Here is a 53,798-nt window from a genome sequence, read left to right as displayed (position 1 = left end):
CCCGGGGAAATATGCACTGTGGTACTTTAATCCATCCGCTCCATGCCCTCCAACCTGGTACGGTCAACCCGCTTCTGGTCAATACAAAAATCACTGTTACTACGAGCCAAAGCCCGGAACATGCGCTAGCGTTTATAACGGATAGATAGCTTAGAAAATATACTGCATTCTGAAAGTCTGGCCTCAAATCCAAACCTTTAGCTGCAGGTAACAAGGTAGTTCTTCATATAATAAGAGAAAGCCCTCTTTTAATAAAGGGGGCTTTTGCTAATTGTACATTCCTTATTTTGCTTCAAACTCCATGTTTTCACCGGCACCGAATTCCGCTTGCGCCTTCGTTTTTGTATCCTTTAATACCCAAGACGTCTTCGGTACTGCAGCCACCTAAAATGAACAGCGTTAAAAGAGCATAGACTACTCCAAATGCTTTTTTATTCATGCTCGTTCTCCTTTGTAATTGATAGATAATGGTACTCACTCGCTATGTTCATTGTATTTACCTCCATTTGTTTCAATGTCATGATTAATAAGGAAAAGTGTAAAAACATTAAAAAGAGAAATGCCGCGGCATTTCTCTTTTGGTTCTATGAATCTGGATTAAGTGAAGTATGCGTATACTCCGGCATACGCTCTTCTTTTTCCGTTAGCTGAGTATCGGGGCTTTGCTGCTCTTGTGAAATAGGAGACAGCGTAGATTTTTGTTCATGATTCATGTTTGTTATTCCTCCTTATATAAAGTGAGCTGTTAATCAAGCGAAAGCAAATCATCTTGAATTCGCTGCGTTAAAGATGCCACTTGCTGCGTTAAACTGTCATTTTCCGACTGGAGCTTTTGATAAGACTGATTTGCTTTTGAACATAGGTAAGGGTCTGTTTCCCACCAGTCCATGCCAATTTCTTTTGCTTTATCAATAGAAGCGACAAGCAGCCGGATTTTTATTGTTAAGAGTTCAACATCAGCAATTTGCACTTTAATATCTCCAGCAATAACAAGACCTTTATCTAATACTTTTTCCAATACTTCTACAATGGTGCCCAGCTGCCCGTTATGTTCCGCCGCCATTTTTTCACTCCTTGTTATAAAACTTTTCCTAGGGGACCTAGATCAATATTTAAATCTTCATTTGTAAAGTTAAAGACTGATTTTAGCTCCTCCATTTTGTTCTCTAACTTCATCAACGCCACGCCCAGGTCTTCGATTTGAGCGTCCGTCAGGTTTCCGCTGTCGACTCGACGAATCGCATGTTTTTCAATGAGCTGCCGCAGTAATTCAATGACGGTTAAAACAAGCTGCGCTAGGCCTTGTTCAGCATTTTCCGCACGCAGCTCAATGCGGCCGTTTCGTTTGAGGTTGTTTTCCATTTTGCAATGCCTCCGTTTCCTGTTCAAGCTGCTGAGAAGAAATGATTTGACGGTCATGAGAGCCTATCAGCGTTTCTACAGAAGAAATCAATACCCGCAAATCAAGATAGACTAAATCAATTCCAGCAATTGAAATCAATAAATCACCTTTAATGGCAATTCCTTTATCGAGGATCACATCTAATATATCAATGAGGGCGATGTCTTTTTGCTCCAGCGTTTGTTTTCGCAGCGATGTCATCCCGCATCTTTCTCCGAGCGCAGAGTGTCGATATGATAAGCAGGCCATGGTCCCGTTACTTCGATGTTCAGTCCCATTTCACTATAAAACGTTTGCTTGTCGCTAATGGCTTTTAAAAACGATTCTACATTGTTCTTTGAAAGAAGGTAGATGCTGTTCCAGCACATGCTGTAGCTCTCGCCGGTTATTTTTTGACTCCAGTTATTTTTGATTGTGTGGTAAGCGGCGCAGGGGCTTATCTCACTGTGTAAATGATCACAAAGCGACAGCTGTTCTTTTTCTGTTTCTTCTTCGATCAGCCTTTCTATCTTTTTACGCTCAAAAAACTGCCTGCCTGGAGGCAGCGTAGTTATTTCTTCTTTTTTCTTTTGGATCGTTTCATTGTTCGTTAGCAGATACTTCTTTAAAGAATTCGTATGGGCATACACTTTTATATTCCATTCTTCAGATTTTTTCAAAAGCTGAAGAGAAGAGAGGGTTTTTTCTTTGTTATCAGCAATACTTTTGTGACAGCTATCCTTGCTTTTATATACCGTACAAAATTTCATTGGAAGAAGCGTGTAGCGGCTATGTAAAAAAAGAAGCGTTTCATGGTGATGCATGGCTTTGTCCTGCAGCCATTTCATATCGTTCTCTATTTTTTCTTTCAGCACTTCTTCTGAATACTGAGCGCTTGGCAAGTCGCATACAAACGCGGTAATGTCATCAAAGCAAAGAGCATAGATAGGATTGTTCTCATCCATGCCTTCAAGTGAAGGAAAGGGCATTTCCTTAGCTTCTTCGGTTGGAACTAGACCATATAAATAAATGAGCTTTTCCATCTTTTAACCTCACTTTTGTTTCTTCGTCATTGATTCCCATCTTTTTAATTCATATTCTTTTGCTGCTTCATACCTCAGCAGCAGTTCTTTTTCTTTTTCCATATATGCATCTTCTGGTATTTCTCCAAGCTCATACATCATTTGAAGATGAACGATTTTTTGCTGAATAAAAGAGACATCGTAAAGTTCTTTATCCGCTTCTTCCTTGATTTTCTGTCCGACTTTTACAATGAGCGTAACAGGAGACAGCAGCAGTTTATGAATCATACATTCTCTTCTACTTTTAGTTGGATATTAATAAAGTTATAAGCAGCCCACGGTCCGGAGTATTTAAAATCTGCTTTGTGCTTCCATTTTTCATATAGATCGTTTACACGTTCATCAAACTGCGCTTCTTTTTTCGATCAATTAAAAAAGAAGCGTTCAAAAGCATCGTTTCAACAATAGGAGGGTTTAGCCTAGACGCTTCAGCTATCGGTTCTAACTGTTCATACAGTTCGTTTTTACAGTCGTGCTGCAGCTTTAAAAAGAATTTCTGAGCTGTTTCTCCGTGGGCAATTTGTTTATAAAAATCATTACTGGCAGAACGCGGGTTTCGCACTTGCTGCAAAGAAGAATCTTGATTCACTTTTTGTTTCAGCCAGTCCGGTTTCCCAATTACTTTTAGTCCGACTTCTATTTTTCCTTTTAACTGTGGGAAAAGGGAGGCGAACTGTGGATATAAGTTTTCTAACAGCATTTCAACATCTTGTTGACTATGAAACACGTTGCCAAAGCTGATTGGAATGACCGAATCATGCTCATTCATTACTTTGGAAATCACCTGCTGGTGCGCTGTGACGTTCTCTTTTGTAGGATGATAAATTTTAAGAGGAAAGGCAGCAGCCACGATAGCTGCATCTCGGTAATGAATGGTAAAAGTAGCTCTTTCTTGATGATCAATCGTGACGCTGCCAAACGCATGCGCCTCGGTGGCGGGAATACTGCAAAAAACATAAATGCCCGTTTCTTCACTCATCGATTTCTGTTTCATTCCTTTCCATTAAAATAATCAGCTTACTTCTCTGCTGGAGAGCTTCGATAGCGCAGGCTGGTGCGTGAAAAAGACGTAATGTTATGCTGCTTATTGACCAGCACTTCATAGATACCAAGCAGTTCATCTTTTGCATAGCGCCTCATATACTCCTGTTCTTCAAATGCTTCAAGTGTTATTTTCCATCCTCCATTTTGAATCGATTCATACGAAATAATTCGGTGAGGAGGAGCAACGTGTTCTTTAAAAAAATCAGTCACGGATTCCATGATTTCGGCTACTTTCACTTCTCTAATCCACCTTTATGAGTTTATAAATCTAAATCTTGTAAAAGGTTTAGCTGTTCAAGTTTTTTTCCGCCGTTATTCGAAGAAAGAAAATCTTCTCTTTCATTATGAAGCAGCCGAACTGCCTCGGCATACCTCAGCCATGTGTCCACACTGGCAATAACGATTCGAGCTTCGATGGTAATTAATTCAATACCAATAACGGAAATACGCGCGAATACGTCGATTACCACGCCTTTATCTAAGATGCGGTCAACTACTTCAGCTAGACTAGAACAATCGTTTGATTTGTGAATCGTCATGATGAAATTCCTCTCATGTTGCATAGTAGAATAGATACGTTTGCTAATCTTGCTATTAATGTGCGTGATATTGTAAAAAATATACAAATGAAACGTGCATAAATTAAAAAATAGTATAAAATACCATGATTATTTTTGTTTTAATACGGGTAGAGTTAAGTACATTACTTTTATCCATTGATGAATGAAAACACATACATAAAAAACAAAAGGAGTGGAGAAAGATGAGAAAAGAAGAGCAGCCGGTATTATCTGATTTTATTGAAAAGGACCAATTTGAGTTAAATTCATATTTAACCTCTTTACTTGAAACGACAAGTGAAAAGAAAGAAAATCAAAGTTGATGAATTGAAAACATAAAGGGCTACTTTCCATGTGGAAAGTAGTTTTTTCATTTGCGAACTTGATATACTTATTGGACAAAGAGGTGAGAAAGATGAACAAAAGAGACGTGGTTTCGAGAAGTATTTTAACAAAAGCGACCGGCTTTTTGGCATCTGGTTATACTCATAGTTTAAATACGTATGCCGGATGTGCATTTTCCTGCAAATTTTGCTACGTGCGAGAGCTGCCAATTCAGCGTTTTAAAGAGATGGAGTGGGGGACCTGGCTAGAGCTTAAAGTCAACGCAGCTGAAGTCTATCAAAAAGAAATACAAAAACTGCGAAAAAAAGAGCAGCCGGTGCGCATCTTTATGTCTTCAGCGACAGATCCCTATCAGCCGGCTGAGCGTAAAGCGGGCATCACGCGTACCCTTTTAGAAACGATGATCAATCATCCGCCGGATTTTTTATTGATTCAAACAAGGTCGCCCCTTGTGACGAGGGATATTGATTTGCTTTTAGAGCTTCAAGAAGTATGTAACCTTCGCGTATCGATGACAGTCGAAACGGACCGAGAAGATGTAAAACAAATTTTTTCTCCTTATGCTCCAGGGATGAAACTTCGTATGAACGCATTAAAACAAGTAAAAGAAAGCGGAATTTCCACGCAGGTAACGATTGCTCCAATGCTTCCTTTTACGCCTGAATTCCCTGAAAAAATAGAAGGAATGATGGACAGGATTTGTATAGATACGATGTACTTAGGAGACGGTTCCTTAGGTAAAACGTCTAAAAGGCTAGGGATGCCGGAACTATTTGAGGAGCACGGTTTCCTAGACTGGTATGACAAAGACATTCATATCAAAGCCATTCGTTATTTTGAAAAATTTTATCCTTCTTCAATGATTTATCTTTCTCAAGAGGGATTTGCCCCATAAAAAAAGAAGGGCTAAAAGAGCCCTTCTTTTTTTATATTAGTTTTTATACGTATCAAACATGTTTGTATCGTCAGGTACGTTTTCTAAATAGCTGATTTTCCCGTTTTCATCTAGCTTAGCAATATCTTTTCCCGTTTGAGTAAATACGTTGCCAGATGCACGTTTTCCGCATACTGCCCAAGGCGTTTCAAACTTATCTGTACCTTCAACTGCTTTCCAGCCTTCGAACATATGCTTAATATCAGCATTTTCTTTAAACACCATTTTCACAAACAGCTTCCAGTTTTCAATGCCTTGCTTTTCGTGGCCGTTTAAGACAAATACGATATCGTCTGAAAAAAGCCCTACTAATTCTTCAAATGCTTGTTCGCTTGTACGTGATTGATCGAATAAATCAAAATATCTATTTAAGTTTTCCATGATGATCTCCTTTGGGTGCTACAGCACCATTTTTTCTTCTACTGTTGCTTTTAACATGTCCAGGTTTTCTTTCGGACATTTTTTGTTAATTTCATTTGTGAGCGTAGCAATGGTTTGCCGTTTTAAGATAGACTGCCACGAAGATTCGGCTTCTTCCATTAAATCAGATAATAAGCAAATATCTTTGTCTTTTAAGTTAAGCATATCGTGAAAAATACCGCTTGATGAGTAAAGAGACTGCTTACCTTCAATGGCTACGTATACGTCATAAATACGAATTTCTTCCGGCGTTTTCTTTAAGCGAAATCCACCTTTGCTACCAGGAACGGAAGCAAGTAAATCAGCGCTAACCAGCTTGCGAAGAAGCTTTTGAAAATACGTAGGCGAACCCCCAAGCTGAGTGCTGATGACATCTCCTGGCAACACAGCTTTTTCAGGTAAAAACGTAAGCAGCAAAATGGCATACACCGATTGCTCAACGCCTGTTTTCATATGCAAAAACATCATCTCCTGCTTTATGTGTACAATGTGGATAATGATTATCCACTTTTAAGTTATCATACCGCTTATGAATCAAAAAGTAAAGCAGTTACTTAATATGCACGCGATATTCGTGTATACTGTGAAAGAAGCAGCAACAAAATACGGAGATGAGAGAATGACAACTATTGCAGATATCGCTCAGCTTGCAGGAGTAGCAAAAAGCACTGTATCCCGCTACCTTAACGGAGGGTCTGTGAGCGATGCGACGAAACGAAAAATCGAAGAGATTATTAAAGAAACAAACTATAGCCCAAATGCTTTTGCTCAAAGCTTAAAAGCGAAAAAAACAAATATCATTGGTGTAATTGTTCCGCGCATGGGTTCTTTTGCGACTTCCCGCACATTAGATGGTATTGACCAAGAACTTAGAGACCACCACTATCAAATGATTATTTCCAATTCTAATCAAGATTTAGAAAGAGAAATCGAAAATATCTATACGCTGGCTAAGCAGAAGGTAGCAGGTATTATTCTTCTTGCTGTTCAAATCACAAAAGCTCATTTGGAAGCGTTCCGCACGATTTCAATTCCCGTTTTGCTAATTGGACAGCAGCATGAAGAAGTCCACAGTTTAATTCACCAAGACTACGAGGCTGCATGTGACATTGGAAGGTACATAGGAGAAAAAGGACATAAAAAAATCGCTTTTTTAGGCGTAACTGAAAAAGACATAGCTGTAGGTGTAAAGCGAAAAGAAGGCGTAAAGGAAGGTCTTAAAGACAGAGATTGCGAGATCCGCTGTTATCAAACAAGCTTTAACATGAGCGATGCAATCGGGGCCGCTACGGCTGTGATGAAAGAATTTAATCCGTCCATTATTGTATGTGCGACCGATAACATTGCGCTTGGCACAGTAAAGGCAGCTTATTTAAACGGACTGCGCGTTCCTGAAGATGTATCTATTACCGGCTTTGGAGGCTATGAAATTACAGGTGTGATTCATCCCAGCTTAACGACCGTAAAATATTACTATAAAGAAGCGGGACAAATGGGGGCACAGCGAATCATTAAGCTAGTCAACGGAGAACAAGTCGAAAAGCTTACACTTTCAAACTATGAATTGATTGAGAGAGAAAGCGTTGACAATCGCTTTGCATAAAAAAACGATTGACAGAATGTAGGAGATGCTATAGTATAAGTGGTGTAAATACAAACAAATAATTGAACGTATCTCCTAAAGGGGAGTAGCTTTAACAGCAAAGTCGTCATTACAGAGATTATCTCTCGGCTTTGTTGGCGACATTATGTTGTTAGCAAGACCTTTACCGCTTATTTGGTAAGGGTCTTTTTTGTATTCAATTATAAAAAGGGAGGAAAAGGCTCGGACATTTAGAGGAGAAACGTTACATAAAAAGAGAAGGTGGAGGTAACTATGGAGGAACTAATTGGCGTATCAGTGCAAGGTTTGCTGCAAATTATTTTTCTTGATTTAATTTTAAGCGGGGATAACGCAATTGTTATTGCAATGGCGGCTCGCAACGTACCAAAAGATTTACAAAAAAGAGCGATTTTAATTGGAACAGGCGGCGCGATTGGTCTTCGATTATTATTTGCGGCTATTATTGTCCCTTTATTGAAAATACCATTAATCGGAGCGGTCGGCGGTTTGATGCTAGTATGGATTGCATATAAATTATTAGCGGACAATCACGATCACGGCGACAATCCTCAAGGTGGAGCAACGGTATGGAGCGCGGTTAAAACGATCATTATCGCAGATGCGGTCATGTCATTAGATAACGTATTAGCTCTAGCTGGTGTAGCTCACGAATTTGTCCCGATTATGATTGGTGTATTAATTTCAATTCCGATTATTATTTGGGGAAGCAGCTTTATTATGAAAGCAATGGAAAAATTTCCGATTATCATTTACGCTGGAGCAGCGATGCTTGCATGGTCTGCTGGAAAAATGATTGTTGAAGATAAAATTATCGGCGGATTTGTTCCAAGTACAGCTTTACATCTCGCTGTTCAAGTTATCTTAACCATTGCAGTTGTAGGCATTGGGTACATGAAAAACAAAAAAATGAAAAAAGAACAAGCCCACGCAGCTTAAAAAAAGAGCGTACGGATCATCCGTACGCTCTTTTTTTATGATTCGGGGTAGTGCATAAGCAAAAAAAAGCTTGCTTCTTCTTCAGAAGAATTTATATAGCTGTGAGAGGTATTTCCTGAAAAATGCAGAGCGTCTCCTGAGACTAATTCATGTTCTTCGCTTTCAAAACGAACCGTTAATTCTCCTTTTTTAATAAGTAAGTATTCATCTCCTAAATGAGTTTTCGCTTCATGCACGCATCCAGGCTTTAACGTGACGATGTAAATTTCAAACTTTTTTTCCGGATGATAAGGAAAAAAAGAATACACTAAGTAATCACCTTTGTTGTCCGTGATGGGATCTAGCTGTTTTATGCTTACTTTCTGTACATCCGGGGTGTCTTCTTTCATAAATACGGAAAAAGAGACTTGAAGACCGTTGGCGATTTTCCAAAGCGTAGTAACCGTCGGGCTGGATTTACCTTTTTCAATTTGTGCAAGCATTGCTTTACTAACACCCGTTAATTCGGAAACTTGATCAAGCGTCAAATTTCGATTTTTTCGTAATTTAACAAGATTTTTAGCAATAATATCTTGAATTGCGTCCATTGTTGTTCTCCTTTAACTATTATAAAGATAGTATAACATACTGTTGTTTAATATAACGTATAGATGTATAATATAGCAGAAAAGGAGGGAGTACGGTGATCGCAGAAAAAACAGTACAGCAAAGAGAAAAAATGGATTTAACGTTCAGACAAGGGGCTAAGGATTGTATCCCCACGCTATTAGGTTACATAAGTATAGGGCTTGCCGCTGGAGTTGTTGGAGTATCCTCGCATCTTTCTGTTATGGAAGTTGCTTTATTATCAGCGCTCGTGTATGCCGGGGCAGCACAGTTTATTATTTGTGCGCTAATGGTTGCTAACAGCTCTATTTCAGCTATTATTCTTACAACATTTATTGTAAACTTACGACACTTTCTTTTGAGCGCTACGATCGCGCCTGAATTTATAAAATATTCGTTATTAAAAAACGTCGGAATCGGAGTCCTTCTAACGGATGAATCATTTGGGGTGTCTTCAAGTAAAATTGCAAAAGGTGAGCCAATTAATGACCGCTGGATGAACGGATTAAATATAACGGCTTACGTCAGCTGGATTATCGCCTGTACGACAGGAGCTATTTTTGGTCATATGCTATCGAACCCGGAAGCCTTTGGGTTTGATTTTGCCTTAACAGCTATGTTTTTAGCTCTGCTTGTTTTACAAATCGAAAGCGTGTTACCTTCAAAGCTTAATCATTACTTACGTTTGATTCTTTATATGGCGATTACTATGATTGTGCTGTCTTTTTTCGTACCTTCACATGTGGCTGTATTGATTTCAACGATTATTGTAGCGACAATTGGGGTGGTGACGGATAAATGAGTATCCACTTTCCAACACTCATCGTTATTTTAGGGTGTGCCCTTGTTACCGTAGTTCCTCGCATTGTTCCGTTTTTAGTTGTACGTAACATCGCGCTGCCAGAACCCGTATTAAAATGGCTATCCTATATTCCTATTTGTATTTTAACCGCGCTTGTTGTAGAAAACTTTATCATTCAAGCAAATGACAGCGTAAAAGTTAATTGGCCCGTCATAACAGTAGTCATTCCAACCTTACTGATTGCGCTGAAAACAAAAAGTTTATCCATCACCGTTATTAGCGGAGTTGGAATGATGGCGCTGCTTCGTTTTTTTCTTTTGTCATGAAAGCTCAAGTTATGCTCTTGAGCTTTTTTACTGTCTCCTTTACGTACGCTTTTTCATATAGTATGATAAGAGTGTAAATTAGAAGCCAATGAAAACAAAATTATAGATGAGGTGCTTTTATGAGCGGAGTAGTATCTAAATAGGAACAATTGAATGAAATAAATTGAATAAGCAAGATGGGTATTTTTAGAAAATAGAGGTACCCTTTATTTGCTTATGGATTTATTTCACTGCCTATGAAGATACCTACAATGCTTTATAAAGGGTTCGGCATTTGTCGTGAGAGACGCGTCTGTTTTTACAGAGCTTTCTTTTGTGATACGTGCTCTAGACACCTTATGAACGCAAAAAGCTGTGGGATCACCACAGCTTTTTTTCGTTTACCTTTTTCATTGCCTTCTAATAAATAGGTATCTTCATATGTGATGACAAATCATAGTGAGGAGAAAAACCATGAATACGATGACATTTGAAAAATTGCAGTATCATGAATTAAAAGAAATCGTAAAATCTCACTGCGTAAGTGAGCTGGGAAAACAATTAATGGATAAACTTCAGCCGAGCACATCTCTAAAAACAGTAAAAAACCGACTCAAAGAAACAACAGAAGCACGAAGACTTCTAGATGCTGAGAAATCCCTTCCGCTATCGGGTGTCTCAGGTATAGGAAGAGTCATCGAAAAGCTTGAAAAAGGCATGATTTTAGAGCCCGAAGAGTTAATGCGAGTATCCGATTTCTTAAAAGGCTGCAGAAAAGTAAAACAATATATGGTGGATAAAGAATTTTTTGCTTCGCTCTTAAGTTCCTATTCCCATTCGATGAAAGAACTGACAAATATAGAAGAGGAAATTAATTTTGCTATCAAAGCCGGAAAAGTAGACGCTGCGGCAAGCAAAGAGCTTAAGCGTATCAGAAGACATATGGAAGGAACGGAAGCTAAGATTTCAGAACAGCTTGCGAAATTTTTACGAAACAGTAAAAACAAAGAGTATATTCAAGACTTCTTCATCAGTAAAAAAGGAGACCGCTATACGATTCCAATTAAGGCCTCCTATAAAAATCACGTTGGAGGAACAATTGTTGAAACATCCTCTAAAGGGTCAACAGTGTTCATAGAGCCTGCATCTATTACAAAGCTGAATGCAGAACTAGCGATTTTAAAAGCAGAAGAAGAGGTAGAAGAATATCAAATTTTAGCGTCTTTAACAGGATTTGTTTTAGAGAAGCTAGCTGATATTCATATTAATTTAGAGCTAATTAGCCAATACGACATGGTGTTTGCCAAAGCAAAATACAGTAAACAGGCAGATGGAATCGAACCTGAAATTAATGATTATGGATATATCCATTTAAAAGGCGCATATCACCCGCTGTTAACGGGTGAAATTGTTCCGCTTCAATTCGAAATTGGTCAGAATTATCGAAGCTTAATTATTACGGGGCCTAACGCAGGAGGAAAAACCGTTGTCTTAAAAACGATTGGACTACTGACGCTCGCTACAATGTTAGGATTTCATATTACAGCTGATGAAGGAACAGAAATTGCATTGTTTGAGCATATTTTTGTCGATATCGGCGACAACCAAAGTATTGAAAATGCGCTGAGCACCTTTTCCTCGCACATGAAGAATATATCGGCTATTTTGCAAAAAGCAACGAACAATACGCTGCTCCTATTCGATGAAATTGGCAGCGGCACCGAACCGAATGAAGGAACTGCACTTGCGATTGCGATTTTAGAAAAGTTTTATCATATGGGCTGCATAACGGTCGCGACCACGCATTACGGAGAAATTAAGCGTTTCTCAGAAATTCATCCTGACTTTATGAATGCCGCGATGCAGTTCAACAGTAAAACATTAGAACCGCTGTATCAACTGTTAATTGGAACATCTGGAGAAAGCAATGCGCTTTGGATTTCAAAGAAGATGAAGGTAGAAGAAGAGATTTTACAAAAAGCAAAGTTCTATATGGAAAGCAAATCGTATGATACAGAAGTCGTCAGAGAAAATAAAATAAAAAAACCAACTATTTTGAAAGAAAAGAAAAAAGACCGTGTTGAATACCAAATGGGAGATCGAGTCAAACTGTTAGATTATGAAAATCATGCGATTGTTTATAAGTCTAAAGACAACACAAACAATATAGTCGTACTCTATCAGAATGAGTTAATTGAAGTAAACGTTAAGCGAGTAGCTCTTGAAATCAAAGCTGCTGAATTATATCCCGAAGGCTGTGACCTCGATTCGTTATTTATTAGCTATAAAGATCGAAAAGAGCAGCATGATCTGCAGCGAGGATCAAAAAAAGCATTGCGGAAAATTGAAAAAGATATACGCGAAAATAGATAAAGCAGAAACCCAGCACTTATAAGAAAGTGCTGGGTTTTTTATTTTATGTAGCTTCTCAAAAATACGTAGAGCAAATCTTCAGATAAATTTTAAAGAAATTTACATCAATTTTATAATTGTTTATTGTTGTGGTTTTATGTTGTTTTGATATGTTATAATATAAAAAATGAAGAAAAACAATAAAAAACAACACCTAAAACACTTTCATTTTGTTAAGTGTAAAAAATAGCTTCAGAGATAAGTGCACTCATTATTTTTACCGCTTTCGTTCATCGTAGGAATTCTCTACGAATAAGAAAACTATTTATCAAAGATATTGTAAATGGCAAATTAAATAACGAAAGGAAAGAGGGAAAATGGAAAAAATTGAAGCTGTAGTATTTGACTGGGCTGGAACAATGATTGATTACGGATGTTTTGCTCCGCTTGAGGCGTTTTTAGAGGTATTTAAAAGACAAGAGGTAGAAATTACAATTGAAGAAGCTAGAGAGCCAATGGGCATGCTGAAAATTGAACATATCCGAGCGCTTCTTAAGATGCCGCGTATTCAGCAGGAGTGGAAAAAAGCACACGAATCAATGCCAACCGAACAAGATGTTGCAAAACTGAATGATGAATTTGAAGCAAGCTTATTTTATATTTTAGAAGACTTCACCACGCCTATTCCTGGAGCCGTTGAGCTTACAGAGCGTTTGCGAAACAGAAATATTAAAATAGGCTCTACGACGGGGTATACGAAAAAAATGATGGAGATTGTTGCGCCCAAAGCAAAAGAAAAAGGATATTCACCGGACTGTTATTTCACAGCAGATGATGTAAAAGCAGGCAGGCCGTATCCATGGATGTGTTACCGTAATGCCATGGAGTTAGATGTCTTTCCTATGAATCGTATCATAAAAGTAGGAGACACCGTAACAGATATGCAAGAAGGAAAAAATGCCGGGATGTGGACAGTAGGCGTGATTTTAGGAAGCAGTGAGATGGGACTTTCTGAAGAAGCAGAAAAGAATATGGATCAAAAAGAATTAAAAATAAAAATGGAAAAAGTGCGAAGCCGTTTAGAAGAAGCCGGGGCAAATTTCGTAGTTGATCGTATATCTGATCTTGATCAAGTGATTAATCAACTGGAACAACAATAAAAAGGAGGATTATCATGAAAAACCCATATTTGCTTCTAACTCCAGGTCCATTATCTACGACAGCTTCGGTTCGCGAAACGATGCTGAAAGATTGGTGTACATGGGATGATGAATATAATAATCTTGTCCAAGATATAAGAAAGCGCTTAGTCAAGCTGGCAACGTCATCTTCTTTATACACTGCTGTGTTAATGCAAGGAAGCGGTACGTTTTGTGTAGAAGCAGCCATAGGAACATTCATACCGAGGAATAAAGGGAAAATCCTAATAGCAGCAAATGGTGTTTACGGCTTAAGAATGGTTCAGATGTGTGAAGCAATCGGAATTAATAACACTGTATATAAAGTAAATGAAACTGAGTCTCTTGATACAGATGTGATTGAACGAATGCTTCAAGAAGACGAAGACATCACTCATGTAGCTGTCGTTCACTGTGAAACGACAACAGGAATTCTAAATCCTATTGAAAAAGTATGTGGCATTGCTAAGCGCTATAATAAAATGACTATTGTAGATGCCATGAGCAGTTTTGGCGGTATACCAATGGATATAGAGCAGCTGCAAATTGATTTGCTTATCAGCAGTTCGAATAAATGCATTCAAGGCGTTCCTGGATTCGGATTTGTCATTGCTAAAACAGATGAGCTCAAAAAATGTAAAGGAAATGCCCGTTCCCTTTCACTCGACCTTTATGATCAATATAAAACGATGGAAAAGGATAAAGGGAAATGGCGCTTTACCTCCCCAACTCATGTGGTTCGGGCATTTTATCAGGCGCTACTCGAACTTGAAGAAGAAGGAGGAGTCCAAGCTCGCTTTAAGCGGTATCGAGAAAATCAGCACTTGCTAGTGACAGGAATGAGGAAACTAGGGTTTAATACGCTGCTGCAGTCAAAAAAGCAGTCACCCATTATTACATCCTTTCTTTACCCTAACGATTCTCTTTTTACATTTCAAGGATTTTATCAATCTTTAAAAAAACAAGGTTTCGTCATTTACCCAGGAAAAGTTTCTCAAGTTGACACCTTTAGAATTGGAAACATTGGAGACGTACATAAACAAGATATCGAAAGGTTGCTAGAAGCGATTCATTCGACAGTGAGGCGGAAGGAGATTCAGCAATGAAAGTATTATTTTGTTTAGGTGGTGCCCGCAATATTTTTCGCGAATCAGTATTAAATTTAGCGGAGTACTATTTTTCAAGAGGTAAAGAAGCAAGGTCTCACTAGGCGTGAAGAAAGAAAATATCACCTTTACATGAGCAAATTTTTTCGTAGAGTTAGGAGTGCAATAATGTGTCTTTATTGGCAGAACAACGTAAAAAAACAATTTTAGATATGATTGAACATCAAGGGCAAGTCAAAGTAAACGACTTAGCACACGCTTTTAATGTATCGACTGAGACTATTCGCCGTTATCTAGAAGAATTAGAAGGGGAAAAAAAGTTAAAAAAAGTGTATGGCGGGGCCGTGAAAATAGAAACAGAAATTACTGAGCCGCCTATGTTTGAGCGAGAAGTCATAAGAAGCAAAGAAAAGAAAAAAATAGGGAGTAAAGCAACTGAGTTGATAGAGGAAGGCAACGTTATTTTTATAGATGAAGGCAGCACGACCATGCAAATGGTTTCGTCACTTGTCAATATTTCTAATATAACGGTTATTACAAATTCCTTTCCTCTTGTGACTATGCTAATTGACTACCAAAACAAGCAGGTTTTCAGCGGAGAAATTATTTTTCTAGGAGGTCATGTAAGAAGCAAACATTTTCGGGCTTCTGGATCCCTAGCAGAAAGGGCTGCAAAAGAATTTTATGTAGATAAAGCCTTTATTTCAATTGACGGCCTTCATCCCGAAGCTGGGATTACGAGCTTTGATTTAGAAAAGTGCCTGCTGTCTAAAGTCTTCATCGCCAATGCAAATCAGACCATTGTATTGACTGATCATTCCAAGCTAGAAGTGAAGGCGAACTACAAAATAGATTCTTTAAAGCACATTGATTATATTTTATGCACTGCTCCTCTTCCGGAAACTTGGGGAGATTTGGACGCAAGCTGGATTAAATGTTAAAAATAACAAAAGGTAAGGAGGTTTTTTTAGCTACGTTAATAATCTATAGGTACAAAAAAACATCTTTCACCGCTCTAATGCACTCGAGAGATGCGTTTAATAAATTATTCGTTCGTTGGCACAGGAAGACTTTTGAGCATTGTAAAACAAAAAGCCATTTTTTTTGCAAAATGTAAAGGAGGCTCTACAGATTGAATATGAAGATACATAAGGACCGGTTCTGTAAAAAGCCAATGGTTATGCAAAGCGCTTACGATAAGACCTTGCCGCGCAGCAGCTTCTGTAAAACGAGGGATTTCTTCTTGTAAAATAGCAATCTCAGCCAAGTTTAACGCGTTTCCCTGTGCGTCTATCGCCTCAAATGATACACCAACAGGAACGACAGAGCTGCTTTTCCGCCCTTGAACATGAGCTTGAAAGCTTCTTTTAAGCGACACTGAGCATCCTGTTGGACTAACTTTGCTTTTAGCGTTTAAAATCTGGCCAAACTGCTGACAAATTTCACTTGTAGTATACATATAAGCTCCTGCCTTTCTTTTATACTCTTAGTAAGCTTTATGACATAAGAGCTTCACTTATGCAAACAGTGTTCTTATAAAAAAATCCCCTTCACGATGAAGAGGATTTTTTTATTATTCAGCATGCGATGAGCGTTCGTTTAACAAATTTTCATAAAAACGGGCAAGTGAAGCAGAAAGATATGGTATAGACCATAAAAAGCCGATTCCTAGTGTAATAATACTTAATAAAAACCAGCCAAGAAAGCTTAGCAGCAGCAGGAAGTACTGTCCTTTGTAACCATTCATCAACCTGCGGCTTTCGGTAATCGCTTGATTCATCGAGTAAGTAGGATTGTCTTTACAAATATAGTACGTTTGTGAATATGCCAGTGCTTTAATAATTCCAGGAATCAGTAAAAGCAGTGACCACAGCATCACATAAAGAGTCATAAGTACATAAATTCCTAGTGACTTTACATAAAGACCGAAGTCTTGGAATGTTTTAAACAAGTGTCCCAATTGAACAGATTCACCTCGTGCTAAACCTAAAAACGCCCAGTAATTCGCCATCAGAAGAGGCGAGAAGACAATAGCAAAGGCAGTTGAAATCCATGAGGCCGAATCAGATTCATCTTTCATCCAATTGTCATAGCCGCCGCTTGCCACAATTTCAAATGGAATAGGCAGAAGCGTATATACTCCGTACGTCACCACCGTTAGTAAAATCGCAAGTCCCCAGCGATTCTTTAAAGAAGCTTTAGCTTCTCTTTTAATCGTACCGATGTTCATGTTGTTCCTCCTTTAATGTTGCAAAACAGTATCTTTTTGCTTGTATTAACATGTCAACCATGCACAATTGTTAATTTTGTATGAAATGAAAATAATAGTCAATAGGTTCTGAGATGAAAAGCAAAGCTTCTGCGAAAAATTTTTACTAGACAGATAGAAACCACTAAATAGGTACAAGCCGCTTTTAAAGAAGCTGCCTGTAAGAAAGGAAAGCCCTATGCGTGATTTGGCATTTTTGTATGAAGTGAAACCCTCATGGAAAGAATTTCTAAGATAGGAGGGATTTCTATGTTTGAAATGATCAAAATGATGCAACAAGTCTTAAATGAAAAGGAATTTTCTTATTGGGTTCATCAAGACCTTTTTAGTTTTCAATGGTGGCTCATAGTGGTGATAAACGCTCTTTTTCTGCTGCTTTTTTACTTTTTTATTGATAGGCAGCGCTTCTTTTTTATGCTGCTCGTTTTTTTTATCAGCTTTGACATAGTCGGTTTGGTAGATGAATTCGGGAAATTTTTTAACCTGTGGTGCTACCCTCACCAGATGCTTCCATTTACAGATCGCTTCAATACGGTTGACTTTGCTATTATTCCGGTAAGTATCACACTCGTCTACCAATTTTTTAGCAAATGGAAATTTTTCTTCATAGCACATGCCGTTAATTCTGCCATTATTGCTTTTATAGGCATTCCGCTATTTAGAGCGCTGCATTTATATGAATTGCTGAACTGGACAATTTTTTATTCTTTTCTCACAGTATTTATCATAGGACTTGTGGTGAAAATCATTAGCGATTGGATGGAAGGTAAGAATAGACGCTATAGCGTCAGCTGAACAAACCATACTCATATCTATACGGGATATGAGTATGGTTTGTTTGTGTGAAAATAACGCGTTATTTCTTTATAATAGGCGCAAGAGGAGATGAATAAAAAATGGAGAATGCTACCCAAATATTTTATGAATTAGAATGCATGCACTTAAAATCAGAAGTACGAACCTCTGCTAAAGAGCTTTCAAACATTCTTGCAGGTGATTACGTGGAGTTTGGAAGCTCAGGCAGGGTATGGAAACGAAAAGATTACAATAACAATCATGTACTCTCGCCAGATGTATTCGAAATCTCTCATTTTCATATAGACGTATTGTCTCCTGACTGCGTATTAACTACCTATCATCTTATGAACCATACGGCAGAAAAAAAGACGCTTCGCAGTTCTATTTGGCGAAAAAGAGAAGAAAAGTGGCGTTTGTTTTTCCATCAAGGCACAGTGACAAACGGTGATCAATAAATAAGATTATTCGGTTATTATTATACTTTCCCTCTATTTGATGCTATGATGAAAGTATATTTTGACGTAAGGGATGTTTTGAGATGAGCAAAAATAACGTAAAAAAAGAAGTGTTTTCATGGATTAAGTCCATTATTATTGCATTGGTTATTGTAGTGGGAGTTCGCCATTTTTTATTTGCGCCAACTACGGTTCACGGGGAATCGATGTATCCAACGTTTGAAGATTCAAACCGCGTTATTTTAAATAAAATCAGTGATGTTGATCGCTTTGATATGATTGTATTTCATGCACCGGATGCAGATGAAAATTATATTAAACGTGTAATTGGACTGCCAGGAGATACGGTAGAAATGAAAAACGACGTTCTATATATTAACGGAAAAGCTTATAAAGAGCCGTATTTAAAAAAATTTAAAAAATCTCTTGCACCTAATGAAAAATTCACGGAAGATTTTACGCTTCAAACGCTGCCTGCAACTGATGGCAAAGTGAAGGTACCGAAAAATTCACTGTTTGTAATGGGGGACAACCGTCCTGTAAGTCATGATGGACGAGCATTTGGCTTCATTCCACAAAAATCAGTTATTGGAAAAGTGCAGTTTCGATACTATCCGTTAAATGAAGTAGGCGAACCGAAATAGAAAAAGGGAAAAAGGCTGGCGGAATTTAATTCGCCAGTCTTTTTTATTGGGTTAAAAGAACTGATTTAAAAAACGATTTGCTTTATGCGAGTTAAACATCTTCTAAAGAATTAGTAAATTAGACCTGGTTTTTTTCTTTGTTTAGGAAATCATAAGGGTGTTTAAAAAGGGACTTCTAGGTACCTATGTTACTTCAAAGTAAGAGGTGGTACTGGTAGGTAAGTAGTTTATATGGGTATACAGTTATATGAAGATAAAGAAACAAGGATTTTGGAAAGGAGCAGGTCAGCATGAAAAACGTATTAATCATTAATGGACACGAGTATTATAAAAAATCAAAAGGCGAGTTAAATCAGACGATTTTTAACGAAATGCAGCATTTACTCACTGGTCAATTTGACATTAAAACAACGGTGGTTGATAAAGGCTACGAAGTAGACGAAGAAATTGAAAAGTGGCTATGGGCTGATGTTGTGATTATGCAGACGCCTATTTACTGGTTCAGCATTCCCGGAAAGTTTAAGCAATATATTGATCGCGTGTATATGGATAACATTTTCTTTAAAGGCTCCAATCAATACGGGCGAGGCGGCTTATTAATGGGGAAAAAATACATGTTTTCTCTCACGTGGAATGCGCCGGAAGCTATTTTCGACAATGACGAAGCTTTCTATGAAGGAAAAAGTTTAGACGAAGCCATTATGCATTTGCATAAAATGAATCAGTACGTCGGTATGAGTCCACTTCCAACTTATTCTATTCATGATGTAGTCAAACATCCAAACATTGATCACTACAAGCATAAATTAGAAAATCATGTAGCAGAAGTATTTGGAATAGGAGAGCACCAATAAAAGTATAGCCGTTCGTTTTCTGAGAGTATCCTTAGGTTTTACAGCTAGTAAAAGAAAAAAACATAAAAAAGCTGCTTTCTATACATTACATGTATAGAAAGCAGCTTTTTTATGTGACAGTTTCAAACTTCAGGGTGTGAGGTGGGATAGTTTTTGTTTACCCGTCTATATCTAAATAAAACAATCTAAATGATAATGAAGTAGAAATTATTTATTCCGTTTGTTTATAAATTGTTTAAATATAAGATGAAGCAGTTTAGCTTTGGAAAATAAGGGAAGAAGCATACTAACTTGCCTGTGTATATTTAGAAAAGGAGGGATAAAGATGTCGTTAGCTCATTTTGATGATATTTCAGAAATTTGCTATGCATGTGAAAAACAGCCTCTTGGGAAAAGACAAAAACGCATTGGCGTATGGACGGAAAAAGAAATGAGAAAGCCTGCTGAAGAAAGAGTAGAAAGTCAGAAGGTGGTCGCACTTTCTCGTTAATGTAAAAAAGCCTTTAGCTCATCTAAAGGCTTTTTTACGTATTGGCGTTTGGACATGTGTGAAAGGTCATAGAAGAATCGTTATAAATCTTCTAGTCTTTGAACTTTTTTGCCTTCTATTTTATGCTGTTCCATCGTTTCTTTTAACTCCTTGTTCGCCGTTGTCATCGTCGTTTCATTTGTTACGCCCATAAATGACCAGCCGTGAGATTCAAGCCAGTACTTGAATTCTCGCAAAAACTCTTCCTGCGTTCCTCCCGTATGATAAAAAGCTCCTTGAATTGTAATAGCCGGTTTCTCCGTGTTATACGTCACATACATTTTATTTGCACACATCCAAATAGACCTCCTTTATTAATAAACAAACGTAAATTGACAAAGAAGCGCTGAATCATTCCTCAATAGTTACACTATTTCTCTATTTGACTGCTGTTTTCCTTTTTATCTCTGCGATTAATCATAATAAAATCAAGTTTTTTACAGAAAGAGGAATGTAAGTAAATAGATAAAAAGCTCGTTTCGCAATGAAATCGTCATATTTCTACATATTCTTTAAGGGGCATGTAAAAGTTGTAACATAATGAATGGCACTGTAAGAAACTTAATCCAATTAGAACAAATGTTACTGTTTTTTTTAATGAAAAGGCGAATCTATGTGCTAAGGTAATAACAGGTTCAAATTTTAGGAGGTAGTTTTTGTGAGTAAAAAACGTGTAAAAAAATGGGCAGTTGCTTCTGCAGCGTCTGTAGCATTTCTAGCAAGTCAAGGAACAGCATCAGCAGCAGCTTCGCACAAAGTCGTAAAAGGAGATACCTTGTGGGGGCTTGGCCAACAAAATGGGGTTACGGTAGATGAACTGAAAGGTGCTAATAACCGCCAAAACGACATGATTTACGTTGGAGAAACATTAACGATTCCTGACCAGGGACAAGCACAACCTGCCGCTAGTCCGGCAACATCTGTACATACAGTAGCACAAGGCGAAACGTTATATCATATTGCAACACAAAACGGCATGACTGTGGATCAGTTAAAAGCTGTTAACGGTTTACAAAGTGATATTATTACCATCGGACAAACATTAAAACTTCAAGGAGAAGCACCGGCGCCGGCACAAACTGCTCCGTCTACATCGGTTTCTGCACAAGATCAAGATTTACTAGCAAGATTAGTAGAGGCAGAAGCAAAAGGTGAGCCGTACCAAGGAAAAGTAGCGGTAGCAATTGTGGTATTAAACCGTGTAGCTTCACCGGAATTCCCAAATAACATTCACGACGTTATTTATCAGCAGCTAGGAAACGGCGTATATCAATTTTCACCAGTAGCAAACGGAGCAATTAATCAGCCTGCATCAGAAGAATCAAAACGAGCGGTAAGCGAAGCATTGACAAACCCGCATGAAAACGATGCGCTGTTTTTCTATAATCCGAAAATCGCTGAAAGCCAATGGGTTGCAACGCAGCAAGTAACGGCAGTTATCGGAAACCATGTATTTGCAAAATAAGTAAATTTCTTTCAAACATAAACATATATTCCATATATATGTAATATTGATACAGAGAGGCTGCCACAAAAGTATTTTGCTTAAAGTTAAATCTGAACCATTAATAGTTATTATATTAATGGTTCGGATTTTTTTGTTGTTATAGTAAACGCAGATTTCATATATGTAGTTACTTCGAGCTGTTGATTAGAGGACAAGGCGAAGACTCCTGCGAAAAAAGCGGAAAGTGAGAAGCCTTGCACGGGAATCAACAGCGGCGTATAAGCGATCCATACTAGCTCATGTATCCAATTAACTCGTCTTCAGATTGGATTAATGCAATTATGTCTCAATCCTTTTTTATATGAAGAGAGAAATAGCTATTTTTAAGTCTAATTGAACCTTGAAATGCCTTAACAGATCCATCTGTTAAGGTATTTTTTGGCTTAAATTTTGAGAAAACCATTGATTATTTAGAGAATAATGATATGATAAAGAAAGTCAATTGATAATGATAATCATTTACACATGATGAAGGAGGAGATAACTAGACTTATAGAGGGAAGAAAGGAGTAAGGAAAGTTGAAGTTTTATCAGTTAATTCTTATATTTGCTGTACTATCGGTTTTGTCTCTTTTTGTAGGAGTACAAGATCTGTCAGCGATGGATCTGTTTCATTTAACAAAAGAAGAAAGCCAAACGCTGTTTTTTAGTCGTTTTCCAAGGCTTTTGAGCATTATTATGGCGGGAATGAGCCTTAGTATTTGCGGATTAATTATGCAGCAAATTACGCGAAATAAGTTTGTATCTCCAACAACTGCAGGAACGATGGACTGGGCAAGACTTGGTGTGTTAATTTCTCTACTAGTATTTGCTTCAGCAAGTCCTCTATTAAAAATGACCATTGCTTTCATTTTCTCACTTGCAGGTAATTTATTGTTTATGAGAATACTAGACAGAATTAAATTTAACGATACCATTTATATTCCACTAGTCGGTTTAATGCTTGGGAGTATTGTAAGTTCTCTAGCCACATTCATTGCCTACAAATATGATTTGATTCAAAACCTTTCTTCATGGCTGCAAGGCGACTTTTCGCTTGTCGTTAAAGGGAGATATGAACTTTTATACCTGAGTATACCGCTCTTAATAATTGCTTATCTTTACGCAGATAAGTTCACGGTTGCTGGTATGGGAGAAAGCGTTTCGATCAATTTAGGCGTGAAATATAAACAAATCGTTAACGTTGGACTAGTTATTGTTTCGCTTATTACGTCGATTACGATTTTGACCGTTGGCATGCTGCCTTTTTTAGGGTTGATTATTCCAAATATCGTATCGATTTACCGTGGAGATCATTTACGAAAAAGCCTGCCTCATACAGCGCTGCTTGGAGCTGTGTTCGTACTTGCGTGCGATATTTTAGGCAGAATTATTATTTTCCCTTATGAAATTTCCATTGGGTTAATGGTAGGTGTAATAGGAAGTGCGATCTTTCTTTTTATGCTGATAAGGAGAGGTCGTTATGCATAACAAATATAAAATCATCATTCTTGCCGCGCTGGCCGTTTTATCAGTGGCGCTGTTTATTAGCTATGATTTAGGCTACTGGCAGTACACCCTGCCGCGAAGAATTGAAAAAGTCGCTGCGATTGTTTTAACCGGAGGAGCTATTGCGTTTTCATCCGTTATCTTTCAAACGATTACAAATAATCGAATCTTAACTCCTAGTATTCTAGGACTGGATTCACTGTATTTATTTCTGCAAACGTTTATTGTGTACATCTTTGGCTCGACGAATATTGTCATCATGAACAAAAATCTTAATTTTCTTGTTTGCGTATCGCTCATGATTATCTTTTCGGTCTTGCTTTACATACTGATGTTCAAAAAAGCCGGTAAGAATATTTTCTTTATTTTACTGGTTGGAATTGTGTTCGGCACCTTATTTAAAAGCATGTCTTCATTTATGGAAATGCTAATTGATCCGAATGAATTTCAAGTTGTACAGGATAAATCATTTGCAAGCTTTAACAATGTTAATACCGATTTGCTATACATAGCAGCCGTTATTTTTATTCTACTTGGCATTTACGTGTGGCGCTTTACATCCATTTTTGATGTACTGTCGCTAGGAAGAGAACATGCGGTAAATTTAGGTATTGATTATGATAAGCTCGTCAAAAAAATGCTGATTGTGATTGCCATTTTTGTCTCAGTGGCTACAGCTTTAGTTGGACCGATTACATTTCTTGGACTGCTTGTTGTGAACCTTGCGAGAGAGCTGTTCAAAACGTACAAGCACACCTATCTAATGATGGGATCACTGCTGCTTAGTGTTATTGCCCTCGTCGGAGGAGAATTTATCGTTGAAAAAGTGTTCACCTTCAGCACCACGCTGAGCGTCATCATTGACTTTGCCGGCGGAATTTACTTTATTTATTTGCTGCTAAAGGAGAATAAATCATGGTAGAAGTAACAAATGTCAGTAAAACATACGGAGAAAAAACCGTATTAGAAAAAACATCCGTCGTGATTCCAAAAGGAAAAATCACGTCATTTATAGGCCCAAACGGAGCGGGGAAAAGTACGCTGCTTTCAATTATGAGCCGTCTCATTAAAGCTGACTCAGGGTCAATATCTATAGAAGGAAAAAATATAGAGAATATTGACAGTTCAGATTTAGCCAAAAAAATGAGCATTTTAAAACAGTCCAATCAGCTTAATATTAGGCTTAGCGTACGTGAACTCGTAAATTTCGGCCGGTTTCCTTATTCAAAAGGCCGCTTAACAAAAAGCGATGAGCAAGCAGTTGACCAGGCGCTGAGTTATATGAAGCTTGAAAGTATTCAAGACAAATACTTGGATGAACTGAGCGGGGGACAGTGTCAGCGAGCATTTATCGCTATGGTCATCGCCCAGGACACGGAGTATATTTTCTTAGATGAACCGCTCAATAATTTAGATATGAAGCATTCCGTTGAAATTATGAAGCTGTTGAAACGTCTCGTAGAAGACTTAGGCAAAACGATTGTAATTGTCATTCACGATATTAATTTTGCGTCTGTTTATTCCGATTATATTGTAGCGCTTAAAAACGGTGAAGTGATCCGTGAAGGCCCAACAGAAACCATCATTCAAACGTCTGTATTAAGGGATATATACGATATGGATATTCCAATCGAAACGGTTGGCGGACAGCGTATTTGCGTGTATTTTTCATAAAATTTATTCATGAGGTGACGAAAGTGAAAAAAGTGTTAGTAATGTTTGTAGCAGTCTTAACTGCGATTGTTGTAGCTGCTTGCGGTAATCAAGGAGCAAAAGAAACAACAGGTGGAGAAAGTAAACAAAAAGAGACGGTAACAGTAACCGATCAGTTCAATAAAGACGGAATTAAAATTAAGAAAAACCCTAAAAAAGTTGTAGTATTCAGCATGGGTGCACTTGATACACTAGATAAACTAGGGGTTGAAGTAGCGGGCTTGCCAAAACAAGCGATTCCTGAGTATTTATCAAAGTATCAAGATGATAAGTATGCTAATGTAGGTGGCTTAAAAGAACCTGATTTCGAAAAAATTGCAGAATTAAAGCCAGACTTAATTGTTATTCAAGGCCGCCAAGCAGATTCATTTGATGAATTTTCAAAAATTGCGCCGACGATCTATATCGATACAGACAACCAGCACTATATGAAGTCATTTAAAGAAAACACAAAAGTACTAGGACAAATTTTTGATAAAGAAGATCAAGCGAAAAAAGAGCTAGCAGCAATTGATAAGCAAATTGCAGATTTGAAAAAACAAGCGGACAAACTAGATAAAAAAGCGCTTGTAATGATGGCAAATGATAGCAAAATGACAGCGTTTGGTCCGGGTTCTAAATACGGATTAATCCACGACGTATTCGGTATTAAAGCTGCAGACGATAGTTTAGATCCATCGGCTAAGCACGGCCAAAGCATTTCATACGAATATTTAGTTAAGCAAAATCCAGACTACTTATTCGTCGTTGACCGCGGTGCAGCAATCGGTGAAAAATCATCCGCTAAACAAATTGTTGAAAATCAGTATGTAAAAGAAATCAACGCGGTGAAAAACAATCACGTTGTGTATCTTGATCCAGGCCTTTGGTATTTATCTGGAGGAGGCCTTGAATCAATGGCAGGCATGATTAAGGAAATTAAAGCAGGTATAGAGAAGTAATAGAGAAAAAGAGCTGGTTTTAACCAGCTCTTTTTTTTGTGCATTCAAAGTATTCACTGTTCCGTATAAGGAATGTAAAAAGAGTGTTATACGTGTATTTCAATTCAGTTGTCTTTTAACTACCGAGAATAAAAAGGCCGCATCTGGAAACAGTAGTTATGTGCACATGTTAGAAAGATGGCACCACGGAATATGTCAGGAAAAAAAGAAACAGGTACTGTAAGTGAAAAATCATACAAGGGACAAAAATCTACATAAGCTAGTTCAAAAAACAAGCAATGTCAATAAAAGGAGTGTTTTATATGTATTATTACAAAGAAGGATTAATTAACGGCATTAAACCGGATAAGCCCGACCCAGCAGCCGCGAAAGTACTGCAAGAAGCCTTAGGCGGGCAGTTTGGTGAAATGCGGACAATGATGCAATATTTCTTTCAAAGCTCTAACTTCAGAGGAAAAGAAACGCAGTATCGCGATTTAATGAAAGGTGTTTTTTTAGAAGAAATAGCTCACGTAGAACTCGTTCAAAATACCATTAATGCATTGTTAGATGAATCTGGCGGAGCCGGGGTAGGAAGTCAAGGTTCAGATCAGGCTCCTCTTGATGAAGCCGTAAAACATGCTAATCCTCATCACTATATTATGGGCGCTCAAAGCTCACTGCCAGTGGATGCGGGCGGAAATCCATGGAACGGCTCGTGGGTTTATAATCATGGAAATCTAGTGGCTGATTTGCTGAATAACGTTGTATTAGAATCAACCGGCGTTTTACAAAAAACAAGAATATATGAAATGAGTTCTAACCAAACGTTAAGAGAAACGCTAGGTTTCTTAATTGTTCGAGATAATGCTCATCAAAATGCGTTTGCAAAAGCTCTTGAAACATTAGGCGTGGACTGGGGAAAGCTATTCCCTGTACCAAATTATGATATTAACAAATACCCTGAATGCAGAAAATTTGTCGAGATGGGGTATCATAACACGCAATTTGATTTTAGGTTAGATCCGCACCGAATGGGAGAAATATTCCAAGGGCAGACGCCAAGCAGAAATGGCGGAGACTTGAGCGTAACGCCTCCACCGGAAGCTTTTCCAGTCCCTCATTTATCTGAAATGCCAAATGAGCATGCTCCAGGTTTAGGAGATATGAACGCATAAAAGTATGTGAATCGACTTTAATTAAACAAAGCTAAAATAAATAAAAAACATTGACTGAGAGCTAGTAGTCAATGTTTTTTATTTATTTTAGCGAAATTCTTTCATTTGTCTAGCGCAAAGCACATCTCGCCGTTCCTGTAAGCGCATGATAAAGGGCTTTTTTACATCTGTTTGTGAATTTATTTGTTTTTTACAAAAAGAAAAGGGAATACTTTCTTTAATCGCTTGTGATAGAAAGCTAATAAGGGGTATGCTGCTATGAGTAACCAAAAAGATGAGTTTTTATTTAAAAGAGAGCTCTATCGCTTAGTACAAGAATACAAACGCTGTAAAGTTGAAGAAATTAGACGGGCAATTAAAAAGGACATTCTTCTTTTGAAGAAGGTTATAAATAACTAAAATAGATAAACACCGGCAAAAAAGCTCATGTTAGTTAATAAATGAGCTTTTTTTGCTGCTTTAAACTTGTTCAAACGAATTAGTATGTGTATAAATAGTCTCAGGAAGATTATGGACCATGTTAAACAGAGCTAACGCAGTTGTTTCTAGTTCTTCATAACGATAAATGATATCGTTTTCAATATCGTAGATTTGAAAACTGTTTAATTGTTTTGAATAACTTAGTGTAAACCTATTGGCAAGAGTATGAGTAATGTCGCTATCTCTATAATTTACTAAATTTGCTATCATGTGCTTAATTTCAGTTAGGTTCATCCACCAAGTCACCCTTTCATGTTATTGAAGTTATCATACCATGTACAGGTAGTTTGAATGCTTTTTTTTACAATTTGTAACAACAATTTTCAAAATGAAACATAAAGGTAATAAAAAGTTAAAACGAGCAGCTTAACGCAGGCTGGACATTTATTATGAGGGGGTAGGATTTTCTTTGCAGTAGGTTAACTCCAACTTTTTATCTGCGATTTGTTTTAGCCCAATACGAATCATACCGAATACTAAAATCCATAATATAACCGTTAAAATTGTATGTCCAGCGGGCAAAATACCTAGTATAGGTGAGTCCCAAAGAGCGTGCATAAAAACGACAAGCAAAAATACACCGAGAAATTTTGGTTTTATCAACATGCTCCACCGAAATTTCTTATTTCCTTGGACGATGCAGACGGCAGCTCCAGTCAAGGCAGCCCAAGCTACATGTCCTCCAGGAGCAAAAATACTGCGCCAAAGTATTGTAGAATAAAGCATGTGAAAGCTGCCGGAAAGAAGTGCCCGTAAAGCATAGCCAGCGGTTTCAAAAGCAGCAAAACCAGCTCCTATTGCAGCTCCCAAGAGGAGTCCGTTAAGGATATATCTATATTTAAGATTGCGTACAAAATAAATAACCGCGATAACTTTAGCCAGTTCCTCGCATATTCCAATCACGATCACGTTTGTGTTATTTCCAAGAATATCATAAAACACAAGCGCTAATAAAAGTGAGAGGATTCCGCCAATAAAAACGACATAAACAATTTTGTAAATAGCAATATTCTGCGGAGCGTTCATTTCCCAAAAGAAAATGAGCGTAGTAAATGGCACTGCAAAAGCACCGACTACAATAAGACCGGGTATGAAGTTGATGTTTTCGAACAAGCTTACGCCTAGATATAGCCCTAAGTATGCGACAAGCGCAATAAGAAAGACCCTTGCAAAAAGCCAAGGCTTTGGCCATGTATTTACAACTTCTTCTATTTTAGGAGTCGTAAGCCCTGTTCCTACAATAAAAAGCCGTTCAGCTTCCATTTCACTGTGCTGTCGGAAGACTCGAGAGAATATATTTTGAAATTTAGGTTCAACCGAACGTTCATTTCTTGGGATTTTATCAACACGATGGGCAAACAAGTAGAATATGCTGTAGTTTTCGTCGTGTTCCACGATTTCATGGCCGCAATTTAAGCAGAATTTTACCCCTTCCGGATTAGAATAAGCGCAATGGGGGCATTTCATTTATCTTCCTCCTTTTTCTAGATACAAATCGTTTGACGCTTGTCTTATGACATCTTCTACATATATTATGTGAGCCGATGAAAAAAGCATAAGAGGGTTTGATAGGTAATTTGCTTAAATAATGGAATGGTATGTATATAAAAGACAGAAGCTATTGCTAAAAGAGACCTCATTAAACCAAAAAAAGGCTGCGTCATAAGCCGAACATTCGACTTACAGCACAGCCCTTTATATGATTGAAAATGTGGATTTAAGCCTGTTTTTTTACAATACTACTATGCAATAAAAAAGCTTCCTGAAATAAAAACGATGACACCAATGACCATCATTAATGTTTCGCGGTCTTTTTTTCCTGGTTTTTTATTAGCAGGAAGCAGCGATTTTGAAAGAGGCTTGGCAAAAACTATGACAAGCATGCAAACAGCAGCAAAGATGCCAAGCGCCACCTGAAAATTACCTTCAATAAAGACGCATGCCATTAAAAGTACAAGACTTATTTTTAGAAAAATTTTTGATAGGTTCACTATCAACACTCCTTTAGAACACTTAATACGAAAGACTTAGTGATTTTTTTATGTGCCTGTTGTTTTCTACGGCTTGAAGGAGAAAATGAGCGACGTCAGAACGGCTGATGTTGCGTCCGTTTTCTGGTATGCTAGCTTCTCCTATACGATAATACGTAGTTAATGGACCGCTCGTTAAACCCATTGGCCGAGCAACAGTCCAGTCGAGCCCGCTTACCTTCAAGAGCTTCACGGCTTCGTGATGATCGCGAAGCACATTTTTTAAAATGCGCTGAGCAAGCCAGCCTGTCATGCCTGGAATTTCTCCGTCGATTCCGGCAGAAGCCGTATAGGCGATACGCTGAATTCCGTTTTCGTTCATACATTGAATCAACAGATTGGTCGTTTCTACTAAAAGGGTAGAATGCCCCAAATTTTCAGTTCCAAGACAAGAAATCACTGCATCAGATCCTCGCATGGCCTGACATACTTCATAATAATCAAGCACGTCGCCTTGTATGACGTGTACGTTCGCATGCGTTACCTTAAGCTTAGCTGGATTTCGCACAAAAGCTTTTACATAATGTTCATTTTTAATCGCTTGTTTGATTAATTCCTGTCCGGTCCTGCCGCTTGCGCCAATCAAAAAAATGTTCATACGATCAACCCTTTCGTTTCAATGTAGGTAGTAAAAACGAAATTTTCTTTTACCATAACACATTTTTCTCGATTTAGCTTGTCAAAACATAAAAGCTGCTTACGAGTTTCATCAAAGTAAGAGGTATCCTCTGTTCTTTTTTAAAACTTATGTCATAGACTGTCTAGAAAACAAAGAAATGTACGAACGGTTTATAAAGGGGTTTAATGCTATAGAAGCGAAAGGGTATTATAAGAATAAGGGACGAACAAAAGACCTGCGGTATTATGTCAATTGAAAAATAAAAGAATCTAAAGTTATCAAAGGGCATTTTACTTAAAAAAAGCATCACGAAACTAGACCAGTAACTAATGTAATTTACTGGAAATAATTTGAAAGGTAGCGATGACAAGTTTTATGTCATATTTTCACGCACCTTTCTGGCGTAAAGAGTTGGTGACTGCGTAGTAGCGCATCCACCAATCGCACAAATTTTCTTGCGGTTAGAACGAGTGCACGTTTGTGTTGATGTTTTGGTACTTCATTATATTTTTTTATGTAATATTCTTGATAGTCTGATACATGCCTTCTTACTGAGTTGGCGGCTTCAACTAAGTAATAACGCAAGTAGTGATTACCAGTGCGAGATAATGAAGTATCTTCAGCTGTAAAACGACCAGATTGATGTTTCCTCCAGTATATTCCGGCGTATTTAGCGATTTTGGTTTCATCTTCAAATCTTTCGATTTGACCAATTTCAGCGATGATACCGGCAGCGAATACAGGACCCACTCCAGGAATGGATTCAAGTGTTTGTGTTAATCCAGCCATAATTTTCTTAATAGACTTTTCTAATTCCTTGATTTGCTGTTGAAACGTACGAATAACTGTGATTGATGTACCTAAAATGACATCTATGGAATCTTCGACTACCTTATCCAAACGATAAGAAGCTTTTACAGCTCTTTGAATGGACGATGCTATACATCTTGGATCACCAAAGCGATTTTTGCCTTTTTCCTGTAGGAACTCAGCGAGTTCTTCTAAAGGCATATTGGCGAGTTCCTCTAAACTGAATTTCTCGAGAAATAGTTCCATCATAGCGTTGCCAAATACAGAAGAATCTACTTCTTGTGAAAATGTATTACATTTAAAACTTAGATGTTGAAGAAAGTGCTGCTTTTCTTTTGTTAACATCTTTACGAGTTGATAGCGAGTTCTTGTTAATTGCTGCAGCGCCACGTATTGGCTCTCTTTCACGATTGACATTTGATTACGTCCAAATCGTAAATAATCGGCAATGACAAAGGCATCAAGCTCATCTGTTTTATCCATATCAGAATAGCTTTTCTTAAAGTTTGCGATTTGCTTAGGGTTTAGGAGAAATACCTTTGCTCCAAAGCGCTGTAAGTCTGTATCGTGATGAAGAAACATAGAAGGATGAAAGCTGTAAACAGATGTTGATTCTAGGCCTATTTTAAGCATTTCTACCTCTTTACCAGTGACACACTGTAATAATTTTTCTTTTAGTGTGGTAGCTCCTGGTAAGTCATTACTGACCGAAAAAGCATCTATTTTGTCTCCTTCTTCATTCAAAAAGCAAACTTTCATATCAAACGAACTTACATCTAGACCAACAAATAATCTCACGTAAGAGACCTCCTTTCGATTTAGAATCATTTTCTTGGACGTCTCGAGATATCTCTAGTGTGTACGCCGACCAACAACCTCGTGTATAAGAGCTTATCCTGAATCGAAAGCCGCCCTAGAGCCACTATCATCTAGGTTCGAGGGTCAGGTTGCTCAGCCTGCGAGTAGGATGTCCCGCGCGTTCACTGAGAAACACTCTTTATAATGTGGTAGATCCACAGGGGCGAGAAGAATTGTCCCAAATGATCCTAAGATCATTATCTAGAAATATCTTGAGACGTCCAAGCGTTTTATTTAAATGGCTCTCATTGTAGAGAAAGTCTAAGCTTGAAATAGAGCTTAAATATAATATACGAGGGGCGATGCACTATGAAAAAATCGGTAAGCCGAGCACGTGTTATCATAGTACTGATAGGCTTTCCGCTCATCTTTCTCATTATGGCGCTTGTGACGGGTGAGTGGCGATATATGACTTGGACCATACCGCCTGCGCTGATGTCATGTTGGACGGCACTCTTTGTATTAAGAAAGCAAGAAGAAAGATAACAGGAAATTTGAACTATTGCATCGAATTTATAGAGAAAGTATAAAATGATAGAAAGCTATAGTAAGAAAATTTAATGAAGGACGGTGTGAAGATGAACGGACAACAGTTATTGTATGGGTTGCTTACGTCTAAAGACGATATCCTAAGAGCTGCTTATGTGTTATGTGACCACCGCATTTATACGGAAATGTCAGCGCAGTATCAGCAGACGGAGCATACGGATTTTCAAGCATCATTGATGGAAGAAATGAAATTGCTTGAAAAGCAGCCTGAAGTAGACATGCATCTGCATATTTTGCTTGAAATGGCGAAGTTTTTTGAACTTCCTGTTTCTCATGCTACAACAAATGGCGAGCTGTATGAGTTAAGCGATAACATTGGAAATTTGCTTGTATCTAAATACAATGAGCTGTTTTCAATTGCACGCTGTCATACGTTAGAAGACGTAATGCGCCATCAAATCCGACTGTTCTTTCATCTAATTGATTCGCAATACATGATTGCTACAAATCGCCAGCAAGCTGTGTTTCAGCAGCAGCTGATGAATTGGATTGAACAGCTGCCCCCCATGTATCAGGAAAGAATGATTGATGCATTAGGAGAATATCAGCAGGAAGCACTTGTGAAACTGCTGCAAAAAAAGGGACAATCGAGCTATACAAACAGCTTCCTCCGCACGCATACCCTGCTATTTCAGGCCTTATGGCAACCGTAATGAGTATCTTTATTCCCGTTAATTACCCGCCAGCACTGCTATTTAGTATGAATGCGCCGCTGTTTTTAATGGCGAGCTTTGAAAGTCATGAAATTATTGCAAAACGCAAAGAAGCTGGAACTTTTTTACCGCTGTTATTGGTAGTTGTTCAGCTGATGTGGACGTACAAGCTTGAGCATCAGGATGAGCTGTTGAATTATCAGTCTCTGCTGATCAAGTGGTCGTCTGTACACACAGCGTATCAAGATTATATGAAAAAGAAAGAGCAGTCACTGTTTGACCGTGAACGGTTAGACAGCTTTATTTATAAAACAGAGCAGTATGTTAAGCAGCTCCGCGCTACGGAGAAAAAGACGGTGAAGCAAATTGAAACGCTCAAAACAGCCATCCGCCATCAGCTTGATGAAATGGAGCTCACATCGTTAAACGGAGGGCTTGTGCTTCAAAAAATGATTGAAGAGCATGAATCATTAAAACAAGATGTAGAAGAACTGCAGCGCAAGCTTTCGATCAAAGGTGACTTCTTCTCTAAAGTAAGGCTGACGTTCCGTTCTGCAGAACGGGCCGTCAAAAGCAAAGTGAAAGAGGTAGAGCGTAAAAAAGTGCTTATGCAAATGACGGACTTTATTTTGGCAAATCGCTTGCCCGTATGCGTGGATATTCAAAATGAAATTTATGATTATCAAGACGAGCTGACGACGACTATTTTTCAAATTAATCAGCAGGTCGAGCTGCTTGAAGAAACAAAACAAAGCCGCCAGCTAGCCGATGCAAAAGTACGCCGCTATGATCAAGAAATAAAGCGATTTGAACGGAACTACTATGGCTTAAAAGAAGGAACCGTTGAAGAGATGGCACAGTGAAACTGGGACAAACATATTTTATCCGAACGAGTTTGATTCTCCATCAAGAATCAAACTCGTTCGGATTTTTTTATGGTGATCGTGAACATAGGTTTTATGTATGTAGCTGCTTCTAGCTGTTGATAGGAGAGGAGAGCAAAGCCCTGCACGGAAATCAACAGCGGTGTAACAAGCGATCCATACGAACTCATTCACCCCATTTGTCTGCCTTTAGATTGGCGTAATTTAGTTATGTCTCAATCTCATTCTCTGTCTGTAGGAGCGGACAGCTGATCTTTATACTCATCTACATAGAGCATGCCGTTTGTTGACACAACTGCATACAGCACTTGGTTCAACTGAAGCTGACGATTTGAAAGCTCAAGGTTGATCCACTGTTCGGTATATTGAGATGTTAAATTTTTATGAATAATTTCTCCGTCCATGATGAGTTCTACCGGTAAATTCATTTCTTTAAACGGCTTAGACAAAACGTCCTGTTTGGCAATGTTTTGATAAGCAGTTTTCTTTAATACTGACAGTTTTCCGCTTACTTCTAAAACAGCAAATTCTACTTCAGCAATGTTGAACGTTCCTAGTTCTCGTAAATGCTGATTCAAGTCGTCAATAGAATATTTGACTTTTTTCATATTTGCTTCAAGAAGCTTTCCTTTTTCCATAATAACCGTCGGGCGCCCTGTAATCCATTTTCGCAAGCGTCTGCTTTTTAGAGCTGTTGATGCTAAAAGAAAATGAGTGGCCACAAGAAAAACAAAAGAAGCGAACATCGGCAGAAATTTTAATTTTAAATCAAATCCCATATTTGCGATGAACGACCCAATAATGATGGACATTGCAAATGTAAAATGATTATTATGCGTGTTAATTTGTTTTCCAATCAGGAAAGTTGTAATGCTTAAGATAATGAAAGAAACAAAGGTTCTAAGAAGGGACATGAGAATGTCTTCCATAGGTTGTGATGTCACCTGCTTTCTCATAAATAGAAAGAGTATCTATCTCTATAGCGTTATCCGTTTAAAGGATCGTTATACAAGAAAAAACATCAAGAAGAAGGGCGGATAATGCGTTCACATTCGGCTGCTTAAAAAGGGGCGGAAAGGCTGTAGGTAAGGGATCAAAGCAAACAAAAAGAATGTGCAAATTCCTTTGAAATTTTTTGGAGGATTTGTTACAATAAAGGTGCTTATTTTTGTTCGGTAAGGATAGTTCGAAGTGTTCGTCTTGACTTATTGTAAGAGCAGGAATAGAGTAATACACAATGTGTGGATTGTCACACAAGGAGGAAAAGAGATATGTTACAAGGTAAAGTAAAATGGTTCAACGCTGAAAAAGGTTTCGGTTTCATCGAAGTAGAAGGACAAGACGATGTATTCGTTCATTTCTCTGCTATCCAAGGCGAAGGTTTCAAAACTTTAGAAGAAGGTCAAGAAGTTACATTTGAAATCGTTGAAGGCAACCGTGGACCACAAGCTGCTAACGTTCAAAAGTAATTTTTTTTATAAAGTTTAAGCCGATCAGCAGAACGTTTCTCTGGTCGTTCGTTAAACTAAACTGGGAGAAGGCCCCTTTTATAAAAGGGGTCTTTTTCTTGTTCGCTTTTTACACCTTGTTGACGATTTCTTTGATTTTGTAGAAGTATTCAAATATGAAAAAAACTAGTCACGCAGTATAAAAAAAGCGTATAATGAAATGATGAAAATAGGAATTGTAGAGCAGAAAGGATTTTAAAACGTATGAGCAACCAACTTCAAGAAACGATGGTCGATTCACGTCGTACATTCGCCATTATTTCTCACCCGGATGCCGGGAAAACAACGTTAACAGAAAAAATGCTGTTACTGGGCGGAATGATTCGTTCAGCCGGAACGGTTAAAGGAAAAAAATCAGGCAAGTTTGCTACATCTGACTGGATGGAAATCGAAAAACAACGTGGAATTTCGGTTACATCAAGTGTTATGCAGTTTGAGTATAAAGATCACTTTATTAACATCTTGGATACACCAGGACATGAAGACTTCAGTGAGGATACGTATCGTACCTTAACGGCTGTAGACAGTGCGGTCATGGTTATTGACGGAACAAAAGGGATTGAAGCACAAACGCTTAAACTTTTTAAAGTTTGCCGTATGCGCGGTATTCCCATCCTAACATTTATCAATAAATTAGACCGTGAAGGAAAAGAGCCGCTTGAGCTGCTTGAAGAAATTGAAGATGTACTCGGTATTGAATCATACCCTGTAACGTGGCCAATTGGCATGGGGAAACGATTCCAAGGAACGTATGACCGTTTTTCAAAACAAATTGAAGTATACCAAGGAAACAAAGAGTCATATTTTGCAGACTTTGACGGTGAAAATATCGATGATGAAATTAAAAAACACGTTGATGAAATGTATTTACCAGGCTTAGTGGATGATTTATCTCTATTAGACGAAGCAGGTAATGATTTTTCAATTGAAAAAGTAAAGCAAGGCCTATTAACACCTGTTTTCTTCGGAAGTGCGATTGCAAACTTTGGTGTACAGTCTTTCTTTAATTCATTTTTACAATTAACATCACCGCCACAGCCTCGTGAATCAACGAATGGCACCGTTCAGCCTACGGATGAAAACTTCTCAGGTTTCATCTTTAAAATTCAAGCGAACATGAACCCAGCTCACCGCGACCGCATTGCGTTCGTACGCGTATGTTCAGGGAAATTTGAGCGTGGAATGAACGTGACGCTAGCAAGAACGAATCGTAAAATGAAGCTTGCGCAGTCTCATCAGTTCTTGGCATCAAGCCGTGAAACAGTAGACACAGCGTACCCTGGAGATATCATTGGCTTGTATGATTCAGGCACGTATCAAATTGGTGACACCATTGTAGGAGAGGGAAAAGTATTCGAATTTGATGCTCTTCCAAAGTTCCCGCCTGAACTGTTTGTAAAAGTTCGTGCGAAAAATGCAATGAAATCTAAGCACTTCGAAAAAGGGATTAATCAGCTTGTACAAGAAGGAGCCGTACAGCTTTACCGTACGCCGTTCTTTGGAGATTATATTTTAGGAGCAGTCGGTGAACTTCAGTTCCAAGTGTTTGAACACCGTATGAAAGGTGAGTACAATGTCGATCTTGAATTCACGCGCATGTCTCATAACATTGCAAAATGGGTAGACAAATCAACAATTGAAGATCGCATGCTAGATTCTCGCGTGATGCTAGTAGAAGATCGTGATAAGCATTCCGTTCTTATGTTTGAAAACGATTTTGTATGGCGTTTGTTCCAGGACAAATATCCATCTGTTAAATTCCTAGATCCGTTTAATCTATAAAAGAGTATAAAAAAAGGAAAACGATACATACTACTTTCATAAGTAGACAGTCGATTTTCCTCCTTTGCTTAAGAGTCAGTATTTACTGGCTCTTTTTTTAGTGAGCCACTGATTTTAAATTTAAAAGAATGACTCCTGCAATGATTAATACGATGCCAAATACCATCGTGAGACTGCCGCTTTCTTTCCAAATGACTACGCCAATCACAGCTGTCACAGCAGTTCCTACGCCAGACCAAATGGCATACGCAACGCTGAGTGGAATGTGCTGAAGCGATGTGGAAAGCGCATAGAAAGCAAGACCAAACCCTAATAAAACACCAAGACTAGGCCAAAATTTTGTAAATCCGTTTGATGCTTTTAACATAGATGTACCAAATAACTCTGAACTAATGGCAATCGCTAAAAATAAATAGGCTTTCATCGAAAACCCTCCTCTGTTAATTTCCGAAGTTGTTGTTGAATCTGTTTTTGCATGTCTGGATCCACGGGTGCGAGCCCAAACATTTGACTGAACCATAATCCGTCAGCTGCTAGGCGCACAATGGTAGCAAGGACTGGATCAATGTCGTCTTGTTCAATATGCATTTGCCACTTTTCGTATTGCTTTTGAAAGTGCTGCAGGAGTTCAGGATTGGTTGCAATACCTGCAAGTAACCCCGCGCTCATCACTTGTTCACGCTGCAGATCATCAAGCGTCTCAGCGAGATAAGCCCGGCTCCATTTGCCAGGAGAATCGTCATGTTCAACTTGCACGTTTAGTCCGTCATCATATTTCTTTGTGACTGAATACAGCATTTGCTTAATCAATTCATCTTTTGAAGAGAAGTGATACAACAAACCGCCTTTACTGACGCCGGCTTCTTTTGCTACTTTTTCAAGCGTTAAATTTCCAACGCCGTCGCGCTGTACAACCTGCGTAGCTGCATGCAGTATATCATCAAATGTAGACACATGAATTTCCTCCTTTTTGATTTTCCCTAGAATACTTTACCGTCTGGACGGTTTGTTTGGCAATACTTTTATTTCGAATTTCAAAAAAAAATTTTTGTGCACACTAAAATATAAAGTATAAAAACAAAAATAAACGAGTAAACAAAGGGTTAATACCTTTACTATATGAAGAAAAAGAAAAAATAAAGCCTGGGTATATGAAAGATAAAAGAAAGGTGTGAAGAAACAGATGAGGGATGTGTATCAAAGTTTTCAAGAGCTATCTCAGTGCGAACGAGCGGGGATTGATTACGAAATAGAATGTGTCATTCGCCGGAGAGAAATTGTCGTGCTTGCTATTCACGGAGGAACGATGGAAATTGGGACAGAAGAAGTAGCAGAAAAAATAGCAGAAAAGCTGAACGCAACGGTGTACGTATTTAAAACGCTGAAAACAGAAAATCCGTTTGAATTGCATGTTACGTCTGCAAACTACGATGAAGAAATGGCGCGTCATCTCGTTAAAAAATCAGCGGTCACGATTTCTCTTCACGGTGCCTATAGCGATGTCTGCACAACTTATATCGGAGGAAGAGACGAAGGGTTAGAAAAAGCGGTGCGTCAAGCGCTTTCGAATTTTCCGATTAGTGAAACGCCCGTCCATTCAAAAGGCGTTTCACCTCGAAATATCGCCAACGGCAATCAGCGGCATAAAGGACTGCAGCTTGAAATAACCACTCTGCAGTATGAACAATTATTACAGAATGATCAGCTGTTTAACGAGTATGTGAATGCGGTAGTATCGGCTGTGAACTCAGTGATGTAAAGATAAATTCAACAGCTTCCCGTATATTGGCTGCAATAAAGACTGCTTGTACATCAGCCCATTTTTCCCGTGCATGTAACGTGTCGTGCCCAGCCCCTGTTAACACTAAAATACATTGAGCCCCTGCTGCACGGGCCGCTACGAGGTCTTTCCACCGGTCGCCAATCACGATGCAGTTAGCCAAATTCAAGCTGTGCTCCTCGGCTGCTTTTAACAGCATGCCCGGTCTTGGTTTGCGGCACGAACAATTGTCCGAATCTTCATGAGGACAAAGATAAACATCATCAAATCCAAAAGCTAAAAGCTCAGAGATAAAGTCTGATTTCTTTACCTTTCCTTTTGCAACATCGGGCTGATTCGTAAAGGAAAACAGCGGAATGTCTTGTTTCTTTATGTCTATAATCGCTTGCTTTGCTTGGGGAAACAGCTGAAAATCACCTGGATATTGTATTTCATTACTGCCGCCAATTGTTCCGTCTCGGTCTAAAAATATTGCTTCAATCATATTCTTCACCTCTTTTTCTATCATAATATAAAATAGGATTAATTTGGTAAAAACTTTGTTTTTTGAAAAAAATCAAAGAAATATGACTGTCTTTTTACTTCTCATCATATGGATAAGTTAAATAGAAATGGTGAGGAGGGGAAGACAAGTGAACGAAGAATCGTTTTATTCACCATTTATAAGCGAAGATGGAAAGAAAAAAACAATTGGAGAAATTGAGTTTTCAGATGTGCAGCGCATGATGGAAAAATATTTAGAAGAAGGCTATCAGCTTGAGTTCAAGCGCGAAGTAAGCTCAACGGTCAAACGGAAAATCCCAAATATCATCGCTTCGTTTGCCAATGAAAAAGGAGGGTGGCTTATTTTTGGCATAGATGAAGACGACCATTCCATTAACCTGCTCGAGCGCAAGGAATATGAGCTGTTTATTAATAATATGCTTAAAGATGTCACCAATCCCATTCCTCGTATCGTTACGCGTTTTTTATCACCTGAAGATCACCCCGGGCAAGGTGTTTTTGTTATTTGGATTCCCGAAGGTCCGAACCCTCCGTACATGTCTTACGGGAAAATTTACAGAAGAATTGGAAGCGGCACATCTCCCGTTACGGAAATCGATGATCGCTATCATTTAGATCGGCTCTATCAAAAATCCGAGGATCAAACACAGCGAATAGAGGAATTTTGCACAAAAGAACTGTCTATCTATAACAGAAAATGGCCGATGCACGGGAAAAGCTATATTCATTACGGGATGTGTAATATGTACGTGCTGCCACTATATGATTTGTATTTAGTTGAACAAATGGAAGAAGAACGGTTAAAGCAATATATTTTAAGCAAGTCTAGCGAACCAAAATACTATCGTTTGGACGAGGAAAGTACGGTGATGCTGCATACGCCGTTTGTTAAAGCCTCTTATTCAGCGGAATCCATCATTTTTCGAAGCACAGATGTTATTGATGCGTATGATAAAACAATTGCGTGGGAGCAGTTTTATAACGGATCAGCTAAGTTTCATATTCCTATTCCGTACATGGAAGAATCAAAACAAATTCATGACGTATTAAAGTCAAGGATTTCAAGCTACATCGATGAGACGATTTTTGAGCAGTTTCAATATATAAACGGACCCTTTTTTCTCACATCTTTAATCAGCTGCATCGGCGGATACATCGATTGTATGATGGAATTAAAAGCAGAGCTGGAAGATATGATTATTGTGATTGACTTAGAGAACGTTCGAAACGATGTGCTTTACTTTCCGCATGAGCAATTTCAAACATTTCTAGAAGAAGAAGGGCTCGTCTTTTCAGATAAAAAGCAATATCGATTTAATCGATCATTTAAAACGACAAAATTAGGAGGTAATTTGGAGCTTCTTGCCTACGTTGATTATATCGTGACAGCGTTTGGCCTTTCAAAAAACCAGTCCATTGACTTTCTTAAACACTCATTAACTCAAGGATAAAATATACAATTTTTTGACAATAACTAAAAAAATGACAAAAGTGAAAAAAAGTATGATAATATCTTTCGTAAGTAATGAGCAAGTAAAGAAGAGAAAGGGGACTCTTTTTTACGGATGCCGTTGCTAGGTAGGGTTAAACATAAGGGGAGAAAAGGCAATGAAAAAAGCGACATCCATACTTCTAATTGTCCTAGCACTGGCTGGGTTAGGAGGAGTATGCGCTGCTTATTACCATCTGGAGCAGCAAAAGCAAACGGAAGAAATGACGTATGAACAGAAGTACATAACCGTAAGAAATGCATGAAAAAACCAGCCGATCGGCTGGTTTCTTTGGGTTTCAAGTCATAGTAAGTAAAATAAAGATTTTGCTTGTTCAGTTTTTTTAAATAACTCCAATGATGTATAGACGCAAAATAGAAAGCCAACGCTTGAAAAAACAAAAAACAAGCGGAGAAAAGGGCGTTTTTTTTGAATGCGAAAGTATGTAAAAACAACGAGTGAACATACAAGCAGTACGCTCATAGCAGCAAATCGAAGCGCGAGGTCTGCTAAATCATCAACCGTACGCTGAAACAATTTTAGCGTTTCATCGTTCAAATCCGTCTCAGGAATGTTCGTTTTGTCTTGCTGATTTAACACCCCTACATCCCATTTTTCTCGACTACAATCATGAGAAACCGTGTAGTAAAACGGACCAAGCTTTTTTTCATCTGCACCTTCGTCAGCAAGTGCTGAAGCTGGATGCATGAATGCTAGAACAAAAAATAAAAAGCTCCACTTTCTCATTACCAAAGCCTCTTTCTAACTCAGACTATCTCCCATTATAAACCAAAAATTTTTATGTTTCCATCATCCCTCTTTCCTATTTCCATTTCTATATATAAAGTGAAAGGGGGGAATAAAAGATGGCAGAAAAAATTCAGCATTCAAGCCAGCTTCGCTTAGTATTAGAACAAGGAATAAAAGAGGATGGAAAACCCGATTTAAAGACAAAATCCTATATGAACATTCAGCCTGGAAGTTCTGCAGATGCACTCATTACAGCAAGCGAAACCATTGCCAGCCTGCAGTCGCTGCCGCTTGTTGAAATCAACGAAGTTGTCACGTTTTCACTTTTAAAATAAGAAAAGAGGTAGAGTATGAAAACTTTAACGATGCAGTTTTTAAATGAGTCACAAAAAGCAGTAAGCCTATCGATTGAATCACCAAAAGATACGGTAGACGCGGCAGCCATTACAGCAGCAATGAATGGACTGATCGCAAGCGATGTCTTTACTTCAAGCGGCGGAGCGCTCGTTGCCAGAAAAGGCGCTCAAATCGTCGAGCGAAATGTAACCGAATTTACGATTTAAAAATGAAAGTCCTTCCACTTCGGTGCGAAGGGCTTTTTTAAAAGGAGAGAGGAAGATGACAGAGTGGTTTACGCTTGTCTCAGACGTTGGTTTTCCCGTTGTGGTGACGCTTTATTTACTTCACCGAATCGAAGCCAAGCTCGATACAGTTGTGCTATCCATTCAGCATTTAACCGATGAAGTAAAAAAGTGATTATGACAATTGTAAGGCAGTTGTCATGGAAAAGTTGACGGATTCGACACCTCACACTACAATTAGTAGTGTGAGGTGTCGAATATGAAAATTGAAAAATTCAAATTTAACGAAACCGGCCTTAATCGCTTTTTTGGCCCGCTTGAAACAAAAATTATGACGGCTTTATGGAACGAAAGTGAAATGTCCATTAAAGATGTGCAGCACGTGCTCGAGAAAGAAAAAGCAGTTAACTTCAATACCGTTATGACCGTTATGAATCGATTGGTGGAAAAAGGCGTGTTGCAAAAGCGTTTAAAAGGACGTACGTCGATGTATCAGCCGATTCTTTCTAAAGAGGAATTTATCGACGCTCAGTCGAAAGAGTTAACGCATGAATTGATCGACGAATTTGGATCGCTTGCTGTTACTCATATGCTTGATGCGTTAGAAGAAGTCGATGATTCACTGTTAAGCATGCTCGAATCAAAAGTCAAACAGTTAAAAAAGGATGAATAATCAATGAATCAAGGAATACTAAAGCGTTCTAAGCTTATTTTCAACCTGTGCTTTTTTATTGCCGTGACGTTGCTTATGCAAATGGGCATGTATGTGCTGCATTTGCTGTTTGGATGGAATTTATCATTTAACTTAATTTTACTTTGTAACAAAGTAGCCCACTTTTTCGGCTTGTTTTTTATTGAATACATGCTGAATGCGGTTATTTTTCATACTATGTTTGTACTGCTCATTAAAGCTGTAAAGCAAGTGATTCAAATGCGGAAAGTCCGTAAAATGATTACGAAGCTGCGAAATGAAACAACAACGGCTCACCTGCAAAAAGCGTACGGAAAGGATTTAACAGTCTTAACAACAGATCAGCCCATTGCATTAACAATGGGGTTGTTTACACCGCACATCGTTCTGTCTACAGGGTTGCTCTCAGTGCTTGATGAAAATGAACTAGAAGCTGTTATTTACCATGAGCAGTCACACGTTGTAAACAGAGATCCGCTCAAAACATTTTTACTAAGCACGCTTGCTTCTGCATTATGGTATATTCCGTTCATTAAATGGAGCCATAAACGTTTCAAAGTCATGCGTGAAGTGCTGGCTGATCAAGATGCCATTGTGAAAAATGGCACATCTGCTCACATCGGCAGCGCCCTTTTAAAAATGGTTAAAACGGGACAGACAAGTCTCTCGTGTGCGCACGTATCGTTTGCTGATACGTCGGTTAATTATCGCATTCAATATATTTTAAATCCGGAAACGAAAATGCCGATGCAGCCTCCTGTTATTTTAACGCTGACGTCGCTATACGTGTTTTTTATTTTGTGTGCGCTAATTTTTACAGCTCTAACAGCTCTGTAAGTTTGTAAGAGAGAAAGAAAAGAAGGAGATGAGATTGTGTCAAAAGCAAAGAAAAAGAAAAAGAAAAAAGTAACGCCCAATCAGCAAAGGTCTTCGAGCAAGTGGATTTTTTGGGTGATTGGAATTATTGCGGTCTGTATTTTAGGGTTAATCGTCCTTTCTAATATGTCAAAGGGAGGAGGAGATGAAAAGGCCGCTCTTACATATGATAATCAGCCGTATCTTGGAAAAGAGTCAGCTCCGGTAGAAGTGGTAGAGTTTGGAGATTACAAATGCCCGGCTTGTAAAAACTTCACGGAATCCTTTTTCCCGCTGATTCAAAAAGATTATGTAGATACAGGCAAAGTCAAATTCTACTTTATGAACTATGCGTTTATCAACAATGACTCATCTCGTGCAGCAGAGTTTGCTGAGACGGTATATAAAGAGCTTGGAAACGATACATTTTGGAAGTTCCATGAACTTCTTTATAAAAAGCAAAACGCAGCGGACGAAAAGAAAGATGTCTTAACAGAATCTTACTTAGAAGATACGCTGAAAGAAGTAGCTAGCGATGCCGATGCAAAAAAAGTAGCGAGTGCATTTAAAGACGGAAAAGGAAAAGATGCGTTTGATCAAGATATGAAGACAGCCAATGACTTAGGCATTACGGGTACACCAACCATTTATGTAGGCGGCAAAAAATTCGAAGGAAAAACAATCGATGACTTTGATCAAATGGTCAAAGATGCGGCTAAGGAGAACAAATAATGAACAAGTCTTTGGTTTTCGGGTGGATTACAGCGCTTATCGCGATGCTTGGAAGCTTGACGTTTAGTGAAGTTCTTCACTTTATCCCGTGTGAACTTTGCTGGTATCAGCGAATTTTAATGTATCCGCTCGCGATTGTGCTAGGTGTAGCCGTGTATCGGAATGATACGTTCATCTACAAATACGTCCTGCCGTTTTCTGTGATTGGTATGGCGCTTTCAGGCTATCATTATTGCCTGCAGAAGATACCGGCCCTTAAAGCATTTGAAACGTGTACAAGCGGTGTTCCTTGCTCAGGTCAATATATTAACTGGCTTGGATTTATTACCATTCCTTTTTTAGCGTTTATTGCGTTTACCATTATTACGATTATGATGCTTGTTCTTCGCAAGCAGACGAAAAAAAGCTTAACCTACGGGTTAAGCTTTTTTGTATGAAAACAAAAAAAGTCCCGCTTACAAGAAGCGGGTGCAAATAGGGTACATCTATGAAAAATGATGAAATTGTTTTGACAAGAACAGTATATAAAAGAAAAGTGAAAAAACGGTGAAAAGAGAAAAGCTTTTTTGAAAAATAAGGGGAAAAATATGCTTTTCTTATAAAAAAAAGCCCCGCTCACAAAAAGCGGGGAATAAATAGGGGTCATTTATGAAAAATGATGAAATTGCTTTGACAAACTTAGTATACAAAAGAAAAGTGAAAAAACGGTGAAAAGATGGAAGCTTTTAGAAAAAATAAAAAAAGACCTGTTTTGGGGAAACAGGTCACTAGAAAGGAGTAAAACTATGAAAAAATATGCTAATTGGCTTTACACATACTATCTTACCGCCTAATAGTGAAAAAACAGTGAAAAGAAACATCAAACAAAAAAAGACCTGCTCTGGGGAAGCAGGTCTTCACAAAGGAGTAAAACTATGAAAAAAATATGCTAATTGGCTTCGCAAGTACTATTCTATACCTTTATGGTGAAAAAACGGTGAAAAGAGAAGCGGGATATAAAAAAAGACCTGCTCTGGGGAAGCAGATCTTCAAAAGGAGTAAAACTATGAAAAAAATATGCTAATTGGCTTCGCAAGTACTATCCTATACCTTTATGGTGAAAAAATGGTGAAAAGAGAAGCGGAATATAAAAAAGACCTGCTTTGGGGAAACAGGTCATTAGAAAGGGAGTAAAACTATGAAAAAAATATGCTAATTGGCTTCGCAAATACTATCCTATACCTTTATGGTGAAAAGATAGTGAAAACGATATTAGGATATAGCTCCTATTTTTCCATATTATAGATTCATTTCTCTTTAATAGGGTATACGTTCATTAGAATCGATATAAGCTTAAAGAACTGCCAGGGAGGTATATATATGGAAAAGAAACACGAAGCAACTGCAAATCAGCGCGTGGTTCATCGCACTCGAAATAGCTGGTCAGGCTTTTTGTTTGGCGTAGGGTTAGTTGCTTTTATTGATGAAGCAGTGTTTCATCAGCTGCTTCATTGGCATCATTTTTATGATAAGTCCACAACGGCCGCTGGTTTAGTGTCGGACGGTTTGTTTCATGCATTCAGCTGGTTCGCTACAATTGCATCACTTTTTATGGTGGCAGATCTAAGGCGCCGGGGCGGCTGGTGGGTGAAAAGGTGGATAGGAGGAGTATTGCTTGGAGCCGGGGCGTTTCAGCTTTATGACGGGACCGTGCAGCATAAGCTTATGGGACTTCATCAAATCCGGTACGGAGTGAAGATTGCACCTTACGACATTACGTGGAATGTACTTGCATGTTTGATGCTGCTTATTGGCATCATTTTAACATGGTTTACACGTAAACAAGGTGCACATCATGATTAAATATGAAGTATTGTCTCAGCTTTTATTAGCCCTGCCTTTTGCCGCTGCCTTTTTTTTATACATGTGGGCTGTAGCGTCTTCGAATGCAACGTATAGAAAATGGTCATTATATAGGACGTCCAGCTGGACACTTGGTATTTTATGCGCCATATCTTCTGTAGCAGGACCGCTCGCAGCCCGTGCTCATATGGACTTTACTGCGCATATGACGGGGCATTTGCTTTTAGGTATGCTAGCTCCGCTTTTAATGGCGTTAGGAGCACCTCTTACGCTGCTGCTTCGCACGCTTCCGGTTCATGCAGCCAGAAAAGTGTCAAAACTTTTAAAAGGGCGGTTTGTTCGGTTCATCAGCAGTCCGGTGACAGCTTCTGTTCTTAACGTAGGAGGACTTTGGATTCTTTATACAACAAGTCTGTATGGCATGATGCATCACTCTTTTTTCGTGCATGTCGCTGTACATATTCACGTGTTTTTAGCCGGCTATTTATTCACCGTATCGATGATTTCAATCGATCCTTCGCCGCATCAAAAAACTTTTACGCACCGAGCATCCGTATTGGTTCTTGCTCTTGCCGCTCACGGTATTTTATCAAAATATGTGTACGCTCACCCGCCTACGCACGTCTCGGCGGAAGGGGCGCAGCAAGGGGCTATGCTGATGTATTACGGAGGCGATTTAATCGACTTATGTTTGATTGTGCTTCTTTGTTATGAATGGTTTAAGCGGGTTCAAAAAGTATCTCTTATATAAAAAAAACGCGCAGAAAGCATCATGCTTTCTGCGCGTTTTTTTAGTGAATGTTTCGTTTTTTAAAGCGTCCGCCGCGGACTTCCGTAATATCTGCAACGGCTAAAAAGGCAGTAGGGTCGAAATCTTCAACAATGGTTTTTAGCTTTGATTCTTCAAGGCGCGTAATGATGCAGAAAATCACTTTTTTATCATCGCCCGTATAAGCACCTTCACCGTGCAAATAGGTAACGCCTCGACCTAGACGCGCATTAATCGCATCGCCAATTTCGTCGGAATATTCACTAATAATCCAAGCTGATTTTGATTCTTCCAATCCTTCTACAACCGTATCAATGGCTTTAGCTGCAATGATGTAAGCAAGGATGGAATACATGGCGCGGTCCCATGTGAACACAAATCCCGCTGCTCCTAAAATGAAGAAGTTGAAAAACATCACAATTTCTCCCACAGAAAACGGAATTTTTTTACTGATTAAAATGGCAAGTATCTCCGTACCGTCAAGCGCTCCGCCGTAGCGAATTACGAGTCCAATTCCAATTCCGAGAATAATTCCTCCAAAAACGGTAGCAAGGAGAACGTCTGCGGTAAACGCGGGGACTTCATGAAACATAGAAGTTAAGATGGATACAACCAGTATGCCAAAAATAGTGGAAAGGGCAAATGTTTTCCCCATTTGCTTGTACCCGATAAATACAAAAGGAAGATTTAGTACAAAAAGAAAGATTCCTAGATTTACTCCAGTAAGGTGCGAAAGCATGATGGAAATACCGGTAATTCCTCCGTCGACAACGTGGTTTGGGACAAGGAAAATTTCAAGTCCTGTGGCCATGAGCAGCGCACCGATCGCAATGGCGATGGCCCTTCCAAATACCTGTCCCTTGGACAGCTTTCGGTGCTGAATTTTCGCTTTTTCGAGTTCTGTCATTTGCATGTCTCCTTTGATGTCTCATATGTATTTCTCACTTTAGAAAAGTGAAACTATCTTTAATTATACCTTACTATGCACAATTAGTGGGGATAGACGGCTTAATTACTTGTTTCACCATATAAAAAAAGCCTGCTTTAGAGTCATAAGCAGGCTTTTTATGGAGTAAAACGATGAAAAAAGATAGTTGGCTTCAGGGCTTTAACTCTATAGAAACTTGATGAAAAAACAGTGAAAACGCCGGCATGTGCGGTAAGAAAATCGGGGATACTAGTTAAAAAAGCCAAAAGGAGATGACGAAATGAGCGTGTGGATGATGTATAATCACTTGATGCATTCGCAAACCTTTTTAAGCAGCGTATTAATTAGCGGTATTCTTCTTGTTAGCGGAGGATTTGTGTATGGCAGAATAATGAGCAAAAAGTGAACCTAATATTGCCACGGATAGGTTGTTAATGGAAGATGCTCAATAGCAGCTTGGTTAATGTTATACTTGCTCCATAAGCTTAGCGTGGAGGTGTCAGCATGAGCAAGCATCATGATCTAACAGCATCATACGGAGAATCGTTAGTGACGTGTGAACATCAGTTTGAAGCTAGCTATTACTATCATCAAGTGCGGGAACAGTGCATGAATCACATTCGTGAAATAAGCAAAGCGGTAGATGAATTCACCGTTGATTTTACAGATGAAAGCTTGAAAATATTAGAGCTTCTTTACTATGATCTAGAAGACAGCAATTGCTTTGACTATTTTTCGATGACAAAAGAAGAATTCGAAGAGTGTATGGGCGTATACTTTGGTGAAATGGTTACGTCTACTATTGACGAAGCGCGCTGGGTTGTGAAAGAATATCCGCTTATGGAAAACAAGTATGTGACCGGAATTGAAAAAGGGAATCTTTCACTCATGTTTCCCCATGGCTTTTTTAACCATAAAGAGCGTCATCCAGAGTGCGTTTTTACTCTTTATCATTTATATAAACAGCTGCAAAAATAGGCAAAAGGTGAACGTAAGTTCACCTTTTTTATTGTCCCAGCTTTATGGGAATATAAATATCCATTTCATATGTATCACTATATAAATTGCTGTGTATAGCTGTATTTACAATTTCAAGAGCAGGACCTTCAATCATGCTGTAAGAAGAGTTCGGCAGCCATTCATTCCAGATGCTGTTGTACGTCGACCCGAGCGATGTAATGGGACCTCTGTGTTTAAACTGCAGGTATGTAAACGAAGGAAACGTATGAACGCTCATACCGTTTGGAATACAAGCCGTATCAGCCACTTCTGTACCTGCAATATAAAAATAATTTTCTTTTTTCGGAGCCATGCAAATGCCTGTAACCATATGAGGTTCTTTTGAAGTGCTAATCATTTCTTTTTCTTTAAGTATTTGCTTCAAAAGATTCTCTTTTTGATACTCTCCGTTTTTTGCTATGCCTATCACTGAAAATCCTTCTTTATATACAACTTTACCTTGCATAATCCACCTCGAATTTTTCAAGCTCTAGCTTTTATTCTATCAATCATAAATTACTTTACCGTGATTGTAACATAATCTTAAGTAGATATCGATGCAGAAAATGGAACATGAGCAAAGCTTCAAACACATGCTTGAGATACTCTAATTATTACATAAAAACAGCGCGGGAATTAGCACGCTGTTTTTACGAATGCAACACTTTATTTATATAACGTTTAGGAAGAGTAAATCCGGAAAACTCCTTAATATAAGTCAAAATGATAGCTAAACCAGTAGTCGTCCTGCACATTCTTTGTGTTTGAAGCGACAATATGCTCATGACCTTGTTCGTCCGTGGCAATCCAGTTGTAGTTGATATCCATTTTAATCGGATACATATTTCCTTTTTTAAACAAAATAACGGGGGGAGTTACTTCAACAAACTCGTTTAGTTTTTTAACAACATCTTCTTTACAGCGAATTAGCTCCATGTTTTTTTCTCCTTCGGTGTTATTGCACAATCATATTTTTTGCGTTGTGCACAATATATAATTTAAAATAACAAAGGTAAGTTTAGCACATTTTACAAAAAACAGAGAAATAAAAAGGAGCGATATCGATGAATGAACAAATTTTATTAGCAGAACGCCCAAAGGGAATGCCAACAAAAGATACGTTTAAATACGAAAAAATTGAAATGCCTACAGCGAAAGAAGGCGAGGTACTTGTTCAAACACTATACCTTTCTGTTGATCCGTATATGAGAGGACGCATGAACGATACAAAATCATATGTTCCTCCATTTGAGCTAAACGCACCGCTTGCAGGCGGCATTGTAGCACGTGTAACGGAATCAAAATCAGATCGCTTTAAAGAAGGCGATATCGTGATGGGTATGCTTCCTTGGAAACGCTATTCAGCTGCAGAAGCAAAAAACTTACAGAAAGTTGATCCAGAGCTAGCGCCAATTACAACGGCTATCGGCGTTCTTGGTATGCCTGGTCTCACAGCTTACTTTGGACTGCTTGAAATCGGTCAGCCAAAAGAAGGCGAAACAGTAGTCGTTTCCGGTGCAGCAGGTGCTGTTGGATCTGTTGTTGGTCAAATCGCTAAAATTAAAGGCGCACGTGTTGTCGGCATCGCAGGTTCTGAAGATAAAATTGCTTATTTAAAAGATGAGCTCGGATTTGATGAAGTGATTAATTATAAAAAAGGAAATGTGAAAGAAGCGTTAGAAGAAGCGTGTCCTAATGGCGTTGATGTTTACTTTGAAAACGTCGGCGGAGAGATTTCAGATGCAGTTGTTAGCTTATTAAATAAATTTGCGCGCATTCCGCTTTGCGGCCAAATTTCACTGTATAACTTAGAAAAACAAGATGTTGGGCCACGTGTTCAAACGCCGCTGTTAATTAACAGTGCGTTAATGAAAGGCTTTATCGTAGCCGACTATGCAGACAAATTCCCTGAAGGCATTAAGCAGTTAGGGGAATGGGTGCAGCAAGGAAAAATCAAGTACAGCGAAAACGTTGTAGAAGGTTTTGAAAATGTACCTGAAGCGTTCCTTGGTGTATTTGAAGGAGCAAACTTAGGAAAACAGCTTGTAAAAGTAGCAGAATAAGCATAAAAAACCGTGCGAGATCATTCCCGCACGGTTTTTTACATCGTTGAAGCCGTTTGTTGTTTTGCTTCTTCTTCCATATGTTCACCAGTTCGTTCGATTGGCGAGCGTTTGTGATAGCGTCCAAGCAGTCCTGTCATGATGAAGATACCGATTAACGAATAAAGAACTTGAACTACGCCGAATACCACTGTTGCAGAGCCTACAATCAACACATCTGTCAAAAGCATTGTTTTACCTGGATTAATGCCAAAGCGTTTATCAAGAAACACGCATAGCATGTTGATTCCGCCAAGAGAAGAACCATGGCGAAACAAAAAAATCAGTCCAATGCCGACAATAACGCCTCCCACAACCGCAGCTACAAGCGGATGCGGAAGCGCAAAAGAAAAGTTGGCAGCTAATAAATCGGACATCACTGACATCAGGCTAACGCTGATGAAGCTTTTTATCGTAAACTGAAGTCCAATTTGCGTGAGAGCCATAAAATAAAAAGGTAAATTGATAATAAAGAACAATACCCCAAACGAAATACCGGTTAAATGCTGCAATACAATCCCAAGTCCTGCTGTTCCGCCAATAACGAGATTAGAAGCGGTTAAAAATTGAATTCCGATGGCAACGCATAAACAGCCAAAAGTAATCCATCCCCATTGTTTTACGTGATTCATATCTCCATCCCCTTTTGTATATTTATACAATACTTTCGATAGAACACACCGTCTTTTAATTCACAAAATCTATTTTACTATATATCTTTTTAAAAAAAAGCACTTTTGTGAGAGAATCTAACATAAGATAAAAAGTTAGACAATTCAGATTTATTGAGTTTTTTGAGGCAAATGAGCGATAAACCAATATGTTTCTAAAAAAAGATTACAAAGAAAGAATGAGAAAAACGGATTTTGGAAAATGTATAAACAAATATTTGGATAATGGTTAAAAAAAGGGAGAAAACATTAGTTAAAACGAACAATTTTAACTAAAATTAAAATATAATTCGTATTTGTATTGATTTTTTGTTTAATTGAGGTAATATATAACATTATTAGCATGAAAATATGTAGATATGGAAGTGGATGCGAAATGAATAAGAAATTATCAGCGTTGACAGGGGTGGCTGTACTTGCTTTTTCACTGACAGCATGTGCCCCTCAGCATGAAAAAGAAGTGTCTGCTGAGAAAAAAGAACCCGCTCAACATCTAGCTGATCAGCAAATCATGGCCGACGCTTGGTACCAAACATCCGGCGAAATGAAAGCTTTGTATTACCAAGGCTATAATACTGGAAAGCTTCGTTTAGATGGGGCGCTTGCAAAAAGTACCGATAAAAAGCCTGCCATTATTTTGGATTTAGATGAGACCGTGCTTGATAATAGCCCATTTCAAGCTTCAGCAATCAAAACTGGAAAAGGATTTCCTTATAAATGGGATGAGTGGGTGCAAGCGGCAAAAGCGAAAGCAGTACCAGGTGCTGTTGATTTCTTGACGTATGCGGATCAAAAAGGCGTAGATATTTACTATATTTCAGGCCGTACAACTTCTCAGCTTGAGGCAACAATTAAAAACCTAAAGAATTTACATATTCCTCAAGCAACCAAAGACCATGTTCTATTAACGGGTCCAAAAGATGAAGGAAAAGAAACGCGCCGTCAAAAAGTAGCGACGAATCATAATGTAGTCTTGCTGTTTGGTGATAATTTATCTGATTTTAGCGGCTTTGATAAAAAGTCCATTACTGATCGAAATAAGCTTGTAGAAGAGCAAAAAGAAACGTTTGGCCAAAAGCTAATCGTATTTCCAAATCCAATGTATGGAGATTGGGAAGGAGCTATTTATAACTACGACTACTCAATTTCGGACAAACAAAAAGATAAGCTTCGCCGCGAACAGCTTCAGTATTTCAACTAAAAAAGAGATGGAAACATAACGAAATCGCTCCAATCCAAAGATGAACAAATTGGATACATGAGCTGAACCGCTTGTTACACCGCTGTTGATTTCCGTGCAAGACTGCGCTCTCCAATCAACAGCTAGAAGCACCTGCATTGAAACCTATGTTCGCCATCACAATAAAAAATCCGAACGAGGTTGATTCTCCATTAAGAATCAACCTCGTTCGGATTTCCCTTCAACTCACATATTGTTGTCCCAGCTTCTTTTAATCTTTTCACTATTGCTTGTTTAAACGATAGCTTGTCCAAATGATCCTGCTTTTTAAGAAAGAAGCCAAGGGGCATAAGGAGCTTGCTTCCACTCATGTTTTAACATGCCATAAATCACAAGGTCATGGTAGTGATCATATAGGTATTCACCTTCTCTGCAAATGCCTTCTTCTGTAAAACCTAGACGCGTAGGGATGGCTTTACTTTTTTCGTTATTAACGCCGCAGCGTATTTCGACTCGATGAAGGTTTAACGTATTAAATGCATAGTCCAGGCATCCGTGTACGGCTCTTGTCATAATACCTTTTCCTTGAAAATCATGTCCAATCCAATAGCCAAGACTTGTACTTTTGTTTCCCCAATTAATTCCGTGAAAACCAATCATCCCTGCGATTTCTCCGTAGTACCGAATGATGGCCTGGAATCCTTGGTTATTATAATATTGA

General features: G+C 38.5%; 72 protein-coding genes and 1 pseudogene (2 of these 73 only partly in view). 42 read left to right on the top strand and 31 right to left on the bottom strand.

Annotated elements, in window-relative coordinates; all coding sequences use genetic code 11:
* Nucleotides 1–145: the end of a cell wall hydrolase gene (locus Q5794_RS16895; RefSeq protein ID WP_013083968.1), read on the top strand. Its footprint begins 296 nt before the window's first position; only the last 145 of its 441 coding nucleotides appear in the window; the start codon falls outside the window, past its left edge; it ends in the stop codon at nt 143–145.
* Between the two features lie 162 nt (nt 146–307).
* Here Q5794_RS16895 and Q5794_RS16890 read toward each other — a convergent pair whose 3' ends face one another.
* The 10 genes and pseudogenes from Q5794_RS16890 to gvpJ form a co-directional block, all read right to left on the bottom strand.
* Nucleotides 308–439, bottom strand: coding sequence for a hypothetical protein (locus tag Q5794_RS16890; RefSeq protein WP_264295227.1), 132 nt, complete (start codon nt 437–439; stop codon nt 308–310).
* Between the two features lie 145 nt (nt 440–584).
* Complete coding sequence (locus Q5794_RS16885; protein WP_013057929.1) at nt 585–713, bottom strand: hypothetical protein; 129 nt, start codon at nt 711–713, stop codon at nt 585–587.
* Nucleotides 714–745: 32 nt separating this feature from the next.
* Entirely contained in the window at nt 746–1,063 is a 318-nt protein-coding gene (locus Q5794_RS16880) for a gas vesicle protein (RefSeq protein WP_192994346.1), read from the bottom strand.
* Nucleotides 1,064–1,077: 14 nt separating this feature from the next.
* The gene (locus Q5794_RS16875) at nt 1,078–1,362 is read right to left on the bottom strand and encodes a gas vesicle protein K (RefSeq protein ID WP_192994344.1); all 285 of its coding nucleotides are present in this window, start codon (nt 1,360–1,362) and stop codon (nt 1,078–1,080) included.
* Nucleotides 1,328–1,603 carry a gas vesicle protein gene (locus Q5794_RS16870; RefSeq protein WP_374988177.1) on the bottom strand — a complete coding sequence of 92 codons (276 nt, stop codon included), beginning with the start codon at nt 1,601–1,603 and terminating at the stop codon, nt 1,328–1,330. Before Q5794_RS16870 ends, Q5794_RS16875 begins: the two co-directional genes overlap by 35 nt.
* On the bottom strand, nt 1,600–2,424 hold the full coding sequence (locus Q5794_RS16865; RefSeq protein WP_214985949.1) for a GvpL/GvpF family gas vesicle protein: 825 nt from the start codon (nt 2,422–2,424) through the stop codon (nt 1,600–1,602). Before Q5794_RS16865 ends, Q5794_RS16870 begins: the two co-directional genes overlap by 4 nt.
* 9 nt (nt 2,425–2,433) lie before the next feature.
* Nucleotides 2,434–2,691, bottom strand: a complete 258-nt coding sequence (locus Q5794_RS16860) for a gas vesicle protein GvpG (RefSeq protein WP_014459264.1) — start codon at nt 2,689–2,691, stop codon at nt 2,434–2,436.
* Nucleotides 2,688–3,457 (bottom strand): annotated as a pseudogene (locus tag Q5794_RS16855) (GvpL/GvpF family gas vesicle protein). Before Q5794_RS16855 ends, Q5794_RS16860 begins: the two are co-directional and overlap by 4 nt.
* Before the next feature lie 23 nt (nt 3,458–3,480).
* A complete protein-coding gene (locus Q5794_RS16850; RefSeq protein WP_013057922.1) occupies nt 3,481–3,744 on the bottom strand; it encodes a gas vesicle protein GvpO in 264 nt (87 codons plus the stop codon).
* A 23-nt stretch (nt 3,745–3,767) separates the two neighbouring features.
* Nucleotides 3,768–4,046, bottom strand: coding sequence for a gas vesicle protein GvpJ (gvpJ, locus tag Q5794_RS16845; RefSeq protein WP_192994334.1), 279 nt, complete (start codon nt 4,044–4,046; stop codon nt 3,768–3,770).
* A gap of 436 nt (nt 4,047–4,482) precedes the next feature.
* Between gvpJ and Q5794_RS16840 the strand changes: the two genes are divergently transcribed.
* Entirely contained in the window at nt 4,483–5,307 is an 825-nt protein-coding gene (locus Q5794_RS16840; RefSeq protein ID WP_268575661.1) for a radical SAM protein, read from the top strand.
* A gap of 36 nt (nt 5,308–5,343) precedes the next feature.
* On the opposite strand, the gene Q5794_RS16835 is transcribed toward Q5794_RS16840, so the two are convergent.
* Nucleotides 5,344–5,727: a nuclear transport factor 2 family protein gene (locus Q5794_RS16835; protein ID WP_192994329.1), complete on the bottom strand. Its 384-nt coding sequence runs from the start codon at nt 5,725–5,727 to the stop codon at nt 5,344–5,346.
* An 18-nt stretch (nt 5,728–5,745) separates the two neighbouring features.
* Nucleotides 5,746–6,225: an Rrf2 family transcriptional regulator gene (locus Q5794_RS16830; protein ID WP_043981394.1), complete on the bottom strand. Its 480-nt coding sequence runs from the start codon at nt 6,223–6,225 to the stop codon at nt 5,746–5,748.
* A gap of 160 nt (nt 6,226–6,385) precedes the next feature.
* Here Q5794_RS16830 and Q5794_RS16825 point away from each other — a divergent pair, with 160 nt between their 5' ends.
* Together Q5794_RS16825 and Q5794_RS16820 are read left to right on the top strand one after the other, a co-directional pair.
* Nucleotides 6,386–7,369, top strand: a complete 984-nt coding sequence (locus Q5794_RS16825; RefSeq protein WP_025751058.1) for a LacI family DNA-binding transcriptional regulator — start codon at nt 6,386–6,388, stop codon at nt 7,367–7,369.
* A 273-nt stretch (nt 7,370–7,642) separates the two neighbouring features.
* Complete coding sequence (locus Q5794_RS16820; RefSeq protein ID WP_016764850.1) at nt 7,643–8,326, top strand: TerC family protein; 684 nt, start codon at nt 7,643–7,645, stop codon at nt 8,324–8,326.
* 35 nt (nt 8,327–8,361) lie between these two features.
* Here the strand turns inward: Q5794_RS16820 and Q5794_RS16815 are convergent, their stop codons facing one another.
* Entirely contained in the window at nt 8,362–8,913 is a 552-nt protein-coding gene (locus Q5794_RS16815) for a helix-turn-helix domain-containing protein (RefSeq protein WP_214985944.1), read from the bottom strand.
* Between the two features lie 95 nt (nt 8,914–9,008).
* Here Q5794_RS16815 and Q5794_RS16810 point away from each other — a divergent pair, with 95 nt between their 5' ends.
* From Q5794_RS16810 to Q5794_RS16785, 6 genes are all read left to right on the top strand, one after another.
* Nucleotides 9,009–9,734 (top strand): AzlC family ABC transporter permease, encoded by a 726-nt coding sequence (locus tag Q5794_RS16810; protein ID WP_192994323.1) that lies wholly within the window; start codon nt 9,009–9,011, stop codon nt 9,732–9,734.
* Nucleotides 9,731–10,060 (top strand): AzlD domain-containing protein, encoded by a 330-nt coding sequence (locus Q5794_RS16805; RefSeq protein ID WP_374988176.1) that lies wholly within the window; start codon nt 9,731–9,733, stop codon nt 10,058–10,060. Before Q5794_RS16810 ends, Q5794_RS16805 begins: the two co-directional genes overlap by 4 nt.
* A 453-nt stretch (nt 10,061–10,513) precedes the next feature.
* Nucleotides 10,514–12,412: an endonuclease MutS2 gene (locus Q5794_RS16800; protein WP_374988175.1), complete on the top strand. Its 1,899-nt coding sequence runs from the start codon at nt 10,514–10,516 to the stop codon at nt 12,410–12,412.
* 356 nt (nt 12,413–12,768) lie between these two features.
* Entirely contained in the window at nt 12,769–13,551 is a 783-nt protein-coding gene (phnX, locus tag Q5794_RS16795; RefSeq protein WP_374988174.1) for a phosphonoacetaldehyde hydrolase, read from the top strand.
* 11 nt (nt 13,552–13,562) lie between these two features.
* Entirely contained in the window at nt 13,563–14,675 is a 1,113-nt protein-coding gene (gene phnW, locus Q5794_RS16790; RefSeq protein ID WP_214986172.1) for a 2-aminoethylphosphonate--pyruvate transaminase, read from the top strand.
* 170 nt (nt 14,676–14,845) lie between these two features.
* Nucleotides 14,846–15,616, top strand: a complete 771-nt coding sequence (locus tag Q5794_RS16785) for a DeoR/GlpR family DNA-binding transcription regulator (protein WP_192994315.1) — start codon at nt 14,846–14,848, stop codon at nt 15,614–15,616.
* A gap of 104 nt (nt 15,617–15,720) precedes the next feature.
* On the opposite strand, the gene Q5794_RS16780 is transcribed toward Q5794_RS16785, so the two are convergent.
* Nucleotides 15,721–16,134: a DUF1259 domain-containing protein gene (locus tag Q5794_RS16780; protein WP_013083952.1), complete on the bottom strand. Its 414-nt coding sequence runs from the start codon at nt 16,132–16,134 to the stop codon at nt 15,721–15,723.
* 114 nt (nt 16,135–16,248) lie between these two features.
* Entirely contained in the window at nt 16,249–16,905 is a 657-nt protein-coding gene (locus Q5794_RS16775) for a DUF975 family protein (protein ID WP_013057906.1), read from the bottom strand.
* 288 nt (nt 16,906–17,193) lie between these two features.
* Here Q5794_RS16775 and Q5794_RS16770 point away from each other — a divergent pair, with 288 nt between their 5' ends.
* From Q5794_RS16770 to Q5794_RS16750, 5 genes are all read left to right on the top strand, one after another.
* Nucleotides 17,194–17,739: a CBO0543 family protein gene (locus Q5794_RS16770; protein WP_214985935.1), complete on the top strand. Its 546-nt coding sequence runs from the start codon at nt 17,194–17,196 to the stop codon at nt 17,737–17,739.
* A 101-nt stretch (nt 17,740–17,840) separates the two neighbouring features.
* On the top strand, nt 17,841–18,197 hold the full coding sequence (locus Q5794_RS16765) for a DUF4440 domain-containing protein (protein WP_192994311.1): 357 nt from the start codon (nt 17,841–17,843) through the stop codon (nt 18,195–18,197).
* 83 nt (nt 18,198–18,280) lie between these two features.
* Nucleotides 18,281–18,841: a signal peptidase I gene (gene lepB, locus Q5794_RS16760; protein WP_374988173.1), complete on the top strand. Its 561-nt coding sequence runs from the start codon at nt 18,281–18,283 to the stop codon at nt 18,839–18,841.
* Nucleotides 18,842–19,131: 290 nt separating this feature from the next.
* Nucleotides 19,132–19,695, top strand: a complete 564-nt coding sequence (locus Q5794_RS16755; RefSeq protein WP_214985931.1) for an NAD(P)H-dependent oxidoreductase — start codon at nt 19,132–19,134, stop codon at nt 19,693–19,695.
* 325 nt (nt 19,696–20,020) lie between these two features.
* Nucleotides 20,021–20,185, top strand: coding sequence for a hypothetical protein (locus tag Q5794_RS16750; protein WP_192994307.1), 165 nt, complete (start codon nt 20,021–20,023; stop codon nt 20,183–20,185).
* Between the two features lie 80 nt (nt 20,186–20,265).
* Here Q5794_RS16750 and Q5794_RS16745 read toward each other — a convergent pair whose 3' ends face one another.
* Nucleotides 20,266–20,520, bottom strand: coding sequence for a hypothetical protein (locus tag Q5794_RS16745; RefSeq protein ID WP_013057893.1), 255 nt, complete (start codon nt 20,518–20,520; stop codon nt 20,266–20,268).
* A gap of 362 nt (nt 20,521–20,882) precedes the next feature.
* Here Q5794_RS16745 and Q5794_RS16740 point away from each other — a divergent pair, with 362 nt between their 5' ends.
* From Q5794_RS16740 to Q5794_RS16710, 7 genes are all read left to right on the top strand, one after another.
* Nucleotides 20,883–21,689 (top strand): cell wall hydrolase, encoded by an 807-nt coding sequence (locus Q5794_RS16740; RefSeq protein ID WP_057244398.1) that lies wholly within the window; start codon nt 20,883–20,885, stop codon nt 21,687–21,689.
* Nucleotides 21,690–22,250: 561 nt separating this feature from the next.
* The gene (locus Q5794_RS16735; protein WP_374988172.1) at nt 22,251–23,201 is read left to right on the top strand and encodes an ABC transporter permease; all 951 of its coding nucleotides are present in this window, start codon (nt 22,251–22,253) and stop codon (nt 23,199–23,201) included.
* On the top strand, nt 23,194–24,141 hold the full coding sequence (locus Q5794_RS16730; protein WP_214988320.1) for an iron chelate uptake ABC transporter family permease subunit: 948 nt from the start codon (nt 23,194–23,196) through the stop codon (nt 24,139–24,141). The genes Q5794_RS16735 and Q5794_RS16730 overlap by 8 nt, the downstream gene beginning before the upstream one ends.
* The gene (locus tag Q5794_RS16725; RefSeq protein ID WP_116738852.1) at nt 24,135–24,893 is read left to right on the top strand and encodes an ABC transporter ATP-binding protein; all 759 of its coding nucleotides are present in this window, start codon (nt 24,135–24,137) and stop codon (nt 24,891–24,893) included. Before Q5794_RS16730 ends, Q5794_RS16725 begins: the two co-directional genes overlap by 7 nt.
* 23 nt (nt 24,894–24,916) lie before the next feature.
* Nucleotides 24,917–25,873, top strand: a complete 957-nt coding sequence (locus Q5794_RS16720; protein ID WP_374988171.1) for a siderophore ABC transporter substrate-binding protein — start codon at nt 24,917–24,919, stop codon at nt 25,871–25,873.
* 302 nt (nt 25,874–26,175) lie between these two features.
* Complete coding sequence (locus tag Q5794_RS16715; RefSeq protein ID WP_013057886.1) at nt 26,176–27,030, top strand: manganese catalase family protein; 855 nt, start codon at nt 26,176–26,178, stop codon at nt 27,028–27,030.
* 258 nt (nt 27,031–27,288) lie between these two features.
* Nucleotides 27,289–27,429, top strand: coding sequence for a hypothetical protein (locus Q5794_RS16710; protein WP_013057884.1), 141 nt, complete (start codon nt 27,289–27,291; stop codon nt 27,427–27,429).
* A 60-nt stretch (nt 27,430–27,489) separates the two neighbouring features.
* On the opposite strand, the gene Q5794_RS16705 is transcribed toward Q5794_RS16710, so the two are convergent.
* The 5 genes from Q5794_RS16705 to Q5794_RS16685 form a co-directional block, all read right to left on the bottom strand.
* Complete coding sequence (locus tag Q5794_RS16705; RefSeq protein WP_214988324.1) at nt 27,490–27,744, bottom strand: hypothetical protein; 255 nt, start codon at nt 27,742–27,744, stop codon at nt 27,490–27,492.
* Nucleotides 27,745–27,897: 153 nt separating this feature from the next.
* On the bottom strand, nt 27,898–28,977 hold the full coding sequence (locus Q5794_RS16700; protein ID WP_374988170.1) for a PrsW family intramembrane metalloprotease: 1,080 nt from the start codon (nt 28,975–28,977) through the stop codon (nt 27,898–27,900).
* A gap of 275 nt (nt 28,978–29,252) precedes the next feature.
* Nucleotides 29,253–29,501, bottom strand: a complete 249-nt coding sequence (locus Q5794_RS16695; protein ID WP_214988328.1) for a hypothetical protein — start codon at nt 29,499–29,501, stop codon at nt 29,253–29,255.
* 22 nt (nt 29,502–29,523) lie between these two features.
* Complete coding sequence (locus tag Q5794_RS16690; RefSeq protein WP_192994289.1) at nt 29,524–30,138, bottom strand: NAD(P)-dependent oxidoreductase; 615 nt, start codon at nt 30,136–30,138, stop codon at nt 29,524–29,526.
* Nucleotides 30,139–30,537: 399 nt separating this feature from the next.
* Nucleotides 30,538–31,767, bottom strand: coding sequence for an IS110 family transposase (locus Q5794_RS16685; protein WP_098780477.1), 1,230 nt, complete (start codon nt 31,765–31,767; stop codon nt 30,538–30,540).
* A 638-nt stretch (nt 31,768–32,405) separates the two neighbouring features.
* Here Q5794_RS16685 and Q5794_RS16680 point away from each other — a divergent pair.
* Together Q5794_RS16680 and Q5794_RS16675 are read left to right on the top strand one after the other, a co-directional pair.
* On the top strand, nt 32,406–33,029 hold the full coding sequence (locus Q5794_RS16680) for a hypothetical protein (protein ID WP_374988169.1): 624 nt from the start codon (nt 32,406–32,408) through the stop codon (nt 33,027–33,029).
* Nucleotides 33,017–33,892 (top strand): hypothetical protein, encoded by an 876-nt coding sequence (locus Q5794_RS16675; RefSeq protein WP_280146911.1) that lies wholly within the window; start codon nt 33,017–33,019, stop codon nt 33,890–33,892. The genes Q5794_RS16680 and Q5794_RS16675 overlap by 13 nt, the downstream gene beginning before the upstream one ends.
* 242 nt (nt 33,893–34,134) lie before the next feature.
* Here the strand turns inward: Q5794_RS16675 and Q5794_RS16670 are convergent, their stop codons facing one another.
* Nucleotides 34,135–34,857, bottom strand: coding sequence for a DUF421 domain-containing protein (locus Q5794_RS16670; RefSeq protein WP_311590739.1), 723 nt, complete (start codon nt 34,855–34,857; stop codon nt 34,135–34,137).
* 327 nt (nt 34,858–35,184) lie between these two features.
* Here Q5794_RS16670 and cspD point away from each other — a divergent pair, with 327 nt between their 5' ends.
* Nucleotides 35,185–35,382 carry a cold-shock protein CspD gene (gene cspD, locus Q5794_RS16665; RefSeq protein ID WP_013057877.1) on the top strand — a complete coding sequence of 66 codons (198 nt, stop codon included), beginning with the start codon at nt 35,185–35,187 and terminating at the stop codon, nt 35,380–35,382.
* Between the two features lie 243 nt (nt 35,383–35,625).
* Nucleotides 35,626–37,203: a peptide chain release factor 3 gene (locus tag Q5794_RS16660; RefSeq protein WP_013057876.1), complete on the top strand. Its 1,578-nt coding sequence runs from the start codon at nt 35,626–35,628 to the stop codon at nt 37,201–37,203.
* Nucleotides 37,204–37,300: 97 nt separating this feature from the next.
* Here Q5794_RS16660 and Q5794_RS16655 read toward each other — a convergent pair whose 3' ends face one another.
* Both Q5794_RS16655 and Q5794_RS16650 read right to left on the bottom strand, forming a co-directional pair.
* Entirely contained in the window at nt 37,301–37,627 is a 327-nt protein-coding gene (locus Q5794_RS16655) for a multidrug efflux SMR transporter (protein WP_013057875.1), read from the bottom strand.
* Nucleotides 37,624–38,157: a TetR/AcrR family transcriptional regulator gene (locus tag Q5794_RS16650; RefSeq protein ID WP_374988168.1), complete on the bottom strand. Its 534-nt coding sequence runs from the start codon at nt 38,155–38,157 to the stop codon at nt 37,624–37,626. The genes Q5794_RS16655 and Q5794_RS16650 overlap by 4 nt, the downstream gene beginning before the upstream one ends.
* Before the next feature lie 229 nt (nt 38,158–38,386).
* Here Q5794_RS16650 and Q5794_RS16645 point away from each other — a divergent pair, with 229 nt between their 5' ends.
* A complete protein-coding gene (locus tag Q5794_RS16645; RefSeq protein ID WP_374988167.1) occupies nt 38,387–38,962 on the top strand; it encodes a poly-gamma-glutamate hydrolase family protein in 576 nt (191 codons plus the stop codon).
* Here Q5794_RS16645 and Q5794_RS16640 read toward each other — a convergent pair.
* Nucleotides 38,913–39,467 (bottom strand): HAD-IIIA family hydrolase, encoded by a 555-nt coding sequence (locus tag Q5794_RS16640; RefSeq protein ID WP_214988334.1) that lies wholly within the window; start codon nt 39,465–39,467, stop codon nt 38,913–38,915. The two genes, Q5794_RS16645 and Q5794_RS16640, sit on opposite strands and share 50 nt — an antisense overlap.
* A gap of 148 nt (nt 39,468–39,615) precedes the next feature.
* On the opposite strand from Q5794_RS16640, the gene Q5794_RS16635 reads away from it, so the two are divergent.
* Both Q5794_RS16635 and Q5794_RS16630 read left to right on the top strand, forming a co-directional pair.
* Nucleotides 39,616–40,938 (top strand): helix-turn-helix domain-containing protein, encoded by a 1,323-nt coding sequence (locus tag Q5794_RS16635; protein ID WP_192994277.1) that lies wholly within the window; start codon nt 39,616–39,618, stop codon nt 40,936–40,938.
* Between the two features lie 157 nt (nt 40,939–41,095).
* Nucleotides 41,096–41,242, top strand: coding sequence for a hypothetical protein (locus Q5794_RS16630; RefSeq protein WP_013057870.1), 147 nt, complete (start codon nt 41,096–41,098; stop codon nt 41,240–41,242).
* A 38-nt stretch (nt 41,243–41,280) separates the two neighbouring features.
* On the opposite strand, the gene Q5794_RS16625 is transcribed toward Q5794_RS16630, so the two are convergent.
* Nucleotides 41,281–41,724 (bottom strand): hypothetical protein, encoded by a 444-nt coding sequence (locus Q5794_RS16625; RefSeq protein WP_374988166.1) that lies wholly within the window; start codon nt 41,722–41,724, stop codon nt 41,281–41,283.
* 119 nt (nt 41,725–41,843) lie between these two features.
* On the opposite strand from Q5794_RS16625, the gene Q5794_RS16620 reads away from it, so the two are divergent.
* From Q5794_RS16620 to Q5794_RS16580, 9 genes are all read left to right on the top strand, one after another.
* Nucleotides 41,844–42,062, top strand: a complete 219-nt coding sequence (locus Q5794_RS16620; protein ID WP_013057868.1) for a DUF1659 domain-containing protein — start codon at nt 41,844–41,846, stop codon at nt 42,060–42,062.
* 15 nt (nt 42,063–42,077) lie between these two features.
* The gene (locus Q5794_RS16615) at nt 42,078–42,290 is read left to right on the top strand and encodes a DUF2922 domain-containing protein (protein WP_214988339.1); all 213 of its coding nucleotides are present in this window, start codon (nt 42,078–42,080) and stop codon (nt 42,288–42,290) included.
* A gap of 55 nt (nt 42,291–42,345) precedes the next feature.
* A complete protein-coding gene (locus Q5794_RS16610) occupies nt 42,346–42,483 on the top strand; it encodes a YvrJ family protein (protein WP_013057866.1) in 138 nt (45 codons plus the stop codon).
* A gap of 84 nt (nt 42,484–42,567) precedes the next feature.
* Entirely contained in the window at nt 42,568–42,981 is a 414-nt protein-coding gene (locus Q5794_RS16605) for a BlaI/MecI/CopY family transcriptional regulator (protein ID WP_374988165.1), read from the top strand.
* A gap of 3 nt (nt 42,982–42,984) precedes the next feature.
* The gene (locus tag Q5794_RS16600; protein ID WP_192994271.1) at nt 42,985–43,836 is read left to right on the top strand and encodes a M56 family metallopeptidase; all 852 of its coding nucleotides are present in this window, start codon (nt 42,985–42,987) and stop codon (nt 43,834–43,836) included.
* Between the two features lie 36 nt (nt 43,837–43,872).
* Nucleotides 43,873–44,586, top strand: coding sequence for a DsbA family protein (locus Q5794_RS16595; RefSeq protein ID WP_214988341.1), 714 nt, complete (start codon nt 43,873–43,875; stop codon nt 44,584–44,586).
* On the top strand, nt 44,586–45,023 hold the full coding sequence (locus Q5794_RS16590; protein ID WP_374988164.1) for a disulfide oxidoreductase: 438 nt from the start codon (nt 44,586–44,588) through the stop codon (nt 45,021–45,023). Before Q5794_RS16595 ends, Q5794_RS16590 begins: the two co-directional genes overlap by 1 nt.
* A 922-nt stretch (nt 45,024–45,945) precedes the next feature.
* Nucleotides 45,946–46,428 (top strand): DUF2243 domain-containing protein, encoded by a 483-nt coding sequence (locus Q5794_RS16585; RefSeq protein ID WP_043981423.1) that lies wholly within the window; start codon nt 45,946–45,948, stop codon nt 46,426–46,428.
* Entirely contained in the window at nt 46,421–47,179 is a 759-nt protein-coding gene (locus tag Q5794_RS16580) for a cytochrome c oxidase assembly protein (protein ID WP_214988343.1), read from the top strand. The genes Q5794_RS16585 and Q5794_RS16580 overlap by 8 nt, the downstream gene beginning before the upstream one ends.
* Before the next feature lie 40 nt (nt 47,180–47,219).
* Here Q5794_RS16580 and Q5794_RS16575 read toward each other — a convergent pair whose 3' ends face one another.
* Nucleotides 47,220–48,104 (bottom strand): YitT family protein, encoded by an 885-nt coding sequence (locus Q5794_RS16575; protein ID WP_074895024.1) that lies wholly within the window; start codon nt 48,102–48,104, stop codon nt 47,220–47,222.
* Between the two features lie 301 nt (nt 48,105–48,405).
* Here Q5794_RS16575 and Q5794_RS16570 point away from each other — a divergent pair, with 301 nt between their 5' ends.
* A complete protein-coding gene (locus Q5794_RS16570) occupies nt 48,406–48,531 on the top strand; it encodes a hypothetical protein (RefSeq protein WP_013057857.1) in 126 nt (41 codons plus the stop codon).
* Nucleotides 48,532–48,629: 98 nt separating this feature from the next.
* Nucleotides 48,630–49,103: a hypothetical protein gene (locus Q5794_RS16565; protein WP_074895023.1), complete on the top strand. Its 474-nt coding sequence runs from the start codon at nt 48,630–48,632 to the stop codon at nt 49,101–49,103.
* A gap of 28 nt (nt 49,104–49,131) precedes the next feature.
* Here Q5794_RS16565 and Q5794_RS16560 read toward each other — a convergent pair whose 3' ends face one another.
* Together Q5794_RS16560 and Q5794_RS16555 are read right to left on the bottom strand one after the other, a co-directional pair.
* Nucleotides 49,132–49,590, bottom strand: a complete 459-nt coding sequence (locus tag Q5794_RS16560) for a GyrI-like domain-containing protein (protein ID WP_192994261.1) — start codon at nt 49,588–49,590, stop codon at nt 49,132–49,134.
* Between the two features lie 242 nt (nt 49,591–49,832).
* Nucleotides 49,833–50,060, bottom strand: coding sequence for a hypothetical protein (locus Q5794_RS16555; RefSeq protein ID WP_016764806.1), 228 nt, complete (start codon nt 50,058–50,060; stop codon nt 49,833–49,835).
* 128 nt (nt 50,061–50,188) lie between these two features.
* Between Q5794_RS16555 and Q5794_RS16550 the strand changes: the two genes are divergently transcribed.
* Entirely contained in the window at nt 50,189–51,187 is a 999-nt protein-coding gene (locus Q5794_RS16550) for an NADP-dependent oxidoreductase (RefSeq protein ID WP_374988163.1), read from the top strand.
* A 38-nt stretch (nt 51,188–51,225) separates the two neighbouring features.
* Here the strand turns inward: Q5794_RS16550 and Q5794_RS16545 are convergent, their stop codons facing one another.
* Nucleotides 51,226–51,858, bottom strand: coding sequence for a YitT family protein (locus tag Q5794_RS16545; RefSeq protein WP_098248079.1), 633 nt, complete (start codon nt 51,856–51,858; stop codon nt 51,226–51,228).
* Between the two features lie 415 nt (nt 51,859–52,273).
* Here Q5794_RS16545 and Q5794_RS16540 point away from each other — a divergent pair, with 415 nt between their 5' ends.
* Entirely contained in the window at nt 52,274–53,098 is an 825-nt protein-coding gene (locus Q5794_RS16540; protein WP_214988347.1) for a 5'-nucleotidase, lipoprotein e(P4) family, read from the top strand.
* A 306-nt stretch (nt 53,099–53,404) separates the two neighbouring features.
* Here Q5794_RS16540 and Q5794_RS16535 read toward each other — a convergent pair whose 3' ends face one another.
* Nucleotides 53,405–53,798: the 3' portion of a GNAT family N-acetyltransferase gene (locus Q5794_RS16535; RefSeq protein WP_192994255.1), read on the bottom strand. The gene runs 176 nt beyond the window's last position; only the last 394 of its 570 coding nucleotides appear in the window; its start codon lies off the right edge, out of view; its stop codon occupies nt 53,405–53,407.

This window comes from Priestia megaterium (assembly GCF_041941685.1).
GTDB lineage: Bacteria > Bacillota > Bacilli > Bacillales > Bacillaceae_H > Priestia > Priestia megaterium_C.
The sequence above is the reverse complement of the archived record's forward strand: the minus strand, read 5'-3'. Positions and strand labels throughout refer to the sequence as shown.

What these genes read in the sequence shown, in the direction of transcription:
- Q5794_RS16620 (WP_013057868.1), top strand. Translation starts at nt 41,844, where the DNA reads ATGGCAGAAAAAATTCAGCATTCAAGCCAGCTTCGCTTAGTATTAGAA.
- Q5794_RS16540 (WP_214988347.1), top strand. Translation starts at nt 52,274, where the DNA reads ATGAATAAGAAATTATCAGCGTTGACAGGGGTGGCTGTACTTGCTTTT.
- Q5794_RS16730 (WP_214988320.1), top strand. Translation starts at nt 23,194, where the DNA reads ATGCATAACAAATATAAAATCATCATTCTTGCCGCGCTGGCCGTTTTA.
- Q5794_RS16780 (WP_013083952.1), bottom strand. Translation starts at nt 16,134, where the DNA reads ATGTATACTACAAGTGAAATTTGTCAGCAGTTTGGCCAGATTTTAAAC.
- Q5794_RS16545 (WP_098248079.1), bottom strand. Translation starts at nt 51,858, where the DNA reads ATGAATCACGTAAAACAATGGGGATGGATTACTTTTGGCTGTTTATGC.
- Q5794_RS16750 (WP_192994307.1), top strand. Translation starts at nt 20,021, where the DNA reads ATGTCGTTAGCTCATTTTGATGATATTTCAGAAATTTGCTATGCATGT.
- Q5794_RS16565 (WP_074895023.1), top strand. Translation starts at nt 48,630, where the DNA reads ATGAGCAAGCATCATGATCTAACAGCATCATACGGAGAATCGTTAGTG.
- Q5794_RS16710 (WP_013057884.1), top strand. Translation starts at nt 27,289, where the DNA reads ATGAGTAACCAAAAAGATGAGTTTTTATTTAAAAGAGAGCTCTATCGC.
- Q5794_RS16550 (WP_374988163.1), top strand. Translation starts at nt 50,189, where the DNA reads ATGAATGAACAAATTTTATTAGCAGAACGCCCAAAGGGAATGCCAACA.
- Q5794_RS16585 (WP_043981423.1), top strand. Translation starts at nt 45,946, where the DNA reads ATGGAAAAGAAACACGAAGCAACTGCAAATCAGCGCGTGGTTCATCGC.
- Q5794_RS16775 (WP_013057906.1), bottom strand. Translation starts at nt 16,905, where the DNA reads ATGAACATCGGTACGATTAAAAGAGAAGCTAAAGCTTCTTTAAAGAAT.
- Q5794_RS16880 (WP_192994346.1), bottom strand. Translation starts at nt 1,063, where the DNA reads ATGGCGGCGGAACATAACGGGCAGCTGGGCACCATTGTAGAAGTATTG.
- Q5794_RS16800 (WP_374988175.1), top strand. Translation starts at nt 10,514, where the DNA reads ATGAATACGATGACATTTGAAAAATTGCAGTATCATGAATTAAAAGAA.
- gvpJ (WP_192994334.1), bottom strand. Translation starts at nt 4,046, where the DNA reads ATGACGATTCACAAATCAAACGATTGTTCTAGTCTAGCTGAAGTAGTT.
- phnX (WP_374988174.1), top strand. Translation starts at nt 12,769, where the DNA reads ATGGAAAAAATTGAAGCTGTAGTATTTGACTGGGCTGGAACAATGATT.
- Q5794_RS16570 (WP_013057857.1), top strand. Translation starts at nt 48,406, where the DNA reads ATGAGCGTGTGGATGATGTATAATCACTTGATGCATTCGCAAACCTTT.
- Q5794_RS16815 (WP_214985944.1), bottom strand. Translation starts at nt 8,913, where the DNA reads ATGGACGCAATTCAAGATATTATTGCTAAAAATCTTGTTAAATTACGA.
- lepB (WP_374988173.1), top strand. Translation starts at nt 18,281, where the DNA reads ATGAGCAAAAATAACGTAAAAAAAGAAGTGTTTTCATGGATTAAGTCC.
- Q5794_RS16660 (WP_013057876.1), top strand. Translation starts at nt 35,626, where the DNA reads ATGAGCAACCAACTTCAAGAAACGATGGTCGATTCACGTCGTACATTC.
- Q5794_RS16605 (WP_374988165.1), top strand. Translation starts at nt 42,568, where the DNA reads ATGAAAATTGAAAAATTCAAATTTAACGAAACCGGCCTTAATCGCTTT.
- Q5794_RS16680 (WP_374988169.1), top strand. Translation starts at nt 32,406, where the DNA reads ATGAACGGACAACAGTTATTGTATGGGTTGCTTACGTCTAAAGACGAT.
- Q5794_RS16840 (WP_268575661.1), top strand. Translation starts at nt 4,483, where the DNA reads ATGAACAAAAGAGACGTGGTTTCGAGAAGTATTTTAACAAAAGCGACC.
- Q5794_RS16705 (WP_214988324.1), bottom strand. Translation starts at nt 27,744, where the DNA reads ATGAACCTAACTGAAATTAAGCACATGATAGCAAATTTAGTAAATTAT.
- Q5794_RS16715 (WP_013057886.1), top strand. Translation starts at nt 26,176, where the DNA reads ATGTATTATTACAAAGAAGGATTAATTAACGGCATTAAACCGGATAAG.
- Q5794_RS16865 (WP_214985949.1), bottom strand. Translation starts at nt 2,424, where the DNA reads ATGGAAAAGCTCATTTATTTATATGGTCTAGTTCCAACCGAAGAAGCT.
- Q5794_RS16770 (WP_214985935.1), top strand. Translation starts at nt 17,194, where the DNA reads ATGTTTGAAATGATCAAAATGATGCAACAAGTCTTAAATGAAAAGGAA.
- Q5794_RS16875 (WP_192994344.1), bottom strand. Translation starts at nt 1,362, where the DNA reads ATGGAAAACAACCTCAAACGAAACGGCCGCATTGAGCTGCGTGCGGAA.
- Q5794_RS16725 (WP_116738852.1), top strand. Translation starts at nt 24,135, where the DNA reads ATGGTAGAAGTAACAAATGTCAGTAAAACATACGGAGAAAAAACCGTA.
- Q5794_RS16625 (WP_374988166.1), bottom strand. Translation starts at nt 41,724, where the DNA reads ATGAGAAAGTGGAGCTTTTTATTTTTTGTTCTAGCATTCATGCATCCA.
- Q5794_RS16640 (WP_214988334.1), bottom strand. Translation starts at nt 39,467, where the DNA reads ATGATTGAAGCAATATTTTTAGACCGAGACGGAACAATTGGCGGCAGT.
- Q5794_RS16870 (WP_374988177.1), bottom strand. Translation starts at nt 1,603, where the DNA reads ATGACATCGCTGCGAAAACAAACGCTGGAGCAAAAAGACATCGCCCTC.
- Q5794_RS16820 (WP_016764850.1), top strand. Translation starts at nt 7,643, where the DNA reads ATGGAGGAACTAATTGGCGTATCAGTGCAAGGTTTGCTGCAAATTATT.
- Q5794_RS16615 (WP_214988339.1), top strand. Translation starts at nt 42,078, where the DNA reads ATGAAAACTTTAACGATGCAGTTTTTAAATGAGTCACAAAAAGCAGTA.
- Q5794_RS16885 (WP_013057929.1), bottom strand. Translation starts at nt 713, where the DNA reads ATGAATCATGAACAAAAATCTACGCTGTCTCCTATTTCACAAGAGCAG.
- Q5794_RS16600 (WP_192994271.1), top strand. Translation starts at nt 42,985, where the DNA reads ATGAATCAAGGAATACTAAAGCGTTCTAAGCTTATTTTCAACCTGTGC.
- Q5794_RS16610 (WP_013057866.1), top strand. Translation starts at nt 42,346, where the DNA reads ATGACAGAGTGGTTTACGCTTGTCTCAGACGTTGGTTTTCCCGTTGTG.
- Q5794_RS16560 (WP_192994261.1), bottom strand. Translation starts at nt 49,590, where the DNA reads ATGCAAGGTAAAGTTGTATATAAAGAAGGATTTTCAGTGATAGGCATA.
- Q5794_RS16580 (WP_214988343.1), top strand. Translation starts at nt 46,421, where the DNA reads ATGATTAAATATGAAGTATTGTCTCAGCTTTTATTAGCCCTGCCTTTT.
- cspD (WP_013057877.1), top strand. Translation starts at nt 35,185, where the DNA reads ATGTTACAAGGTAAAGTAAAATGGTTCAACGCTGAAAAAGGTTTCGGT.
- Q5794_RS16590 (WP_374988164.1), top strand. Translation starts at nt 44,586, where the DNA reads ATGAACAAGTCTTTGGTTTTCGGGTGGATTACAGCGCTTATCGCGATG.
- Q5794_RS16805 (WP_374988176.1), top strand. Translation starts at nt 9,731, where the DNA reads ATGAGTATCCACTTTCCAACACTCATCGTTATTTTAGGGTGTGCCCTT.
- Q5794_RS16835 (WP_192994329.1), bottom strand. Translation starts at nt 5,727, where the DNA reads ATGGAAAACTTAAATAGATATTTTGATTTATTCGATCAATCACGTACA.
- Q5794_RS16890 (WP_264295227.1), bottom strand. Translation starts at nt 439, where the DNA reads ATGAATAAAAAAGCATTTGGAGTAGTCTATGCTCTTTTAACGCTGTTC.
- Q5794_RS16745 (WP_013057893.1), bottom strand. Translation starts at nt 20,520, where the DNA reads ATGTGTGCAAATAAAATGTATGTGACGTATAACACGGAGAAACCGGCT.
- Q5794_RS16700 (WP_374988170.1), bottom strand. Translation starts at nt 28,977, where the DNA reads ATGAAATGCCCCCATTGCGCTTATTCTAATCCGGAAGGGGTAAAATTC.
- Q5794_RS16555 (WP_016764806.1), bottom strand. Translation starts at nt 50,060, where the DNA reads ATGGAGCTAATTCGCTGTAAAGAAGATGTTGTTAAAAAACTAAACGAG.
- Q5794_RS16655 (WP_013057875.1), bottom strand. Translation starts at nt 37,627, where the DNA reads ATGAAAGCCTATTTATTTTTAGCGATTGCCATTAGTTCAGAGTTATTT.
- Q5794_RS16755 (WP_214985931.1), top strand. Translation starts at nt 19,132, where the DNA reads ATGAAAAACGTATTAATCATTAATGGACACGAGTATTATAAAAAATCA.
- Q5794_RS16825 (WP_025751058.1), top strand. Translation starts at nt 6,386, where the DNA reads ATGACAACTATTGCAGATATCGCTCAGCTTGCAGGAGTAGCAAAAAGC.
- Q5794_RS16860 (WP_014459264.1), bottom strand. Translation starts at nt 2,691, where the DNA reads ATGATTCATAAACTGCTGCTGTCTCCTGTTACGCTCATTGTAAAAGTC.
- Q5794_RS16675 (WP_280146911.1), top strand. Translation starts at nt 33,017, where the DNA reads ATGGCAACCGTAATGAGTATCTTTATTCCCGTTAATTACCCGCCAGCA.
- Q5794_RS16575 (WP_074895024.1), bottom strand. Translation starts at nt 48,104, where the DNA reads ATGACAGAACTCGAAAAAGCGAAAATTCAGCACCGAAAGCTGTCCAAG.
- Q5794_RS16690 (WP_192994289.1), bottom strand. Translation starts at nt 30,138, where the DNA reads ATGAACATTTTTTTGATTGGCGCAAGCGGCAGGACCGGACAGGAATTA.
- Q5794_RS16645 (WP_374988167.1), top strand. Translation starts at nt 38,387, where the DNA reads ATGAGGGATGTGTATCAAAGTTTTCAAGAGCTATCTCAGTGCGAACGA.
- Q5794_RS16765 (WP_192994311.1), top strand. Translation starts at nt 17,841, where the DNA reads ATGGAGAATGCTACCCAAATATTTTATGAATTAGAATGCATGCACTTA.
- Q5794_RS16630 (WP_013057870.1), top strand. Translation starts at nt 41,096, where the DNA reads ATGAAAAAAGCGACATCCATACTTCTAATTGTCCTAGCACTGGCTGGG.